This is a genomic window from Agrobacterium sp. MS2, from assembly GCF_003261015.1.
In the GTDB taxonomy this organism is placed as follows: domain Bacteria; phylum Pseudomonadota; class Alphaproteobacteria; order Rhizobiales; family Rhizobiaceae; genus Agrobacterium; species Agrobacterium pusense.
Genome location: NZ_QLNF01000086.1, coordinates 281,798 through 338,636 on the forward strand (window position 1 = coordinate 281,798; position 56,839 = coordinate 338,636).

A 56,839-nucleotide genomic window follows, 5' to 3' on the forward strand; every position below is an offset into this window, starting at 1 on the left:
GAAGACCAGGGAAGTCAAGCTATCCTGAACGCAAGAATGACCGTTTCAGACACTGGCGAAAGTGTCGGCGATGAACTGAAACAGGGCATTGATGTTGCTGCTGATAGCGCTCGCGCCGCCGACAAGGGCGACGGAAATCACGGCCACTATCAGGCCATACTCAACGGCGCTGGCGCCGTCTTCATTCCTGCAGAAATCGATAAATGAACGCAGCACAGAATATGCCCAATCCGCCAGCCGGCAATATGACCTATTGAAGTCGGCTTATTCTAGACGGGCTATGTGAGAGATCGGTTACCGACAATGGTAAACGATCAGCAACCGCTCTCATTGCTGTAGCCCGTCACCACGCAGGGCATTTCCGGCATCGGCTGTGTTATGCTACGGCGGATGGAGTATGTCTTGCCCACATCTGTCTTCTTGATGGAGCCGGTGCTGATCATGTCGTAATTGTCGGGGAACTGCGCCACACGCGTGGAAGACTTTCCGGCGAGCATGGGTGTGATGATCAACGACAGGGCGATGACGGCCGTGCCGAAAAGCAATGCGACGTTCAGAACGCCGGTGCGACTGGATTTATCGGAATAAGAGTGACGACCTTCCACCGTCTTCCAGAAATCCTCGTTCATGACCAACCTCGTAACGCGCAGTTTACCGCTTCTTTAGCTTAACAATCTGCCAGAGGGTGCTGAACGATCTCTTAACACAGACCCGTTTTGACACGGCAAAGCGCTGGCAACGGGGCATTTTCACGAAGCTGTAACGGGATCATAAGCGAGGGACGCCGGCGATTGCCTGTTCTAAAGCAGATCCTGCAGGAAGGGGATCAGCGGCTCATCGGCCGGCGGCATGGGATAATCGCGCAATGCCTGCGGTTTTACCCATTTCAGCGCCTGTCCTTCCCGGCCATGCGCAATGCCCTCGTAACGACGGCACACGTAAAGCGGCATCAGAAGGTGGAATGTTTCATAAGTGTGGCTGGCAAATGTCAACGGCGCAAGGCAGGCGATCTTGGTTTTGATACCCAGCTCCTCGTCCAGTTCGCGCACGAGGGTTTCCTCGGGCGTCTCGCCCTGCTCCACCTTGCCGCCCGGAAACTCCCACAGGCCCGCGAGCGACTTGCCCTCCGGACGTTGCGCCAGAAGAATGCGGCCATCCTGATCGAGAAGGGCGCAGGCGGCGACCAGCAGGATTTTTTTGCCGGCCTCGCTCATTCTCCTGAACCCTTGCGCCAATAGCGATAGCGATAGGCCTCGGAGAAGCCGAATTTCTCATAAAGTGCGATTGCCGGCGCATTGGCGGCTTCAACCTGCAGCCACGCGCTTTTTGCGCCGCTGATCCTGGCCCAGCGCAGTGCGGATGACAGGATTTGCGTACCGAGGCCCTTCTTACGCTGCGACTTTTCGACATCGAGGGAAAGGATGCCGGCAAGATCGTTGTCCTGCACGCAGATGACGGTTGCGAGCGGATTGCCTTCCACTTCCTCATTGATGAAGAGACCGAGCGTCGGCTTGATGGAACTGACGATTTCAGCAATTGCCGGGCGCAGCGCCGGATCGCCATCGCTCACCTTGATGCTCGCCTCTACAAAACGGCCGATATCGTGGCTCGGAAGGCTGACCAGCGTTTCCGGCAACTCCATTTCGGAAAGATCGACAGTCATGACCACAACCTCTTCGAACATCGACCAGCCGTCCCTGACCAGAAATTCCACAAGCTGCGGCGGCATCAGCGTCGTTTCGCGCACCACCAGCGGCCGGCCGAAATCATCGAAACGCTTACGCGCCTTTTCCAGCCGCACCGCGCTGTTTCCGTAATCGGACGGATCGAGCGGCACCACGCAGTTGATACGCTTGGAGGGATGCGAACCCGTGAGACGGATTTGCCAGCTGCCGTCATAAATAACCGACGAGGCTGGCCACGCCCGGAAGCTGACGGCTTCCAGACGGCGAACCAGCGGCAGATTGACGGCCTTGTTGTCCTGCATTCTCTTCGGCTCCAACGGTCAGCTCCGGTAGTCGCCGTTGATCGCAACATATTCTTTCGTCAGGTCACAGGTCCAGACGGTAGCCGTTCCCTGACCGAGGCCGATATCGACCTTTACCGTGATGTCTTCCAGTTTCATGACGGCACTGGTTTCCGCTTCGGAATAGTTCGGGTCGCGTTCGCCGTTGACGGCTACGCGCACGCCGCCGAACCAGATGGCGAGACGGTCGCGGTCCGCCATTTCGCCTGATTTGCCGACGGCCATGACGACACGGCCCCAATTGGCGTCCTCACCGGCAACCGCGGTCTTCACCAGCGGTGAATTGGCGATGGAAAGGGCGATCTTCTTGGCGGCGGCGTCGTTTTCCGCTCCTGTCACGGTAACTTCCACCATCTTGCGCGCGCCTTCGCCATCACGAACGACCTGCAAGGCAAGGTCCTTCAGAAGATCATTCAGCGCGGCGCGGAAGCCGGAAAGGCGCTCATCATCGGCATTCGTCACTTTCACCTGGCCGTCTTCGGCCGCAGCGCCCGTGGCGAACAGCATCAACGTGTCGGAGGTGGAGGTATCGCTGTCGACCGTTACGGAATTGAAGGTCGGGCCAACGCCGTCCGACAACAGGGCCTGCAACGCGGCAGGCTCAATATCCGCATCCGTCACAACGAAGGAAAGCATCGTCGCCATATCTGGCGCGATCATGCCGGCGCCCTTGGCGATACCGTTGATCGTCACGATCACGCCGCCGATCTCGGCGGTGCGGCTGGCGACCTTCGGATAGGTGTCGGTCGTCATGATCGCCTTGGCGGCTTCCTGCCAGAAATCGGCTTCTGCCCGAACATTCATGTCACCCAGGACACCGGCGAATTTCGAGGCATCCAAGGGTTCCCCAATCACGCCCGTCGATGCCAGAAAGACCTCTCCTTCGGAGCAGCCGACGGCAGCTGAGGCGGATTTCGCCGTCAGCTCGGTCGCGGCCTTGCCCTTGAGGCCGGTAAAGGCGTTGGCATTGCCGGAATTGACCACCACGGCGCGCGCCGCGCCGCCGCCGAGATTGGCGCGGCAGAAATCAACCGGGGCGGAAGGGCATTTCGACTTGGTGAAGACGCCCGCAACGCTTGCAGGCTTGTCGAACACGATCAAGAGAACGTCCGTGCGGTTCTTGTACTTGATGCCGGCAGCGGCCGTCGCCATGCGAACGCCGCGGAGCGCAGGCATGTCAGGATAGGATTTCGGAGCGAGCGGAGAAACGGCAACGGACATGGGAAGCGCCTGAAATTCTGGAATGGATGTCTGGAGATGGCCTGAGATGAAACGGGGCGGCCGTTAAGCCGCCCCGTAATCCGAATTTTACTGTTGCGGCTGTGCCTGCTGTTCCTTCGTGGCTTCGTCGTAGCCCTTCTTCAGCGTCTCATCCATGATTTCGATCTTCTGGTCAGCCTTGGCCTTCTCGATGAGGGCAACGTACTTGTCGCGCATGACAAGCTGACGAACCTGCGGCTCGACCTGCTCGAAAGCCGGCGGCGGCGCGATGCGCTTGTCTTCCAGCTTGATGACGTGGAAGCCGAACTGGGTCTTCACAGGCGTTTTGGTGTAGGCGCCCTTTTCGAGGCCGAAGGCGGCTTCTTCGAATTCCGGCACCATGCGGCCCTTGCCGAACCAACCGAGATCGCCACCGTCATCCTTGTTGGAATCGGTGGATTTTTCCTTGGCGAGGGCTGCGAAATCCTTGCCCGAATCAAGCTGCTTGATGATGTCCTTGGCTTCGTCCTCGCTGGCAACGAGGATGTGAGCTGCCTTGATCTCTTCTTCCTGCGGCAGGGCTGCGACTTCCTTGTCGTAGCGGGCCTTTACTTCGTCATTGGTGACGGCGTCGACCACGTGCTTGCGGAAATACGCGTTATGCAGCTCACGGTCCTGGATGAATTCCATGCGCTTCTTGAAATCTTCAGTCTTTTCCAGACCTTCGGCGCTGGCGTTCTTCACGAGAAGCTTGACATCGATCGCGCCGGAAAGGGCTGCGACCTTCTTCTGCTCGTCGGGAAGCTGCGCGAGTTGCGGATCGAGGTTGCTCATGGCGAGGTCGAGTTCGGACTGGTGGATTTCCAGATCGCCGACCTTGGCGACGACCTTGTCTTCCTGTGCGAAAGCCGGAAGCTGGAGGCCGAGCGTGGCCACAATCACCGCAGCCGCAATTTTATTATAGCGCAACATTTTGAACCTTTCGGGGACAATGCCGGCTCCAGACATGGTTTCCGGCTCTGAAAAAACTTCCAAACACCGGAATGTGGCCATTCTGTAACGGGCAGAACCGTTGACATCATTTGCCCCCCCTCTTATCTGTCACGCAACCTCGCGTCCAGATACGTTGAAGGGCGAAGTCCGTCATTTGTGCTGAAAACAGCGTGACGGAGCAAAGCGCCCGGCAAAACGGAATTTCAGAAAGGGCCAGTAAGATGGTCAGTCTCGGCGGAATAGCCCGCAAGTTGTTCGGTTCGGCAAATGATCGCCGCGTCCGCTCTTATAAAAGCAAGATCGCAGCCATCAATGCGCTGGAAGAAGCCACCAAGGCGCTCTCCGACGAAGCGCTGGCGGCCAAGACCGCCGAGTTCCGCCAGCAGCTGGCAGACGGCAAGACACTCGACGACCTGCTGATCCCGGCATTTGCCGTGGCCCGCGAAGCATCGCGCCGCGTTCTCGGCATGCGTCCCTTCGACGTGCAGCTGACAGGCGGCATGATCCTGCACGGCGGCGCCATCGCCGAGATGAAAACGGGTGAAGGCAAGACGCTGGTGGCCACTCTTGCGGTGTACCTCAACGCGCTCGCCGGCAAGGGCGTGCACGTCGTCACCGTCAACGACTACCTCGCCCAGCGCGACGCCGCCACGATGAGCCGGCTCTATCGCTTCCTCGGCCTCACCACCGGCGTCATCGTTCATGGCCTTGACGACGACCAGCGCCGCGAGGCCTATGCCTGCGACATCACCTACGCGACGAATAACGAGCTCGGCTTCGATTACTTGCGCGACAACATGAAATATGACCGCGCCCAGATGGTTCAGCGCGGCCACAACTACGCAATCGTCGACGAAGTCGACTCGATCCTGGTCGATGAGGCGCGCACGCCGCTCATCATTTCCGGGCCGCTGGACGACCGTTCCGATCTCTACAATACCATCGACGCCTTCATTCCGCTCTTGACGCCGGAAGATTACGAAATCGATGAGAAGCAGCGCTCGGCCAACTTCTCCGAAGAAGGCACCGAGAAGCTCGAAAACCTGCTGCGGCAGGCGGGGCTGCTCAAGGGCGAATCGCTTTACGACGTCGAGAACGTCGCGATCGTCCACCACATCAACAATGCGCTGAAGGCCCACAAGCTCTTCACCCGCGACAAGGACTACATCGTCCGCAATGACGAAATCGTCATCATTGACGAATTTACCGGTCGCATGATGCCGGGCCGTCGTTATTCCGAAGGTCAGCACCAGGCTCTCGAAGCCAAGGAAAAGGTACAGATCCAGCCGGAAAACCAGACGCTGTCCTCCGTCACCTTCCAGAATTATTTCCGCATGTATGAAAAGCTGGCCGGCATGACGGGTACGGCAGCGACGGAAGCGGAAGAATTCGGCAACATCTACGGCCTCGATGTCATCGAGGTGCCGACCAACCTGCCGATCCAGCGTATCGACGAAGACGACGAGGTTTATCGCACCGGCGAAGAGAAATTCCAGGCGATCATTACCGAGATCAAGGCAGCGCATGAGCGCGGCCAGCCGGTTCTGGTGGGCACGACGTCGATTGAAAAATCCGAGCTTCTGGCACATCTCCTGCGCCAGTCCGGTTTCTCCGACTTCCAGGTCCTGAACGCCCGTTACCACGAGCAGGAAGCTTATATCGTCTCGCAGGCCGGTGTGCCGGGCGCCGTCACCATCGCCACCAACATGGCGGGCCGCGGTACCGACATCCAGCTTGGCGGCAATGTCGAGATGCGTCTCGAGCGCGAGCTGGAAGGCATGGAGCCGGGTCCGGAGCGAGATGCGAAGGAACAGGCGATTCGCGCCGAAATCAAGGTGCTCAAGGAAAAGGCGCTGGCCGCCGGCGGCCTCTACGTCATCGCAACCGAACGCCATGAAAGCCGCCGTATCGACAACCAGCTGCGTGGCCGTTCCGGCCGTCAGGGCGATCCGGGCCGCTCGAAATTCTACCTGTCGCTTCAGGACGACCTGATGCGCATCTTCGGTTCCGAGCGCATGGACTCGATGCTGCAGAAGCTGGGCCTCAAGGAAGGCGAAGCCATCGTCCATCCGTGGATCAACAAGGCGCTGGAACGCGCCCAGAAGAAGGTCGAAGCCCGCAACTTCGAGACCCGCAAGAACCTTCTGAAATATGACGACGTGCTGAACGATCAGCGCAAGGTGATCTTCGATCAGCGCCTTGAGTTGATGGAAGCCGATAATATCGGCGAAACCGCAGCCGATATGCGTCACGAAGTCATCGAAATGCTCGTCACCAAGCATATTCCCGAAAATGCCTATGCCGAACAGTGGGATATTGCAGGCCTGAAGGCCGGCATCGCCCAGTTCCTCAACCTCGACCTGCCGGTGGAAGAGTGGGCGAAGGAAGAAGGCATCGCCGAAGACGATATTCTCCAGCGCGTCACCGAGGCCGCCGACAAATACGCCGCCGAGCGTGCGGAACGTTTCGGCCCCGAGATCATGACCTATGTCGAACGCTCGGTCATTCTCCAGACGATCGACCATCTGTGGCGCGAGCATATCGTCAACCTCGATCATCTCCGCTCCGTCGTCGGTTTCCGCGGTTATGCGCAGCGCGACCCGCTGCAGGAGTACAAGGCGGAAGCCTTCGAACTCTTCCAGGCGCTGCTCGCCAATCTGCGCGAAGCCGTGACCGCCCAGCTGATGCGTGTGGAACTGGTTCAGCAGGAGCCGCAGCAGCCGGAACTGCCGGAAATGACTGCCCATCACCTTGACCCGAACACGGGCGAGGATGAAATGGCTCAGGGCTTGCAGGCGGCGCCTGCCGCCTTCGTGCCGGCCGAGGAGCGCGATCCGAACAACCCCGCCACCTGGGGCCGTATCGGCCGCAATGAAATGTGCCCCTGCGGATCCGGCAAGAAATACAAGCACTGCCACGGCGTTTACGAACAGGCCTGAACGCCGCGCATATCCGATGAAGACCATCGCCCGTAACCCAGGTTGCGGGCGATTTTCTTTGCGCAATTCATTGTTGTTGACGGGCATGATCGGTTTCCAATATGGGAGCTGGATCATCCTCCGGAAAATGCTGCCATGGCCCCTCGCGATCTTGCCGCCTATGTTTTTCTCGCACTCGCATGGGGCGCGTCCTTCCTCCTGCTTCTACAGGTTGTGGATGCATTCGGCTGGATCGGCGCAGTGACGTTGCGGTCACTGGTGACCGCCACCACTCTTTTCCTGATCGCGAGAACTGCGCGACGCAAACTGGCGTTTTCGGCAAGCTGGCAAGCCTTTGCCATTGTGGGCGCAACCACCGTTGCCGGCCAGTTGATCGGCCTTTCTTATGGCACGCCACTTGTCGGGACCGCCATGGCCGCAATATTGGTCGCGACCATCCCGCTTTTTTCCATGCTCATCTCGCAGGTCTGGGGGCTGGAGCGACTGACGAGGCAAGGTGTCGTGGGGCTGGTTTTGGGCTTCGGCGGGATTGTGCTGCTCGTGGGTTTTCCCGCCGTACCCGTCACGACCGGTTTTGTCATCGGCTGCATCGCCTGTGTCGCCGCCTGCATCTGCGCGGCCTTCGGCAGCAATTATGCCAGCCGGTATCTCAAAGGCGTGGGTTCATGGGAAATTACCATCGGCTCATTCATGACCGGTGGCATCATGACGCTGCCACTGCTGCTGGCAGTTCCGATTCCCCGCGTTCCCGCGCCGATCGACTATCTATACCTGCTCATCCAGGCCATCGTCATGAGCGGCCTCACCTACATAACCTATTTCCGCCTTGTCTCGGTGATCGGCGCGACAAAGGCCATCAGTGTGGAGTTTGCAGTCACCGTTGTGGCGGTGCTTATCGGCGCCCTCGTGCTGGATGAGCCGCTGTCGCTGCCTCAGCTCTTCGGCGCGGGCATCATTATCCTCGGCTGCGCGCTGGTGCTCGATCTGCTACCCAAAAAGAAGGCTCCGCCCACACCGGCCGGCGCATGAAGGGTTTATTAGCGTTTTCCACCAATAGTCGTGTCGGCTAGCGCAGATCACGCGTGATCGCATGTGCGACGCGAGGAGAAAATGCAACCGAGCAGTTCAGATTATGAACATTACTGGGACCCGTTGCGAGCGCTTCTGATGCTGCTCGGCATTCCCTATCATGCCTCACTGCTCTATAGCTACGCCTTGCCCTGGGACATCAAGGATTTTGAGACCAGCACGCTCCTGACCGCGCTTGGTGCCGGGCTCGTCACCTTCCGAATGCCGGCGTTTTTTCTGGTCGCCGGGTATTTTTCCACCATGGTCATCGGCAAAAAAGGCAAAATGCCTTGGCTCAGACAACGTTTCCTCCGCCTCGGCGTGCCCTTCGTCGTGACGCTCGTTCTGCTCGGGCCGCTGCAGCTTTTGTTGCTGCGACTGGCCGGTATCGCGAAAGGCGAGATTTCAGCCGAAGGACTGATTGAGAGCCTGCCGGGTCTGCTGCGCCCGAGTGAACAATGGATCATGCATCTGTGGTTCCTGCCCGCTCTCATCGCTTATTCCGTGGTGCTTGCCGCTTTCTTGTATCTTCTGAAACGTCCGCCTTTTGCGCGCGCAGTAGACAGGCTCGACAGCCTGCGGCGGCGACATGCCGGGGTGTTTTTCGCCGCACTCTGCATCTTGCCCATTTTATGGGAGTTGGCGATATACGGTTCCAGCCTGATTGCGGCAGAAACCGAAAGCAGCCTGCTTTCTCTCTATGAGCGCGCTTCCGACCCCTATGGGCGCTATGTGCCCTTCTTCCTTGTCGGAGCCCTGCTCCACCGCGACCGGACCCTCTTTCACCGCTTTCGCCAGACCGGTATTCTCACGGCAATCGTAGCGACGGCCGCCATTGCGGCGGCAGTGACACTCAGGCTGCAAAGCCCGTTTTCGAATTCAGCCCTGCTCGTGCTGGTGTCGGCAATTGCCGCAGTAACGGTGAGCCGCCTGCTGATCGACCTCGCCTGCCGGTATTTCGACCGGCCAAGCCGGTTTGCCAGACGGATGACGGATGCGTCCTTCACTATCTATCTGTTTCACCACCCGCTGATTTACGTTCTGGGTACGCTTTTTATTCTCATCTCCCTGCCGCCCCTCGTTAAATTCACCATCATCGTCGCAGCCACGACCATCACGGCTTACTCTCTGCATCAGGCGATACGCCGCAGTCCGTTGGCTCTGTTCCTCTTCAACGGCATCCGCAAGCCGCGGGAAGCGGGTGACATCAGGACAGGCGCAGCCGCCTCCCAAACGCTTCGTTAAGGATGAAGGGCTTACAATCGGCCTGCCCATTCAACTGGAAATAATGGCGTGTGGATCATGGCTATCCTCAGCACGGCGGAAAAAGCCTTACCCGCAGGCCTGCGCGCGAAGATTTCGCCGCTGGGCGATAAAATCGCCCTCATTGTCTCCGCGAGGGACGAGGTTGCCCGGGCACAGCGCATGGCGCTCGTCGCCTTCGCGGTGCGCATCGTCAGCGCCGGCATCGCCTTCATATCGCAGATCATCCTTGCCCGCCTGATGGGCGAGTTCGAATATGGCCTCTTCGCCTTCGTGTGGGTTCTGGTAATCCTGTTCGGCAATCTTTCCTGTCTCGGCTTCCACACCACCGTCATCCGCTTCCTGCCCGGCTACCGTCTGGAAGATGCCCATGACAAGATCATGGGGCTAACCTCGACGGCCCGCGTGTTCGCCATGCTGTCTGCCAGCACGCTGGCGCTTTGCGGTTTCATCTTTCTGTATTTCTTTGGCGAGCGCATCGCCGCCTATTATCTCATTCCTGTCTCGCTGGCGCTTTTCACCCTGCCGATGGTGGCTCTGGGCGATGTGTTGAACGGCACGGCGCGGGCCAATGGCTGGGCCATCTCCGCCCTTAGCCCCACCTATATCGTACGTCCCGTACTGATCCTCCTGTTCATGCTGGTGGCCATTGCCCTGGGAGCCGAAAAGACTGCGACGACGGCCATGCTGACGGCACTTTTCGCAACTTATGTCACCACCATTTTTCACTTCGTCTTCCTGAACCGCCGGCTCAACCGACATTTCCGCAGCGTCACCCGAAGGGTTCATTTTCGTCACTGGATCAGGTTTGCCTTTCCGGTCTTTCTGATCGACGGCATCGGTTTTCTGATGACCAATTCCGATGTGGTGATCGTCGGCCTTTATCTGCCGCCGGATCAGGTCGGCATCTATTTCGCCGCGGCGAAAACCATCGTGTTGATGCAGTTCGTGTTTTTCTCCGTCCAGGCGGCGGCCGCACCACGTCTCGCGGCGCTGATTTCGGCCAATGACAGGCCGGGGCTTGCGAGCTTCGCCAGCCAGGCCGCACGTTGGGCCTTCTGGCCGTCTCTCGCCGTTGGCAGCGTGGTGCTTCTGGCCGGGCCATTCCTGCTGTCGCTGTTCGGTCCTGGCTTCGTGGAGGGTTACGAGCTGATGTTCTTCCTGTTTGCGGGGTTCCTGGCAAAAGCGCTCATCGGCCCCGGAGAGACGCTGCTGAATATGGCCGGCAAACAAAAATTGTGCGTGATGCTTTATATTATCATCTTCGGTTGCAACATTGCACTCAACATGGCGCTCATTCCGGTCTATGGTCTGACAGGCGCCGCGGCAGCGGTGGCGATAGCCATGTCCATAGAGGCTGTGCTATTGCATGTTGCCATACGCCGTACACTCGGGATCGTCCTTTTTGCCTTCAACGACCCCCGGGCGAGTCAAAACACTGGTAAGGCGGTGTAACGATAAGCATGTCCAGCGATCCAAAGAATCCGGATTTTCAGGACCCGCGCATCGCGGCGCTCATGGCGTCTGCGGAGCGTGATCGCCCGGTGGCGGACAGCAGCCGGCGTGTGGGCCGGGAAGGCCGTGAATTCTGCATCTATCCGGGGCAGCTCGGTTACGACATGCAGGAGGAACTCGACTTTCTCTCCAACCGCGTCATGGAAGCAAACGTCTTTTTCACCGGCCGGCTTCTTGCTCCGGCCATGCCGCGTATCGACGACAAGACCGTGCGCTTCGCCCTCATTCGCGATGAGAACGGCGCCCGAAGCCGCATGCGGTTTCTGATGCCTTTTACCGTTGAAAAGCCGGGTTTTTCCATCGGTCCTTCCATTATTCGCGTCTGGGCCAATCCTTTCGGGCCGCTCGGGACGCCGCTGGTGGATACCGAAGGGGCGGCCGAGACCCTCGATAACCTTTTCGACGCCCTTTCCGACCGGGATATGCGGCTGCCGAATGTTCTGGTTCTGCCGGATGTGCGGCTGGAGGGGCCTTTTGCCCGCATGTTCCGAGCCATCGCGCTCAGCCGCAACCTGCCGGTGACGACGACGGGTCATTATCACCGGCCGATGCTGGAAAGCCTGCTTGATGGCCAGGCTTATCTGCAAAAAGCCCTTGCCCCGCATCATTTGCGGGAAATGCGCCGGCAGTGGCGACAGCTCGAGCGGTTGGGCGCGTTATCCTACACTGTCGCGCGCCAGCCGAAGGATATACGCTACCGCATGGAGGAGTTTCTGGCGCTGGAGGCAAGCGGCTGGAAGGGCCGCAAACGCACCGCGCTGGTCAACGACCGGTATCGCGCGGCCTTCGCCCGCGAGGCGATCACCAACCTGGCCGAAGCCGATGCCGTGCGTATCCACACCATCGATCTCAACGGAAGCGCCATTGCCTCCATGATCGTCTTCATCACCGCCGGCGAGGCCTATACGTGGAAGACCGCCTTCGACGAGAATTACGCGCAATTTTCGCCCGGCAAGCTGCTGGTACAGAAACTGACCGACTGGCATCTGGACGACGCCAATATTCTCCGCAGTGACAGCTGCGCCGTGCCCGATCATCCTGTCATGAGCCGCTTCTGGCAGGAACGGCAGGAAATGGGCACGCTTGTCGTGGGGCTCACCCAGAACAGTGACAGGGACGTTCGACAGGTTTCCACGCAGGTGGACATGTATCGCAACACCCGTAACCTCGCCCGCAGCCTGCGGCAGACAATCCTGTCCTTTGGTCGCAAGGGCAACTGAGGCCGGAGGACGCCAACGGCATCCTCCGGATTGTTCGGGTCCAGCTTCAGCGCGAGGCCGTCCGGATCATCTTGCACAATTGCGTCAAAGCTGCATCGTATCCGCCACCCAGAATATCGATGCAACGCCGGGCGAGCCTGATCTGCTCGGTGCGCGACATGTCGTTATAAGCCTGAATGGCGTTACGCATGGCGCCAGGCGTTACCGGCCCCGATTTGCCGGGATTGTTCGGATTTCCCGGACTGCCCGGGTTTCCAGGATTGCCCGGATTACCGGGATTGCCCGTGGAACCTGAACCGCCAATGCCGAGACCGACATCAACGCCGAGGCCGTTGGATCCGCCGACATTTGCGCCGACATTGGCATTGACGCCGCTGGAGCCGCCAACGGAGGCGTTCACGCCCGCATTGACCCCGCTGGAACCGCCGACGGATGCGTTGACATCCGCATTGACCCCATTGCTGCCACCAACCGAAGCGTTGACATCCGCGCCCAATCCGCCGCCGCTTCTGCCGCCGACATCGGCACTGGCGTTGACGCCGCCGCTGCCACCAACGGAAGCATCGACCCCGAGCCCACCGCTGCCATTACCACCCACGCTCGCATTAACCCCATTCTCTCCACCGATCCCTATATCCAGCGCGTGGGCGTTGACCGGCAGGATCAGGCAGGCAGACAATAATAAATTGCGAGAAAAAGCCCTCATAATTTCCTCCCTATGAGTTGGCTACTCCCGCCCCGCGTGGAAACTCCACCCGGCCATTATAAATTCAATTAGCAATTGCGTACATACTAATTTATTAGAACTATCTAAAATTATCATGAAAACGCAACCGAGGATGTATCATTTCGAGACAGCGTGGGCGGTAAAATCCGTCCACGCTGCCCTCTTCAGTTTCCGAACCGTTCGACAAGCGTTGCGAGATCAACATGGCCCCGGCAGCTTCCATTGCCTTTAGCCGGCTCTCCACGTTCCAGGCCACTCGCATAGACAACAGCGGGATCAGCCTCGAGACGCCTGCGCAACGCGGCTAGCTTTGGCCACCGGCCCGGGTCAGCCACATCGTGAATCTCCAGCCAGCGGGCGACACCGACCAGGATTCCATCCGCGAGGCTCGGCCTGTCGCCGATTGCAAAGGGGGTGACGCCAATCATCTCCTCCAGCAGGTCGTGCCGTCTGATCACGGCGTCCGTTCCATACTGCCGAAGAGCCGATTGCAGGGCCGGGTTCGGCGGCTCCATCTCAAGCGCAACCCACAGCGGGGTGAAAGCGCCGGTGAAGCCGGTGTTGATGAACGCCATAAACTGATGCATCAGCTCGGCCTCCCGTGAATGGAGATCGAAACTGATACGCCGCTCGGTGTCGCGTGTTTCCAGCCATGCAGCGATCGCCATCGTCTCGGTCAGTATCTCGCCCCTGTCCGTGATAAGGACGGGCGTTTCGACGCGTCGATTGATACGCTTATATGGCGCCTGCCGCATTTCACCGAGCATATCCACCCGGCAAAGCCTGTACGGCTTGCCAAGCCACTCAAGCGCCGCGACAAGCCCCATCGAACTTCCCGCCGGGAAGCCATAAAGTAAAATCGGTTCCATTTTTCATACTCTCAGTTTCGAGGGCGCTGCGCAGCGGGTTGAACTTAGCGCCGGGCAGCGCCAAGTAAATTACGAACCTTTTTGTAACCACGAGGCACTGATGAAGGACCTTGTATCCCGTTGCCCCATCGAGGAGGTCATGCAGGTCCTGAGCGGGCGCTGGCCGACGCTCCTGATCTACTACCTGAAGGATGGCACAAAACGCTTCAGCGATCGGCGCAGGGACAACCCGACGATCTCGCATAAGATGCTCGCACTGGAATTGCGCAAACTGGAAGACGCCGGCATCGTTCAACGGACAGAGTTTCAGGGTTATCCGTTGCGCGTCGAATACGACCTGACCCCCGCGGGCAACACGCTTGTACCGCTGATCGACTCTCTCGGCCAATGGTGGGAAACGACGAGCGCCATACCGGAAGCCAGCGGCCCGCCCGTCCACGCCCTGCCTGGTGCTCAGGCACAGCGAAACGCTTAAAATTCCAAGGAATGGCAGCGATGAGCTGCCATTTGAAAGGCGCGAAGTTACACGCTCAAACGCGCAAATTTCCAGCTTTTGGGGTTGCACGCAGGGTCTCGCCCGTGATAGACGCCGTGACATTACCACCGTTGCCCCAATGGCGGAATTGGTAGACGCGCCGCACTCAAAATGCGGTTCCGAAAGGAGTGCTGGTTCGATCCCGGCTTGGGGTACCATTACCTACACATCTCAATTTTCCCTGCTCCAGATGCTTTTTTCATAGCGGCTTCGATGGGTGGCGTAGAGGCTGGTGTCCTCACGAAAGCTTGCTCATCCGCCTCCGTTTCTTACTAGGCTTTCATTTGCCAGTTGCAGAGGACTGGATTAGACGAATCCCGTAACATTCATCGAGATCGGCGACTTAATTTCGCCATCACGCCCGCCTTTTTGAAAGCCCGTTCGGGATATCTGCTTCTTCGCGAAGTTTGGGGAAATTTACATGGCCAATGCGACATCCGCCGATAACAGCCGCACACTCGCCGCTCTCGGCGTCACGGCGGGAATGATCTTCACCGTCGGCTCAGCCCTCGGTTTCCAGCATATTGGCGGTTACACGCCCTGTGCGCTGTGCCTGCTGCAGCGCGATCCCTATTATTACGCCATTCCCCTTGGTATCTTGGCCATTGCATCCAGCATTTTCAAATTGCCGGTTCAAATAACACGGCTGCTTCTCGCCCTTATCGGCGTGGCCATGTTGATTGGGGCCGGCCTCGGCGTCTATCATGCGGGTGTGGAATGGGGTTTCTGGGCGGGGCCGATTACCTGCGCCACCGGGGCGCCCTCCATCACGACCAATGCCGGCGACCTGTTGGGCAACCTCAACGCCATCAAGGCGCCTTCCTGCAATGATGCGGCACTTCGTGTCCTAGGCCTGTCGTTCGCCGGATGGAATGTTATCGCAAGTCTGGCACTTGCGGCAGTCGCTTTTTTCGGCGCAAGCCGTAAAAGCCGCTAAGCGGAAAACCGCGTCGCAGTCCTGAAAGCTCAGGGCTGCAGCTCGGTATCCCAGTAAAGATAGTCCATCCAGCTTTCATGCAGATAATTGGGCGGAAACAGACGCCCATTATTGTGCAGGTCCTGAACCGTCGGCTGGAAAGGCTTCTGCGCCGGGAACATGCCCGCCTGTTTGGGAAGCTTGCTGCCTTTTTTAAGGTTGCAGGGAGAGCACGCCGCAACGACATTGTGCCAGGTGGTTTCGCCGCCATGCGCGCGGGGAATCACATGATCGAAGGTCAATTCGTCCCGTGTCCCGCAATACTGGCATTCAAACTTGTCGCGTAGGAAGACGTTGAAGCGTGTGAAAGCGGGGTTGCGGGTGGGCTGCACATAGGTCTTGAGGCTGACGACGCTCGGCAGCCGCATGGAAAAGCTGGGTGACGACACCGCATGATCATATTCTGCAATGATGTTCACACGGTCTAGAAAGACGGCCTTGATCGCGTCCTGCCAGGACCATAACGACAAGGGATAATAACTCAGCGGCCTATAGTCTGCGTTCAGAACGAGCGCCGGCAGGGCCTGTGGTGAAACTGCAATCGTCAAGGGCTTCTCCTGAGCGATTCGGCATCTGCACTTGTATATTAGGTCCGTTGTTACAGGATTGTGAAGCCTATAAATGCAGCGGAGAAGAGCTTAATTTTTCAGCGGGAAAAAGGCCCTTTTATGTTCCGGTGAGGCAGGCAGAGGCCGATTGATCAGCCGGTCGCACGACGAGACAGCGGCGGGTGATTCCATGCGCGGGAACCGTCAAATCCTTCTCACGACAGCTGCAGCATCAATGATATGATCAGCGATACGGCGAGATGAAAACGGCGCTGCCGGCGACGACCATTCGCGCGCCCCGGAGGAAACGGAATGACGGCGCATCGGCATCTAACAGCAGCATTTCGGGCGGCCCTTGCGAGCGGCGCATGGATCGTTGCCGCTTGCCTGGCGGGTTCGGCACCTGCCCAGCAATATCAGAATTTCGAGATCGCGCCGGATGGCCGCGGTGGTGCGCAGGGAACGATAGGCGGGCGAAATTTCGAAGTGCCCCGCAGTTACGACAGGCCGCCCGCCGGCCGCGTCTCCCCGAACACGCGGCGCGACCGGAGAACCAGCGTGCCGCAGCAGACATGTATCGTCGACGCCGAAGGCCGAACACGCTGCAACTGATGGCATTCCCGCGAGAAAAATGGGATTTCACTAAAAAGCAATCTATCGACTTAAACGGCCTGCAAGAAAGCATCGCTATGTTCCCGGGGCATAAGGAAAACAACTGTGCAGGGGCAAGAACATGGCGAAGAAAACAACCCGTGTGGCGGCAAGTCTGGCCATTGCCATCGGCGTGGCGGCAGGCGTGGCGACGACGGCACCGGCCGTTCAGCTCGGCGGCCTCGCGAAAAACCCGTCGGCCTCGCGGCCCGGCCAATTCATGACGACAAGCCGTCCCACGATCGCGCCGATCGCCTTTGCCAAATTCTGCGACAATGCCGCCGACCAATGCGTGCGAATTGGTGATCGTGACACGATCGAACTGACCAAACAGAAACGCGTGGAGCTTCAGCGCATCAACTCCGAGATCAACACCGCAATAACCTATGTTGGCGAACTGGAGGGCGAAGACGAATGGAAGCTGAACCCGACAAGCGGTGATTGCGATGACTATGCGGTGAGCAAGCGGCAGCGCCTGCTGCGTGCCGGCTGGCCTTCCGGCGCCCTGCGCATCGCCACCGCGCGCACCCCCAGCGGTGTCGGCCACGCGGTTCTGGTGGTCAGCACCACCCAAGGGGATTTGGTGCTGGACAATCGCACCAATGTCGTCAAACCGTGGAAGTCCGTGGATCTGAAATGGATCAAGATCCAGTCGCACGAAGACCCGCGTGTCTGGCTGAAACTCTAGGTCTGAAGCAGACATAGTCTTTGCAGGCGAAAAAGAGTATCCTGCCGCTCGCCGATCGAGGCCCCGCCGCGCAAAAACCGCTTCTGGCGAAGCCTTCCGGCAGGGGCAGGGAGCGAGATTCTGACCGGGCACGACCTGTCTCGGGCGGGTGACGTGGCATCAGCTTCCAACGCTCTTGACCTCGTGTAAGGGAGACAGTATCGGCAGCTATGCCCAAGGTGCTCAACTGGATTCGCGGTCGTAAACAACCAGCCCCCCGCGAGGCGCGGAGACGGCGCAGAGTTGAGCTTGGCGACAGGCTGACATCCTTTCCGATCTATGCTATCGGCGATGTGCACGGCAGTCTCGACCTGCTTTTGCAGGCAGAACAAAAAATCCTAGCGGATCTGGCCGGCGACCCCTCTCCCGCCCTTGTCGTGCTGCTCGGCGATTATGTCGATCGCGGACGCGATTCCTGTGGGGTTCTCGAACATCTGCTGCGGCCGCCGCCTGCGCCACTGCGCCGCATCGCGCTGTGCGGCAATCACGAGCAGCTATTCAGCGACTTTCTCGAAAACCCGCGCGAAAACATGCATTGGCTGGATTTCGGCGGTCGCCAGACGCTTCTGTCCTATGGTGTGGATATTGATTATTTCATTGAAAAGGGCCGCCTGAGGGTTCAACCCTTCACGGATGCCCTGCTGGGCGCCATTCCCCAGACTCACCGCCAGCTTTTGGCCAATCTGCCGATCTACGCCCGCATCGGGCCCTATATTTTTGTGCATGCCGGCCTGCGTCCGGGTCTGCCGCTCGAAGCGCAGACCGATGAGGACATGCTGTGGATCAGGGAGCCTTTTCTGTCCCAGGGCGCGGGACTGGACCTCCTTGTCATTCACGGCCACACGCCGGTGACGGAACCGGAAACCGGGCCGCAACGGGTAGGCATCGATACCGGTGCTTTCACCACCGGCAGGCTGACAGTCCTGAAGATCGTGGAATCGGGTCTTTCGATTATCGTGTAACCCCGTCGCTGTCACCGCCATACAACATGTCGTTTGAATATCCGTTTATTGTTTTGACGAGAGAAATTTCACTTTATTCCTGAAGAAAATTGCCTTTAAAAAAGATGGATACTTAAAATGACTGCAGCATATTTCCGGGAAAACCGGCCATAATTTAAACATTCAGGACGCCCCGCCAGCGCCGATACAAACAGGAACACTTTCCCTGATCCCCGATGAAGCTCCGCGGGCGTTTCCCACAAGCCTCGCACGCGAAACCGCAGCGGCAGATCACCCGCTCGGTCGTCGCTTCAGGTCCAGGGCCAGCCAACTGCAAGAGGCTTCATGCGTTATTCCATTCTCGTTCCGGCCTTCAACTCCGAAAAAACCCTGGCGCGCGCACTAGACAGCCTCAGCCAACAGAGCTTCGGTGACTGGGAAGCCCTGATCATCGACGACGCTTCCACCGACGGTACGGCGGAGATGGCAGAAGTCCATGCTGCGCGCGACCCGCGCTTCCGGGTCTTGCGCCAGCCGAAAAATGCCGGCCCGGCCGCATCCCGCAACGCCGGCATCGAGCATGCACGGGGAGAATGGATCGCGCTTCTCGATGCCGATGACACCTACCTTCCCGATCGCCTGAAAAGGCTGGCGGAAATATCCGACCGTGTCGGCCTCGATATGATCGCTGACAATCTCCTGCTTTACGACCTCGGGGCCGATACCATCGTCGGTCCGGCCTTTGCGATGGAGAACGCGCTTTCGAAATGGACGATCCGGACCCTCTGCGAAAACGATGGCCCCGGCCGACACAGCCACGCGGGATGGCTGAAGCCTGTTTTTCGCAAGCAATTGCTTACGGAGAATAATCTTCGCTACCACGACACATTTCGCGTCGGCGAGGATTTTCTTCTTTATGCCGAATTGATTCTCACCGGCTGCAGGGCAGCCATTCTTGATGAGGCGCTCTATCTATACACCACGCCCACCGGCGCAGTATCGGGTCAGCGGTCGACATCGCAGACAGTCGTCAATAATGCGCACTTACTCGCCTCGAGTGACATGCTCATCGAGCGGCTGCCGCAGGGGGACGGCGGGCGCAACGCCCTTCTTGAGCGAAGGGCGCGTCTTAATCTGTCGCAACGCCGGGAACCGGTGAAAGCCGAGATGGTAAAGCTCTATAAAAACAGGCAATTGCTGGCTCTTGCCCTAAAAACCATCCGTCACCCGGCCGCATTCCGGGATATTCTGCGCCCGCGACCTGTCTCTCCCGGTCCTGAAAAATTGCGGGCGCTGCCCTTTTCCTGATGGGAGACGACGGCGAAATAGTCTGCAATGCCCCGCTTCAGCGGCGCGACAGAATTTTGCGCAACTCTACCACCGAGGTTTTCGCGACCGCGGGCATGGCCGCGAAAATCAGCGCCGCGTAGATGCAGGCACCCACCACGACCAGACATGCGAGAGAGATGATCGGAGGCAATCTACCCTCGATGACCTGCTCCAATCCAAATACGGACGCTCCCATGACGATCGATGCACCAAGCGGGATGGCAATGACCCTCATGATTTTCTGGAATTCCACGCCGCCGTAACGCTGGGTGTAAAAAACACCCACTGGCCAGACGCCGTATACTTTCGCGACATGCGCCCAGGCGACAGGATAAAGACCGAAAGGAGCGGCAAGGAAACTCAGTCCGATACCGGCGAGCAATTGCAGGACCGATATTTTGAGATTGAGCCCTGGCCTTTTGATCGCCGCCAGAACACCCCAGGTGAAGGATTCCACCACGAAGGGTATGGCAATGAGGCAGAGAATTTGCAGCACCGGCACCGCGGGTTTCCAGTTCTCGCCAAACAATACTGGAATGAATATAGGCGCGACCGCTGCCATGCCGGCAAAACAGGGAAATGCGAGAAGGCCCGAAAAGCGGATGAAACCGAGACAGGCCTCTTCCACCGAGCCTTTCTGTGCATGGGCCTGCGAGTAGGTCGCCATGGCCACCGAACCGAAAGGAATAACGGCGAACTGGCTGACAAGATCGATACAGCGCCAGGAAAGCCTGATGTAACCCACGGCAGCCGGCGTCAGGAACATGGCCGCGATCAGTTCCTGAAGTCTGAGGTTCATGGCGAGCAGGAAGCTGGCCGAGAAAATTCTGGACCCGAAACTCCATTGGTCAGCCGCGTAATGCCTGACGAAACGGCGGCGCGGCACCCAGCCTGATGCGAGCCAGTTCATGATCGTCGTTGCGATACTGGCCAGCAGGCGCTGGGCCACCATGGCCCATATGCCCCATCCCTGGAGGGCAAGAACTATGGCAATGGCCCCGGCGAGCATGTTGGAAAAAATCGCCCGCATTGCCAGCTTTCGAAACGCGAACGCCCGCTGCAGCCGGGCCTCATGGATACTGCCGGCACCCATGATCAGGAGCACCGCGGAAAGCGCCATCAACACGGGGCCGAGTTCCGCGATCCCGAACAGGCCGGCGAGGAACGGCGCCGCCACGGACAGCGCAACGCATAAGGCAGCGCCCCAGCCAAGGGAGAACCAGAAGGCTGTATCCGCATAGTCTTCTTCAAGTTGAGGCCGCTGCACCACCGCCTCCGGCAATCCGCCGCGCGCGATGACGAGAATGATATCGACAAAAACCGTGGCGATGGCGACGAGGCCAAACTCATCCGGCGTCAGCAGACGCGCGAGGATAAGAAAAACTGCAAATGAGAGGAAGACATTGCCGTAACCGCCGACGGCGCTCCACAGGGCGCTTGTGACCGAATGCCTCTCAAGGCCGGGGGTATCGTCCTTCGTTTTCAACATGGCCGGCTCCAGTGCGGCCTGTTCAACCCTTCACCCACGGCATCGGGAGCAGGCTCGCGCCGTCGGCGGCCCGTCATGCCGCCGCGGCCCTGCTTTTTGCCAGGACGTCCTCATAGAGTTTCACATAATTCTCGCCGACCCGACGCGAAGTGGATTCCTCGACAATATTTCCGAAGTCGGCTTCCGTCGGCAATTGCTCGCGTGACAGTGTCAGCACCCGGCGGATACGGGCAGCCAGATCGGCAGCATTGCCGGGTTCGAACAGCCAGTCATGATTGGTCTCGCCGATCAGTTCCGGAATGCCGCCGGAGGCGGCGCCGATGACCGGCACGCCCATCGCATAGGCCTCATAGATCGTGCGTGGTGAGGGTTCTGCCCAGAACGAGGGAACGATGAGAACATCGATCTGTTCGAAAAACTCCTTCGGTTTCGCCCAGCCGATGAATTCGATCGGCAGATCGCCGGCCTGCGCCTTGAACCGCTCGACGGAATCGTCCATCGCGTGGCCCGCCACCAGACAGCGCCAGTTGCCATGACCGATTTCCCTGAAAGCATCGACCATGTTGCCGACGCCTTTCTCCGTATTGATGCGGCCTATGTAACCGAAGGTCATGGGCTGGCCGCTGCGGTCGATCTGTCGTCGCGCCACGGGGTCGCCTTCCGGGACCGTGCAGGAATAAAATATGACGCGCCGCAGGCTTTCCGGAATATGGTGGAAAAGCCCGTGATTGACATGCGTCCTGAGGATTTCCGTACCGACGCTAGCGACCGCGCCGATATAACGCTGTGTGAATTTCTTTGTGAAATTCACAACCTGACAGCCCAGATGAATATGGTCGCACGGTTTGCCACCTTTGAACATGGCGGCGTTGCCGCATAGCAGGTCATATTCGCAAATCGTATGCACGATCGGAATGCGGCGCTTATGCGCCGCCCGCCACACCAGCGTGGTAACATCGAGCAACGAATGCGTGTTGAGGACATCGGGCCTAAAATCGTCAAGAACCGCCTCGAATTGCTTCTCGACGTTGAAATTCCATTGTTGCCTGATCTTCTGCATCCGCCTTTGCTGCGGCGTATATTGCGGCCAGTCTTCCAGCCAGAAATCATTGTTGTGGAACATGCGGTAGACGCTGACGCCATTGCGCACCGACTTCGCCTCGGCCTGGCGCTCTATGCAGGCGGCACCCACCGTATGCCCCATGGCAACGAGTTCCTCTGCCAGATGCTCGACCGAGCGTTCGCATCCACCGACGATATGCGGCGGGTAAAGACTGCTGAGATGGAGGATTCGCATGGGGCTACGCTCAATATCCTTTAAAATTTATATTTCGGCACCGGCACCGCTGAACCGACCAAAAGGAACGGTTGTGAAAGGGCGGCGACCAGGCCGAAGGACGTAACAATTTAAAAATCAACATCAGAATATCGGGCTTAAAGAGCACCGAAAACACCGCCGTTTCAAGTGTTTTTTTGCGGCGCCGCGGAATTCATGCCGTATTGCAAAAAAGAATCTCCGTTGCTAATTATATTCGAATATAAAACATAACGATATGCAGCCCCGCCGCTGCACCATTGATTTTATTATTTTATTTTAGAAAATTTGGATTCCCATGTCTTCTCAAAGTAGCGGAAAGCTTCCGAGAAACTACAATCTCGACATGTTGCGCGGTCTTGCCGCAGTTTGCGTTGCTTATTCTCATCTGGCGCTGAAGATGCACAATCGTGGCGATACTGATGGAGTGACCCGGGCCCTTTTCGATGTCACCAAGGTTTTTCTCGATGTCGGCAAATTCGGCGTGATCGTGCTGTTCGCGCTCGGCGGTTACTTCATTCTCTCATCGCTGCAAAATGCCGCTGTGCGGTATCGGAAACCGCTTACCGCCTTTGTCCTGCATCGGTTTTTCCATCTTTATCCCGCCTACTGGCTGTCCCTGTTTTTCGGCGTGCTGCTGCCCTGGGATGACCCGGGCAAGATATTCCCGGCCCATGTCGTCGCCATCAACGCCACGATGCTGCAGGGCTTTTTCATGACGGAAAATGTCATGGGACTCTACTGGACCCTGCAGATCAACCTGACTTTTTACGCGCTGTGCGTGCTGCTGTTCCTGATGGGACGAGCAGCCGATTTGCGGGTGGTGACGGCCGCAACAGTTGCGCTTTTTGGTTTTGCGGCAATTCTCTCCCTCGTAAGATACAAGCTCGGCATCAAGATGCCGGTTGCCCTGCCGCTGATGGTGGGTGTGTGCTTTCTGGCATCGCTGTGGAAGGCGTCAGATGCCGGGCGCAACCGTGACAGTCGATATTGTGCCTGGATTGCGGTCGGCACTTTCTACGCAATGCTTCTCCCCATCTGCCTCCTGGCCTATTCGCATGACTACGGCTTCGAGGAGACCTGGTATCGCTACGCCATCAGCTACGGCACAGGCATGACGGTTTTCCTTGCGGTTTCGGCGATGAAGAGGCCTGTCCTCAATCGGCTGGCGCCCCTCGGCGGTGCAAGCTACGCCATTTTTCTGTGTCATCCGTCCGTCTATGCGGCTCTCGACAGGATCGGGTTTACGCCAGCCAATACATCGCTGTCCCCATCCATCGTTATGGTTATTTCTGTCCTCTTGGCCATCACATGCGGCCTGGCCGCCAATCGTTTTGTTTTAGCACCCGTGCTCGCCTGGGGAGAGAATGTCGTCAATTCGGCATCCCGCAGACATTTAAGTGCAACCTTGGCCCGTTAAATTGAGATAGGAACATAGTCAGCAAGAATACGGCAGGAGATCTTGATGAAAGAAAACAGGCCTGTCGGTGCTCGCTCCATGACGCGACGTACATTGCTCTCTGCAGCCTCTTTCGCCTTCGCGGCAGCCGGTGGTCTGCGTGCCGCAGCGGCGAAGGTCAAAACCAATTTTTCTGCCGATACGGAGGCATTTCTGGACAGTGTTGGAGTGTGCGGCCATTTCACCCGCACACGTGGCGTCTATCCGGAACAATTCGACCGCATCCTTCCGGAACTCAAGGCTCTCGGAGTGCGCCATTTACGCGACGAAGGTATCATCTTTCCCGAAGACCGCCGGGAAAGCGCCTCCTTTAAGCGGCTGCGCCAGATCGTTGCGTCAGGCCTGCGCCTCACCGTCATCTGTTTTGACGATCTCAACCCCTATCTGAGCACGCCATTGGACAGGCTCGTGGATTTCTACGACTGGTGCGATGGCGGCATCGAGGTTTTCGAAGGCAGCAACGAACCCGTGCTTACGTCCGATCCGCAAAATGCGCCGCGCCTTTCGGCGCAACATCAGACTGCATTGCACGACGCCATCCGCGCAAACCCCGCGCTCAGGGATCTTCCCCTTGCCGCGCCAAGCTATGTCCTCAGCAACAGGGCGCTGGCGTTTGATCTCGCGAAGGTTTGCCAATATGGCAACATTCATCCCTATGCGGGCATGGAACACCCCGAAACGACCGGGCCGGGCGCCCTCTCGAAGTCTCTTGCCGCTTCCGCGCACATAGCAGCAGGCAGGCCGACGCTCGCCACCGAAATCGGCTACCATAGCGCCCTGAAGACCCAGAGCTTTCATTTTCCTGTCACCGAAGGAATAAGGGCGCGCTACATGCCGCGCACGCTCCTGTGGTGCTTCATCAATGGTATCCGCCGGACATATATCTATGAAATGGTGTCAAGCTTCGCCCGGGATGACACCAATCCCGAGTCCTCCTTCGGCCTGCTGCGCCACGATCTGAGCCGCACCGCCGCCTATGAGGCGGTGCGCGCCCTGCTCTCGCTCCTGACGGCAAGACGCCAGACCGCGCCCACGCAATGCCAGCTCGAATTCGTCGAAAGCGCCTCCGAAAGTGTTTCCCTGAGACTGTCGCGACCGGATGGCGCGCTGCTTGTGCCGGTGTGGCTTGCAATATCGGGCTGGCAATGGCCGGCGCAGATCGAAAACCCGCCAGCCGAACGTGCAGCAAGCTTTATCGTTACCGGTGCACACAGCCAGGTGATTGCCCACCGGTTTCAGGACGACGGCTCCGTTATCCAGCGCGTTATTCCGCAGGAAGGCGGGCAATATCGGCTTGCCGTCAGCGACCAGTTGACGGTGCTGGAAGTTTTTTGAACACTCACCAACGATTTCCAGCCGCAGCTTGAAACCTCCGCCCACACCGGGCGGGAGACTGGCGCGGCCGACATCTTTCGCGTGATCGACCGGGCAGTTGCTCTCACCGCTCAATGTTGAAGGGAGAGCCGCCTGACGCCGTCTCTTTTGCGATAGGCTCGATTAATCGGCGCCTCTATGAATCGATAAGACGCCAAGCCGCACACGATCGTCAGCAGCAAAGCCAGAACACCTGTGATGAGCACCGACACGATACCCGACAACCCCGTTACCCCGACAGCCTTCATCGCAATTTGAATCACCAGATTGTGGACGAGATAGATGGAATAGCTGGCATTTCCCAGATGGACCGGAAGCCAATGCCTTGCAACATAACCGTTCTGTTCAAGGAAGACGCAGCCGGAAACCAACAGCAGTCCCGCAACGCCCCAGGTCAGAGGCCGCACAATGTTGTTGTTATAGAGCTCGAATCCCGAGCTTGTCGCGAGGATGACTGACGCTCCGGCAACGATGAGAAACCAGGCCCCTCTCGGCCCCAGGAAGGGCGGCTTGTCTTTCCTTGCGCAGAAAAATGCTCCGAAGGCGGCACCCAGGGCGAAATCCAGCATCACCGGGCTGCTGTAATACCGCAGGTAATCATCAAGCGAAAACAGTAATCCGGACAGAACAAATGAACAGAGCAAGAATATAATAAGCAATATTCTCGTATAAAAATTCCCCACAACCATCAAAATCGAAAAAACAACATAAAAGAACATTTCGTAGTTCAGGGTCCACCCGACAGACAAGACCGGCTCCCAAAATCCTCCGCGTTCAAATGGTATGAAAAACAGGGACTTCCAGACGTAGCTCGGCTGCAACTCCATAACGCCGAGAGGGCGCGCGCCGAGGAGAAAAATAAAGACGATTATGAATGTCATTATCCAGTAAATCGGAACGACCCTGACAATTCTGTTCACCAGGAATTTCAAGGGATCGCCATCTTTGTTGTGAGTTGTGACGACCATTATGAATCCGCTCAGAACGAAGAATATGTCGACGCCGGAAGCACCGGCCTCGTATCGTCTGACACCCGGGAAAACCCGGTCGATAACGGGCATGAAATGATGGAAAAAGACCATGAACGCAGCAACCGCGCGTAAAACCTGAAGATTGATGATCATCAAATCAATATCCGTATGAATTTGGGATTAATCAAAAAATTATATTGATATAACAGGTGCTTAACTCGGAAAACCGGAGAAATTATAATTTTGCCACGCAGTGCGAAAAGTAAATGAGCAAGACGGGAAGACAAAATATCTCCCTTTATTCAAACATCAGCTAAAATCAAACAATTCCATATGCCTGTCAATTCCTCAGGACCGAGGAGAAGAACTTCGTGACTTTCATCGCTCGCCGACCAACGCCGTATCAAGCCTTGGGCAGCTATCGCCGGTTAAGGATACTTAAGAAGTTGCGGTTGCGTCGTTGTTTTAGCACTTGATCCGCCGCCTAGCCTATGCGATCTAAGAAGAACATTTTAAGTGCTGAATAACCATATCGGCATTGCGCGTAATTAAAGTCGTATTTTAAAAATTTGGAGAGTTGTGATGTCTCGCCTTCTTAATGGCTCGGCGCTCACCGGTGCGATATTGATTATCGGCACGGTTATAGTTTCCGCCTCAGCCCACGCACAGAATGTCGAACCTGCGCCAGGCGCGCCGCAGCAGCAGGCCGCGCCCGCCCAGAGCGTGGCGACAGGCGCACCGGTCAAATCCCCCGATGAAAGCACCGCCGCCTTTCTGGGGCGGGTGAACACGACCAGTCCGGACATGGTTCCCCTTGCCGCCGCTGAAGCGTTCAAGCAGTCTCCGACGTCGCCAACGGTCAGGGACCTGATCGCCGTCGCTTCCAGCACCGATGCCGCCACGGCCGAGCTGGCGGCGAAGGTGACGGGCGGATTTCCGATCATCGCCGTCTCCACCAGTGCCGCGCAGTTTTCCGAGCAGATTTCCGCACTTGTACTGAGCGACTCCAGCCAGTTGCCCGCCGTCGTCGCATTGGCACAGAAGGTCGGCAACAAGGATTTCTCGGAAGTGGTGGGCGAAGGTCTGGCGCTTGCCTATTCCGCGGCGATGCAGAACAACAACACGATCCTTGCGGCCGCCATTCAGCTGCAGACGAGGGGCGCCGGCGTGCCCTCCGATCTGCTGATCGCCTTCAGCGAAAACATTGAAGGAACCGCGGCCGGCCCGGCTGCGGCAGCAGCACCCGCGGCCGCAGCAGCCGCCTCGCCGATCGGCGGCGCGGGCTCCACGCCTGCGAGCGGCAACAGCGTCGGTGGTTCGGCGGGCGGCCAGACCGGAGCGGGTACCGCTCAGTCCGGTGGAACAGGCGCGCCTGCCGGCCGTGGCAGATCGCTTTCCACCGGCAGCACCAGTACGCCGGTCAGCACCAGCCCCGTTTAACAAAGCCCGGCCTTGCCGATCCCTACGGGAGCGGCGATCGCCCGAAACGTGATGCAACCGGGACTTTGGCAGGCCCTGTGCCTGCCTAAAAAAGCGAGGCTGACAGTTGTTGCAAAGGCACGATCCACTGACGATGGCCGATTTCGATAAAAACGGCTTTACGGCTGACTTTATCGATATAGACGCCGCACTTGCGACGGTTCGCCGTCAGTGGCGCATCGTGCTGGCGGCCGTCGCCGTTGCCGGGGCAATCGGCCTTGCTTTCGCAGCCACAGCCGTTCCGATCTATTCGGCTACTGCAACCCTTTTGATAGACCGCAACAACAGCCAGGTTGTCGAACAGCTTTCGACGATCGGGGGCGTGATCGAGGACGAGGCGTCCATTCTCAGCCAGGTCGAGGTGCTGCAATCGGAAACCATCGGCCTCGCCGTGGTCGACAGCCTCAACCTGACGGAAAACCAGGAATTCAGGGCGACACGCGCCTCGTTCCTAAGCTCCGTGCTGGGCACCATCCGCTCACTTGTCAACGTATCGCAATGGTTCGCGCCGGCGACAAAAGAGGCGGTAGTGGATGACGGAACCCTGAAAAGGGGTCTTTCGGACCGGTTGCTGCAGGGTCTCAGCGTCAAGCGTATCGGCCGGACCTATGCGCTGGAACTCACCTATAATTCGACGTCGCCGGTCCTTGCAGCGCAGATCGTCAACGCGGTCGCCGCAGCCTATCTGGTGGACAAGCTGAATTCCAAATATGAGGCAACGAGGCGGGCGAGCGACTGGCTGTCCGATCGCATTGCCGAACTGCGCCAGAGGGCGCTCGACACCGACCTCGCCGTCCAGAAATTCCGTGCTGAGCATAACCTGATCTCGACCGGCAATAACGGGCTGCTTTCCGACCAGCAGCTGGCGGAGTCGAACAGCGCGCTTATCCTGGCGCAATCGGAAACCGCCAGGGCGCGGGCAAGAGTGCAACGCATCGAACACATCCTCGCCACCGACGATGTCGATGCGGTCGTGACGGATATTCTCGACAGTTCGGTCGCAAACGACCTGCGGAAGAAATATCTCGAATCCTCGAAGGTCGAAGCCGAGATCACCGGTCGGCTGGGCGCCAACCATGTGCAGGCGGTGCGTCTGCGCAACGAGATGCAGGAATATCGCAGGCTGATGTTCCAGGAAATCAGCCGTATCGCGCAAAGTTATAAGAGCGATCTGGAAGTTTCCGAAGCAAGGGAGAAATCCCTGGCCGAAACCGTCGCCAAGGCCACCAATATCAGCAACTCCGCCGGCGAGACGCAGGTTCAGCTTCGCGAATTGCAGCGCGAGGCGGAAACCTACAAGAACATGTATCAGACATTCCTGCAGCGTTATCAGGAGGCCATGCAGCAGCAGTCCTTCCCGGTGACGGAAGCGCGCGTGATCTCCGAGGCCGTACCGCCGAGAACGCCAAGCAAGCCGAACAAGGCGCTCATTCTGGCGCTGTTCATGATCATGGGTGCGGCCGCGGGCGGCGGCGTCGCCATGTTCCGCGAATTCCGCGATCGCTTTTTTCGCACGGGGGAGCAGGTCCGCGACGTGCTTGGCCTGGAATTTCTGGGCAATACACCGCTTGTACCGAACAAGCTGGCTGCAGACACGGAACCGAGAGCGCAAGATGGCGGCCCAACCGTCACGCGCCCCTCCGGCGTTGCCCGTTATGCCGTAGACCACCCGCTCTCCTCCTTCGCCGAAACACTGCGCAGCACGCGGCTGGCGATCGATCTCGGCATAGCGGCAAAAAACGGCGCCAGGGTCGTCGGCGTCGTCTCCGCCCTGCCGGGTGAGGGAAAATCGACAATTTCCATCAATCTCGCGCAGCTTCTGGCCGCACAGGGCGCAAGGGTGCTGCTGCTCGATGCGGATATTCGCAACCCGGGCGCCACCCGCGCCCTTGCCCGCCACGCGACAGCAGGCCTGCTTGAAGTGCTGCTGGAAGGTCGCTCCATCCGCGATGCGCTTGTGCATGATGAAAAGACTCGGCTTGCTTTCCTGCCCACGGTCGTCAAGCAGCGTGTCCCGCACTCCTCGGAACTCCTGACTTCCGCGCAGATGCACCGCCTGCTGGCCGAGGCAAGCGGGGCCTTCGATTACATCATCGTCGACCTGCCGCCACTTGGCCCCGTTGTTGATGCGCGGGCGATGGCCGGCCGGATCGACGGCTTCGTTTTCGTCACGGAATGGGGCAAAACCGCACGGCGGGCGGTTCGCAACACCATCGAAAACGAAGTTCAAATCCGCAAGAAATGTCTGGGCGTCATTCTCAACAAGGTCGACACGGAGAAGCTCAAGCTTTACCGGGCTTACGGTTCAAGCGAATATTATCATTCCCGCTACACGCGATATTATCATGACTAGGACCGCTGGCGTGCCGAGCCTGCGCAGGGTCCTGACGGTCACGCCGGTATTGATCGTTTCGCTATTTGTGTTGTTGCTCGCGGCCCAGGCTTTTTCCGAAACACGACGGTTTTCCGATATCATCGCTTTGGCGCGCATTGCCGACGAGGACAATGGTCTCTCTTCCGATCTGCTGACGAAAACCGTCGAGGGTCTGCAGCCCGTCATTGCCGAAAAAATCTGCCGTTCGGATATCATCAAGGCTGGGATGCGGCTCGTGCTTGCCGATATCGACGCCCATGCCGGGGATGCATCGCCAGAAGCGGATGCCATGCGCCTCGGTTTTGCCGAAACCTATATGCGCCACGCCCTGTCGTGTCTTCCGGCCAATGGCGATGTCTGGCTGCGCCTCGCCATGGTTCGCTCGTTGCGCAACGCCTCTGCCATGGAAATCGCCGTGCTGACGAATTTCTCCCAGCTTTATGGCCCCGCCGATGCCAATCTGATCCGCGGGCGCTTCGTCATCTGGCAACAATTTACCAAGGGCGCCCTACCGCAGGCTGAGGCGGCCCGTGAAGCCGACACCGCGATCGTCTGCGGCAGGCAGGGCGAAATATTGCGATGGTCGTTGCGGCATGTCTGCTCCCAGGAGCTTCAGACCGGCATGCAAAGCGCCAAACCACGGCCCTGAGATACACGGAAGCGCCAAGTCCTTTCTTTAGTTCATCGTCACCACAACAAGCAGATCTCAAAAGCCGAACATCATGCAGATCCTCGACGCTCCACCGGAATTGCTGTCATCCTCGCCGCCCCGGCCGGCATTTGTTCTGCATCGCGCCCAGGCAATCGTCACGATCGCTTTCTGGACCATATTCCTGCTTGCCTTGCTCAATCGCGGCGCAACCGACATCGAAAGCCGGATCGTCATCACATTCGCCGCCTATCTGCTGCTCCTTGCCGCCCTGCCTCTCTTCGGCCCGCCCCAGCCCGCCATAGGGAAGGCCCTGGCAGCGGCCTGTCTTCTGCTCGGCGCACTGATGCTTCAGGTCTTGCTTCAGACATCCGCCAGGCAGGGCGTACTGCCGTCCAACCCCGCCTGGTCCGCCGCCGCGATGTTTACGCAGGTGGCGCCCGCGGCCACGATCTCGCTCACGCCGGCAGATGACTGGCTGGGCCTGCTGAGCGCCGCCTTGCCCTTTGGCGCCTTCATGACCGGGCTCGTGATCTTTAATACGGACGAGCGTGCAGCAAAAGCACTGCGATGGTTCGCAATCGCCGGCGGCTGGCTGTCGCTGGGCGCGATCCTGCAATTTCTCCTGTTTCCCGATATGCTCGGCCTTATTCAAAAGCGTTTTTATCTCAGCAGCCTGACGGGGCTCTTCGTCAACCGCAATACGGCAGCGACTTTCTTCGGGCTTATCCTGCTCACGCTTGTGGTGCTGCTGAGTAACAAGCTGGCGGCTCCGGATTGGGGAAGGGTGAGAGCGCTTGTGGCAAACCGCCTGACGGTGCCGGGCGATCAAAAACGCCTCATCCGCCACGCCGCCTTCATCGGCCTTCTGACCGGGTTCTGTTTCATCGCCCTGATGCTGACGGGATCACGCGCGGGCATCATGTCCAGTTTCGCGGCGCTGCTTTTGCTCATCCTTCTCATCGTTTTCAACTCTCCCGGGCCCGGCCGGAATGTCGCGCCCTCACGGCGCAGAAGACGCGGCTCCAGACGACGCGCAGCAATCCTGCTCGCCATCGCCATCGGCCTCTTCGCCCTTTTTGCAAATCGTGTAGCGCTGCGTATGGAAACACGCCTCGAAGACGACATGCGCTTCTGCTATATGCCCGGTATTGCACGCGCGATAACGGATAACTGGCCCCTGGGCGCGGGACTGGCCAGCTTTTCAGAAACCTACGCTCCCTATCATTCCGCGCAATGCGGCGTCGATGCCGTCGTCACCCATGCCCATAATGTGTATGCCGAGGGCTTGCTGACGCTCGGAGCCGCTTTCCCGTTTTATGCGGCATTTTTCCTGTTCGGCCAGTTGCTTATTTTCATTCGCGGGGCCCGCAGGCGCAAAACTTATCGTTATGCCTCGCATCTCGGCCTCGCCGGGCTGCTGCTGGTGGCGCTGCACTCGTCCCTCGATTTTTCACTGCAAGTGCCGGGCTTCGCCATGGCTTACGCCGTTTTCCTCGCACCCATCGTCACCCTTTGCCTGCACCCACCAGGAGCAGATCGGCGCAGACAAACTTCGGCCAATGCCGCTTCCTCCGTCTCGGCCGCCGGCACAGGAATTTAAACATGCGTATATTGCAGGTGACATCACTGTTTTCTCCCGACCGTGTGGGAGGCGCGGAGATATTCGTCGAAGACCTTGCCCGGGGTTTGGCAGGGAAAGGACATACAGTCGCGGTTGCCGCCATTTCCCGGGAGCGCAAGACCGCAGAATTGCGAGACGGTTTAGCCATTCATCGGCTTGGACATACGACGCCCTTTTTCATTGGGGATTGGGAGAGTCAAGCAGAGTGGAAACGCAAATATTACAAGGTCGCCGTCCAGATCGATCCCCGGCTGGTGCAGCGGCTGGCGCGCGTCATTGAGGATTTTCGCCCGGATGTGGTCAATACCCATTCCCTCTCGGAACTGACGCCGCTGATCTGGCCGATGATTGGCAGACGCGGTATTCCGCTTGTGCACTCCCTGCATGATTTCACCAGCATGTGCACCAATGGCTCCCTGTTTCACGAAGGGCATATCTGCGATGGCAGGAGCAAAAAATGCCGGGCCTTCTCCTGTCTGCACCGGCGCTGCCAAGGCGCGGTGGATGCTGTCACAGGCGTTGGCAGCGACATTCTGAAACGCCATCTGGAGGCCGGTTTTTTCACGCACGTTCCTGAAAATCGCCGCGCGATAATCTGGAACGCCATCGCGCAACCAGAATCGTTGAATCCTCGCAAAGCCCGTGTTGCAGGAGAACCGCTGGTTTTCGGTTATCTCGGACGTATCGAAGAACCCAAGGGCGCCGATCTCCTTATCGGGGCCATGCGGCTCCTGCCCCCGCAAGGTTGGCGAATGACCATGGCCGGTCGAGCGCCCGGCGGCATCGAAACCTATAAGCGAAAGGCATCAGGCCTGCCCGTCGACTTTCCCGGATATGTCGAGGCCGACAGTTTTTTTGCTGGCATAGATTGCCTCGTCGTGCCGCCTTTGTGGCCGGAGGCTTTCGGCAGAACGGTAGCGGAGGCCATTTTGCGCGGCGTCCCTGTTATTGGAGCCAATCTCGCCGGAGTTGCCGAACAGATTGGTCGCGACAGGCCGGACCGCCTTTTTGCGCCAGGTAATGCCAACGAACTTGCCGCCCGTATGATCGAGGCCATGAAAAATCCTGCCGTTCTCACAGAGTTGGCGCAAACCAGAGAGCGGATTTCTCAAGGCGTCGCGCCGGAACGGGTGATTTCCGCGTATGAAAAACTTTATGCTGATCTGCGGCGGCCGATCACGGCATAGTCAGGCCGTCTCGTGGAAAAGCTGCGCATATGTCTCCGCCGCCTTTTCCCAGGAATAAAGGCTGCGGTTTTCGTAACCCGCCTGGCGCAGCGTCTCCGCAAGCGCCGGCTCGCGAAAGAGCCGCTCCAGAGTTGCGACGAGACTATCGGTGTCCGAGGGATCGAAGGTCAGCGCGCCCATACCGGCAATTTCTGGTGTCGCAGAACGATTGGAGCAGACGACCGGGCATCCCAGTTGCTGCGCCTCCAGCACCGGCAGGCAGAAGCCCTCATAAGTGGAAGGCACGCAAAGGCAGGCTGCATGACGATAAAGTTCCGCCAGTTCCCGGTCATCTATGCTTGAAAGCCGGATAAGCCGGGCCTTCAATCCCGGATCGTCAAGCGTGTTGGCGATTTCTTCCGCCTCGTCGCGGCCCACATGGACAATACGCAGGTCCGGCATCGTCGGGCCCAATCGCGCAAAAGCCTTGCCCAGAAGTGCAAAATTCTTGTTCGAGGTCGCGTTTCCGACCGCCAGTATGTAACGCCCCGCGATCGGCGGCGGCGCAGCCGTGGCCCCTGCATCCAGCTTCAATGTGCTGTCGGAATGAATGGTCACGCTCTTGCGGGCAGCCCCGGGATAAAAACGCGCAAGATCCATTCGCGTCGCGTCGGATACACACGCGATCCGGTGCGAACCGGCCAGCATGAGGCGAAAAATGAAATCGGTGGTCAAGGCCGCCCGCCAGCCAATCTGTTCAGGTATGGTCTTGAAATAGAGATCGTGAACAAGGGTGATCCGACGCCTGCCGCCCAGCGGGCTGCCAAAAGGATCGGCATTAAAAAGCACGTCAATGCCTTCCCGGCGGCAAAGCACCGGCAGCGTCATGGCCTGCCGCAGCACGTCAAGCACCATGATGTGCGGCCGAGCCGTCTCTATCAGCCGCAGGCGGCTGTCGCGCAATTCCGCGGGCAATTGCGCCCGCGTCCAGGGCGAGCGCAGGATATAATCATCATCAGTCTGCTCTAGAAGCCGCTCCAGCAGGCTGAAGGTTACGCGGGCAACGCCGGAAGCTTTCCCGCCATACTGGCTCGGCATGTTCACGAGAATGCGCATTCCAACCTTCCACCCGTTTGGGATTGCCGCCTGTGAGCGGTCGCAGACCGCAGCGTCACGCTACTTCAGACAAAAGCGCGGAGATCGTCCTGCAGGTTTCCTCGAGCGAAAAACGCCGCATCACATCTTCCCGCCCCTTCTTCCCCAGTTTTTCAGCCAACCTCGGGTCCGTCAGGATGCGGCCCAGCGCCGCGGCCAGTGCCGGCGCATCCGCAGGCGGCACAAGCAGGCCGGTTTCACCATCACGGATGATCTCGGTGACCCCACCGCCGCGGGTGGCGACAACCGGTCTTCCGCACATCATGGCCTCCACCACCACACGACCAAACGGTTCGGCAACAACTGAGGTATGGGCAACCGCGTCCATCGCCGCCATCAACTCCGTTACATCCGGGCGAAAACCGAGAAATCGGACACGGGAATCAAGACCGAGACTGGATGCCAGCGTGCGGATGCGGCCTTCGTAAGCCTCCTGCCCAAAAAGCGCGCTGCCGACGATCACGGCCTGGACCCCCTCCATTGCAGCAATCGCCTCAAGGAAAACATGCTGCCCCTTCCATTCGCTCAACCGGCCGAACAATCCGATCAGTGGCTGTGGGCCAAGGCCGAGCTCCCTGCGCAATTGCTGAGCCCTTGCGGGGTCATAAACCGACGCTTTGGCTGGGTCGAAACCGTTATAGACGATGCGGACCTTTTCCTCCTCGCCTCCCGCCTTCACAAAAGCCCTGCCCGTCTCTTGCGAATTGACGGCAACCAGCCTTGCGAAAAGACGCGAGAATGTCAGCGAAGCGCGGCGGTTTGCGGCGCTGAAGGCGGGGTCGGTGACGATATCATGCAGGATCCAGATCAACGGCCGACGACTGAGCTTCGCCGCCAACGCGCAGACAAAAAGCGCCTTTTGCGAATTGGCACAGATCACGTCATGGTTTTTTGCCTGACGGCTGAGCTGCCAGGCAACGGCCAAAACATCGACGGCCCCTCGCAGCATCGCACCGAACGACGAATCCCGCCGGATCGACAGCATTTTTTCTCCCGCAGACAGCAGAAGAGGCGGCCTGCCGCATTCCGCCAGATCGTCCGCTGCCCCCCCGCCACTGAGGAAGCAGGCTCGCCAGGAACGCGGCCCGGCCTTGACGATATCCGCCAGAAAAAGTTCGGCACCGCCCTTTTCCCCCGTGTGGCTGACGAAAAGCGCCGATGTCATGCCTTGAGCTCCACGGCATGCAGACACCAGGGATAGCACCACTCCGTCTTGCGCGCATCGCCCGGGTCGGGGTCAGAACGACCGCCCCCTCCGTCAATGGCGGCGGGATATTCGGCGGAGACAGTAATTGAGAAATAACAATACTTGATCGCGCGGAAAAAAAGTGACATTCAAACCTTCGTGCGGATCACAAATCCGACCCAGATAAAATAAAAAATCTATTTTATTTATATGCTTTAGTTGAAATCGAAGAAAATTCGTGACGTGCAGTTTTATCGCGATTCAGCGTCCGGCTCACTGTGTTTTTCCCCGGGCCTCACCGCGAGGTTATTCTCAAGGGGCAGACAAGGAGACCGAAATGATGCTGCTTGAAGACAAGATATGCATATATATGACCGGAACGGAAGAGGTGCCGGCATGATCGGCGTATCGCTCGGCATTTCCCAACAAAACCGCACACCGATGGCGGGATCAGTCGATGCATTCTCCCCCCTGCGCGCCCGTCTTGTTGCGGGCAAGAACGCCACGATCTTCGTGAATGGCGACAGCACCGCCCATGCGGACGACGGGCCATTCCAGCAATTCGCCATCATGCTTGGCGGCCTGCATGATATCAAGGTCGTGCTTTACCGCTGGGCGGAATGGCAGACCCATGCCTCGACGGGTCCCAAGGCCTATGCCGACCCGGTTATACTGCGCGCCGGCACGGGCGCGACGCTGACTGTCTATCTTGCCACACTGCCGGTTGGCAGGCCGGGCTACATGCTTGCCGAACAGCGCATGGCGGCGCTGCAAATTCCACGCCCCGACCTTTGCATCATGCATCACGGATATAATATGCAGAGCTTCGAAACGCCGGGCGGCATTCGAAGCCCCGGAAGGGCTGCCCTGCTTGGGCCGCTGGGCATGACCGAATGGCATTGGCCGGGCGCTGCACAGCTCATCACCACCCAAAACCCCTGGAAGGATGGAACGGGCTACGACAAGGTCTATCACACCATACTGGACGTCGCCCGGGCGCACCCGAACCTGACGCTTGTGGACACCCATGCGGCATTTATCGCAAACGGCAAGGACGCCACGCTTTACAACGACAATATTCATCCCAGCAGCACAGGTTCGGCGCTCATCGCCAGAACCTTGTTCGCCGCCTATCTGGCGTCAGCGCCGAATAGCGGCTTCGAGACTCCATGCTGGCCAAAACTATCCGCCACCAACCTGATCGCCAACGGCGATTTCACCGAATGGTCCGGGCCCGCTCCTTCAGGCTGGTCCCTTGCAGAGTCAGCCTCCGCCACCAAGAGCACGGAGGTCACCTTCTCCCCCTCTTTCGCCTATAGCCTCGCATTGCGAGCGAATGGCAGCGAGTTCAGCGGGCTTTTCCATTATTTCCGCAACGAAGAAGCGGCCGCGATGATCGGCAAGACTCTCTCCTTTGCGGTGCTCTATAAGAACAGCGCAGGACAACGCACTCCTTTTGTAGACTTGGTTGCTAAAAGCGGGGGCGATCTCAGGACGATCATCTGCGGCACCTTGCAATTTGGAGACGCTGGCATCCTCGATAACAGCGGCTGGATGTGGGCCACAGCCAATGGAATTCCGCTGGATCCCGATATCGATCCGAGCGGATACAGTTTCTACCTCCGAGTCCTCCCAGCCTTTGGCTATAGTGTCCCGACGTCCAATGCACCGCTTTACCTTCAAAGGATAATTGCGGTGGAAGGAGATTTGCCGAAAGGTAATCTCACCGGCTGAAGAATAAAGGAAAGGACTTGCACGCCGACGTCATCAGGATCACTATCCAACGCCTCACCACATGGTCGCGGCGCCCAACAACCTCAGGACAATTTCATTGTCTGCAGCGAAGAATAAAGGCCGCGAATGACAAGTCATGCAAATAACGGGGCTGCTTATCGATCATCGATACCAGGTTTCGTCGTGGCGATGCCGTTTTATCCTTCCAAAATCATCGGTGTGCCTGGCGTGATCCTGGCGTTTTTCGTTTTTTCCATTGGCTTTTTTATTCAATGCAACATCGTGACGAGCAATATCGGACTGCGCTTCCTGAACATTAGCGACATGCTGGTTTTGGTAACGCTTCCTGTTATCGCCATTCTCTATATTCGCTGCCTCACCCCCTCAATCATTCTTCTCTATCTCGTTCCGCTGACCGTTTTTTTTCTACTTTCTACTTTCTTCGCGGATGATCGTGGCGAAGGCGAATTTTATACGACAGCGCTGACATATTTTTACGCGATCTATTTCCTCTTTTTCGCCTATATGCTTTTCAAGGAGAACCTTCTCGAATTATTCTCTTGGGGCATGTTCATCGGTTTCATCGCGGTGACTATCCTGTTGTTCCTGGATATCGTCATTCATGACAGGCTCGCCTCGCTTGGCCTATCCTTCATGTTCGATGAGGCGTCGGTGCTGGAGTCCGCGGCTCGAGGTGAAATAAGCCCGCTATTATTACGTTTGGAGAAGGCGGGGGGAATATGGCCAGTGGGCAACACGGCCGGACCGGCTTTCGCTCTAGCCGGTGCGGCAGCCGCTCATCTTGCGGAGCGCTACAAGCGCCCAATGCTCTTTGCTATATTTATACTGGTATATTTGGCCAGCTTCACGCTGACGCTCAATCGATCGGGCCTATTTGCCGTAATCGCGATCGGACTCTATTTTTACTTTAGAAATTTTTCGATACGAATGCTGTTCAGCACCTATTTCGGTTTCGCTCTATCTGCGCTCGTCATCGCTGCCGTTTTGCCCTTCGGAATTCTCGATTTCGCAGAACAGGCGTTCTCGAAACGCTTTGTGGAGGACAGCCACAGTACCGACAACGTGCAGGAACGATGGACAACCATCGCAGGCGGCTTCCAAGTGATGCTCGATCACCCTTTCGGCGTCGGTTTCACGGCACGAATTCAGGAGCTTACGCAGGTCGCGGGTATCGGCACGCCGCATAACGGCTTTCTGGCTACTGCCTACGCCTCCGGCATCCCGTTTTGCCTTCTAGCTGCCTTCGCACTCGTCTATACGATCCTTCGGAAACGCAAAGTCGGTTTTTTCGCCTATTCCGCGATAGCGGTCATTATCGGTTACCAATTTGAAGAACTGAATTTTAATCCCGTCTTCATGGCGCATGTGGGGCTAGCACTGGCGTACGCCTCTATCGACCTCGATTTCAGGTTTTTCCTGAAGAACGCCATGATGCGGCTGACGGCAATGGCCAGCGGTGGAGGCAGCTCGGCAGTGCCATTTTCCCGGTGATAATGTTGGTGCCAATGCCAAGGAGCCGGTCACGAAATGTCGACAATTTCAATCTCCCTGTCAGCCAACCCGACAAAGTCTCCGACCGCTCTTCCCATCAAGGCCCGAGCCACCGGAGAAACATAGGACATCGATCCCCTGGCGGGATTGGCCTCATCCTCGCCAACGATCCGCAACCGCTGCGTGCGGCCATCGTCGCGGCGGAAGGTTACCAGATTGCCGAATGCCACAACGGCATTTGTGGGCGGATCTGGCATCACCTGAGCTGTGCGGACTCGCTCCGCAAAATAACGCATGTCTCGCAATGGGCCGGCAGAAGCGCGCCGCCTTTCATTTACATCCTCGATCGCGCCAGCGGCTTCACAGGCTTCACGGGCCAATTGTAACTGCCCTTCCAGAGCTTTCAGCCCTGTCTTGGTCACCAGATTGGGATGAGGTGAAATCACCCGATCCGGCAGAACCGTTTCGGCTGCGGTCTCCGCACTGTCTTCCTTGGTAAAGGCTACACTCAATCCTGCAACTCCATTGCGACGGGATGCTGACAACAACCGCTAACCCGGAGCGATTTTGCCACTACCGGCAGCAACGCAGCAAGAGCACAAATCCAAGAAACGATCTTTCGATCTCAATCAAACAGGAACAAGCCAACTCTCTGCGTGATATCTCCCGTCCGTCCGGAACGGAACATACCCCTCATTTCTGGCCCTAACAGGAAGCTTTTCGCGCTGTTAGGCTGTTGTTCAGGAGGAGGTAGGAAGCGACGCGAAAGGACAGGAGAAGGCTTATGGCCAGAACAGTTGTGAATGCGCTTGGAGACACACTCTACTATAGCGGCAGTTCCACCGGATTTTTCTCCGCCACGGGCTCCGGCCCGCTGCTTGCCGGTACGGCCGGCAATGATTCCATGTGGGGTGACAGTTCCGTCAATGTGACAATGGCGGGCGGCACCGGGGACGATATTTATTATCTTTATTCCAGCATCAATCGCGCCGTCGAAAATGCCGGAGAGGGTATCGATACGATCGACACCTGGATGAGCTATACACTTCCCGAAAATTTCGAAAACTTGCGGGTCACCGGCGATGGCCGTTATGCCTTCGGCAATTCGCTCGACAATATCATCACGGGCGGATCTGGCAGCCAGACGATTGACGGCGGTGCCGGCAATGATGTGCTGATTGGCGGCGGCGGTGCGGATACGTTCGTATTCACGAGCGGCAATGGCACCGATCTCATCATGGATTTCAGCGCCAATGACACGATCCGCCTCAATGGCTACGGCATTACCTCTTTCGAGCAGCTTGCAAGCAGTGCCACGCAGCAGGGCAATGATCTGTGGCTGAATTTCTCGAATGGCGAAGCCGTCGTTTTGGCCGGAACGACCATAGACGATATCCAGCCCGATCAGTTCGAGCTCAGCCTCGACCGGTCATCCCTGACACAAACCTTTGCAGACGAGTTTGATACGCTGTCACTGCGCAACGGTGATCAGGGAACCTGGGATGCCAAATATTGGTGGGCACCGGAGAAGGGCAGTTCCCTGACGACGAATGGCGAGGCGCAGTGGTATATCAACCCGGCATATACCGGAACGTCGGAGGTAGACCCGTTCAGCGTCAGAAACGGCGTCCTGACCATCACGGCTGCCGAGACCCCGCAATCGATCGCCGACGAGGTCGAGGGATATGATTACACCTCCGGGATGCTGAACACCTATTCCTCCTTCAGCCAGACCTATGGATATTTTGAAATTCGCGCCGATATGCCGACCGATCGCGGTGCCTGGCCGGCCTTCTGGCTTCTGCCGGAAGACGGGTCGTGGCCGCCGGAACTGGACGTCATCGAAATGCGCGGCCAAAATCCCAATACGCTCATCATGTCCACACATTCGAATGCGACCGGCGAACAGACTTCTGTCATCAACAATGTCAGCGTGCCGAGCACGGAGGGGTTTCACACATACGGCGTGTTGTGGGATGCCGAACACATCACCTGGTATTTCGATGATGTCGCCGTTGCGCAAACGGATACGCCTGACGATATGCATGATCCGATGTACATGGTCGTCAATCTTGCCGTCGGCGGCATGGCGGGAACACCCTCGGCAGGTGATTTCAGCGACGGTTCGCAAATGATGATCGACTACATCAGGGCCTATTCGCTCTCCGACTGGGCAGCGTGAACAGAATGCCGGCAGCCGCGTCCGCAACTGCCGGCGTCTCCGGCGTCGGCCGATCGCGGCCGCGCGCAATTCGGTTCCCTCACTCTGCTGCGAGCAGTGTCCGTTCGGCATTAAGCGTCATCAGACGCCGCGCCGTTTCGAGGCTTGCGGGCTGCTCGGCCCGATAGCGACGGCCGATTTCCATCATCAGAACGGTGTCAGGCAGGAAGGTCAGTTCGGAGAAGATGCTCTCCCATTCAATGTCGCCCCAGCCGAGCGGCATATGTAGATCGCCGATGCCGAGCGCTGTGTTTTCCTGCGGAAAATAGGGCTGGTAGAAACCCTGCGGCCGGCCGAAGGAATCGTGGACATGGAGATGACCGGCGACCGGCGCCATCGCACGAAGCTGTTCACGGAAGTCCAGGCCACGATAAGTGGATTCGAGATATGCATGGCTGAAGTCGATCAGCGCCACGACATTGTCGTGGCCGACAGCCTTAACGGTCGCTGCCACCTCAGCCGGTGTCTGGCGGTATTGGCCGGGTTCGGTGGTGAAGATATTTTCGAGCGCAATCCGCACACCATAGGGCCGGCAGAATTCCGCGAGTTCGAAAAGCGCGTCGCGTTCACGATGATCGGCCTCTGCCCGCTCGGCGATCTGGTCAGCGCGCAGCGCGCCGCCATGCTGGACAAGAATACCCGCACCGATGCGGTCACAGAGAACGGCAAGCGCCTTCGCGGCATCGATCTGGTAGCGGCAGGTCACCGGATCCATGAAGTTGGATGAAACCAGGCCGTGCACCGTGTAACGGAAATCGAACTGCCTTGCGAGCGACACGAGACGGTCCGCGCGCTCCTCGATGATACGGCCGCCGGCAATCACGTCGAGGCTGGTGGCGGCGATTTCGACGGTGTCGCAGCCAATATCGGCAAGGGCACGCAAATCGTTTTCAAGCGTGGCGAACTCGCCATCGTCCGAGCCGGCGTTAAAACCGGTACCAATAAGATTGCTCACTTCGTCATCTCCAGAGCTAAGAAAGTCATGCGAATTCGCGCGACCGCGCAGCGCGTCATGCCGCGTCGAAAGATCAAGCCGGCGAGCACAGACATGGTCTGTCTCGGCCGAAGCGACGTGATAAGAAAAGTCCGTGCCCGCCGGCGAGGCCAACGGGTGGACCGTGGTGATGCGTCTCCATCGAGACCGATCACTCAATTAAGTTTGTTCATTTACAGCTTTATGACATTCCGCTGTGCGAAGTCCGCAAATCGACGTGGCGGAAGCGGCGCTACAGGGCTGCGGAGGAGCCGGACTGGATGTCCACTCAGTTTCGGGGGGGGCGACACCCTCCAAGTTCCGGTGCCCGAATTAGTGGCGGACGATATCGGCGGTTGAATCCCGTTTTTGGGCAGGAGGAGTCAACCGAGATTACGCACCATGAAATAGATCAGCAGGCAATGCCCAATCGCAAGCACTGCCCATGCCCATTTCGCGACCCTGATATCGGCGTCGACGACCATGTTGCTGATTTCGGCCCGGCGTCCCGCTTCTTCCGCCTCGCGCACTTCCGAAGGGCGCAGCGGGAACGTCGCCCTGGCCTCCGCCTCTTCCACGACATGAAGCCTGTCTTTATGAGCTTGCGGACGTGGTTCCCCCTCGGCGCGCTCCGTCGAAAACGCACGGCTGTCGGAAGCGCTATTCACCGCCAGAAGCTGCGATGACACCCGCCTGTTACGCACGTTACCTTGATTGGGCATCATAATTTTCCACACAATAAAAATAAAAATATGCACCGGTATTCCCCGACCAAGCCTGAGCTCTGCCAGGTGAATCCACCGAACCCCCTCTGCCCGCGCGCCGCGTTCTCCCCTGAACGCGAAGCACCCCGCAATCAGCGCGCCGCGCCCGCGGGAAAACTCCGCCCGCCCGGGTGAGGTTTCGCCTCCCGCTGGATCAGGAAAACTGATTTTTCCACCGGCAGCGGCTCCACCGTCCGGTAACGCTGAAAACGTCTGGAATATTCGAACCGGATGAGCCTGTCGTCGAATTTACCCGCCAGAACGCGATAGCCGTTGACCACCTCGTTCAGGATTTCCAGTTCCTCTCCCCACAGCCAGCCGCCATAGAAAGTGCCTTCGTTCGAACGCAGCACGATCTCGAAGAAGTGTCCGCCCGCCACGGCAGGCATGCGGAAGAGAATGTCGAGATTGTCCTCATCCTGATCATCGCATTTTTCCGCCGACAGCCTTGCATGCGCGACCTTCGCGTGAACCAGCGCCGAGACCGGATAAAACGGGCGGCCCTTGAACCACATGAATTCACTAACCGCGTATCCGACGTCATCGGCGCGCTGGTAAGGCTCAATACGCGGCTCGAATGCCATGTAGCTTCCGTTGAACGCTATCACTTTCGATGATCCCCGATACCTGTCGCCTGCCGTTCCGCCCGTCATTCACGCTTCTGTTTGCGACAATAGGCAGGCGGCGTCACACCAGCGTCAAATCGAATGCTATGATGACTTTCAATTTCCCGGGCACGTTGTTAGATGGTGATTCAAGGGGGACGAAAGTGGCTGGGAACGATGAACTGATAGCGATCCGGCTTTTTGGCACCCCGCGCTGTGAAGCGGTGCGGGAGGCATTTTTTCCGTCCAAGGGTTTTGCCCTCACGGCCGCCCTGATCCTTGCTCCCAACCAGTCCCTGTCGCGCCAGCACCTCGCATCGCTGCTGTGGGAAGATGTCGAGCAAAAAAGGGCGCTGGGCAATTTGCGGCAGCTCATTCTGCGCCTTCAGAAACTCTTCGGCGACGACGAGGCCATTCTGCTGACGGAAGGGAATGATCTGAAGGCCGGAAAGCTGGCGCAGCGCACCGACCTCGCGCTTTTTCTCGCCGATGCGAGAGCCGAAGACCCGATGCGGCGGCTGAAGGCCCTTCTGGAGTTCGGCGGCGACCTTCTGGAGGGACTGGATGCCGGCCAGGACCATCTCTACCTCTGGCTGCTTTCAGAGCGTCGCCGTCTCAAGGACCTGTTTTTTTCGAGCTACACGCAGCTTCTGGAGGAGCTGACCCGCTTCGGTCGCGCCAGCTCGAATGATATCGCCAGACTTTCCGAGCGCGCGCGCAATATCGAGCCGGAGCGCGAAGAAACCTATCGTGCCGCCATGGCCTCCTATGCGCGGATCGGCAATATCAGCGGTTGCGAGAGCATGTACCAGCTGTTGCTGGAACAGCTCCGCCAGGAGGGACGCACGCCGGAAGCCGAAACCGTCGCGCTGAGGCGGCGAATACAAAGCCTCACCGCGACAATCGCGACCCCCGCCGAGCCGGAGGAAAGCAGTCGCCGGCAATCGCTGGCAAAACCGCGCGTGGCTTTCGGCCGGCCGGCGCGGGTGGACGGGCTATCCGTTTCACCGGTGATGCAGGCCTTTGTCGAAGACGTCGCAAACAGCCTTGTGCGGTATCGGACCTTCACCGTCCTTTCACCGCACAGTACCTTCGCGCTCTCGCATGACCGGGCGGATGACGGATATGCCATGTTGCGGGCCGATTATCGCATCACGTCGACAGTTTTTGACGATGCCCGCATGTCCGTGGCGCTGATCGAGGAAACGACCGGTGAAATCGTCTGGTCGCTGGAGGCGGTGCTGACCGAAAGGCACATCCACGCTGCCTTCCGGCTGCTGTCCAAACAGGTGGCTGCTGCGCTTGCGCGGGAGATCGAGCGGCTTCAGGTGGAACCCGACCGCAACCACAGTGGCGAGGCTTACCGGCAATTGCTGGAGGGCCAGCAGCTTCTGCGCGGCAAATGCGACCTGCCGCTCCTGCGCAGGGCCCGCTCGATGTTCCGCAAGGCTGTCGATCTCGATCACGGAATGGCGGTCGCCCGCGCCCGCGTTGCGCAAAGTCTGCAACTGGAGTGGCTGATGCTGGGCGGTAACGACCCTCACCTGCTGCACCGCGCCAAGGCCGAGGCTGACGCCTCTGTGGAGATTGATCCGGCCCTCGGCGTCGGCCACTGGATGTGCGCGGTGGTGGCGCTTTATCAGCGGGATTTCGACATGTCCGCCGAGAAATTCTTCGAGGCGGAAGCGCTCGCCCCAAACTCAGCCGACCTGCTTCTCCAGCATGCCGATGCGCTCGCCCATTTCGGTGAGGCGGAAGTCGCGTGGGAAAAATTTCAGCAGGCCATCGACCTCAACCCGCTCGCCCCCGATATTTACTGGTGGGCTGGCGCCAGCATCGCATTCAAGCGCGAGGATTATGGGGCCGCGGTGGAACTCTGCGGTCGCATGGAAAACGATGAGCCCGCGCTGCGAGTTCTGACCGCAAGTCACGCGCTCCACGGAGATCTGGCCGCCGCCCGGGAAGCCGGCAGCAGGCTACAGGAAAACTATCCGGGCATGACGGCAAGGGAGATCAGCAGCCTGTCTCCGGACCGCGACCCGGTAGCAAACGAAAAATTTTATCAAGCGCTTCGTTTAGCCGGGATCAAATAGGAGAGAATATGTCGTCGCATTTCTTTATCGTCGGGAAAAAGGGTTTTGGCGTTCTGTTCATTCGCACCACGCCGCTCAGGGTTGCTTCGGTATCGCACGAAACGATCACCGCCTATGAGGCGAACCACCCCGGCGTGGATGGTTACGCCCGCGTGGCTGCAGCAGCCAAGGCCATGCTTGTCCGCCAGGACGGCCAACCTGAAGCCGAGCTGGACCAGGTCCAGATTCAAGGCATCGAGGCGCTTGTGTCAGGCGGCGCCGTTGTGTCCGAAGCCGATTTCGCCTTTATCGGTGAAGTGGTCGATGCCGGCTGGGATTTCAACCGCATGGTGCTGACGCCGATCGAAGCGGCACTGAAGGCAGTCGGGCCCGCGGGTTCGATCACCGGCGAATTGTTCGACGCGATCCTTGCCGACGACCCGAACGCCGCGCCCTGACGGCGATTGTGAAGCCTTGACCGCTCAAGGTCCTTCCATGTCAGCGACAACGGACAAAGGTGATGCAGACGCTTCCATCTTCGATCCCGAGCTGCTCCGGCGGTTCGGGATTACCCGTGTCGGCGACGTGACCGGCCTCGATATTGTCGGCGTACCCGTTTGGTTTGCGGTTCGCCCCAATTCGCGCGGTTTATCGGTATCACAGGGCAAGGGACTGGTTCCGGCGCAGGCGAGGCTCTCTGCCGTGATGGAGGCGATCGAAGGCGCGGTTGCCGAGGATACCCGCAGACACACGGCCGCTTTCGGCTCAATCCAGGATATGCGCGACAGGGGTTTTCCCTTAATCCCCTTCGAGAGCGTTGGCAGGGTCGATATGGACATGCTCAACCCCCAGCGTGAACGCGCGTGGGTGAAGGGAACATCGGTTCGTCGGCAGCAGGAGATCTACGCTCCCTTTGAGCTGATCGGCATGGATTTTCGAGCGGATTTCCCCTGGGACCGGCAAGCCTTCCTCATGAGTTCGCAGGGCCTCGCAGCCGGTTTCAATCATGACCACGCCGTCCTCCATGCCCTGCAGGAATTGATCGAAAACGACGCCTGCTTTCTCGTGGACGCTTTCGAAACCCGCGCCGTCAGCCCCAGACCGATCCTGTTCCCACCGGGCGTCGAAACATCATTCGACAGGCTTGTCCGGCATCTTTCGGACATCGGTCTGCCGCCCTCCTTCTTTGACATGACAAATGCGCTCGGCGTGCCGGTGGTGATGGCAAGCCTGCCGCGGTCGCTTCATGCGCAGGATGGGCCGGCGACCCGCAGCGCTGCCGGGGCGGCCTGCCGTCCCGACGTTTACGACGCCGCGCTTGCTGCGCTACTGGAGGCGCTCCAGTCGCGGTTGACGGATATTAGTGGTGCCCGCGACGATCTCTCCCCGCTTCGTTATCGGCGTGACGGGGTTGCTTCCAAGCCCGTGGCCCCTGGGGCAAATCAGGCAGAACAGGCACCGGGCAGTCTCGACTTATCGCGTTTCGAAACCGTTTTGCCGCCATGGCGCCAGCTTGCGGAACACCTTTTTGCGCATGGCATCGACGATGTCCATGTTTTTACGCTGGAAACGGGCCTCTCCGGGCTGCACGTCGTGCGCGTCCTGGCAAGCGGGCTGGCCCCGCTCAGCCGCGGAATGCAACGCATATCGCAACGAACGCTCGAGAGTTTTCTGGAGGCCGGGGGGACGACATGAGACCGGTGGTTTTCGCGGGCCCATCCATCCACGGCATTGCCGGCCAGTTCGCCGGCCTCGATCTTCGCGGCCCGGCGGCATGCGGCGATATTCTCGATGCGGTCGGTCAAGGCATCAAGGTCATTGGGCTGATCGATGGGCTTTATGGCGATTGCGCCGCCGTCTGGCACAAGGAAATCCTTTACGCGCTTGCATCAGGCGTCACCGTTTTCGGTGCCGCCAGCATGGGCGCGCTGCGCGCGGCAGAATGCGCCGCCTTTGGCATGATCGGCATTGGTCACGTCTTCGAAGACTATCGGGATGGACGGCGTTTTTCCGATGCCGATGTGGCCGTGAACCACGCCCCAAGAGAGCTCGGTTACAGCCCGCTCACTGTCGCGCTGATTGATGCCGAAGCAACGCTCGCGGCGTGCGGAACCTCCTTCGGGCCCGCAGAGCGGAACGCCCTGCTGGATGCCGCCCGCTCTCTGCATTTCACCCGCAGGACCTGGCGCTCCGTCACCACGGAGGCCGGTCTCGAAGCCGAGGCGGCAAATCTTCTCGCCGCTCATGCTGTTTCCTTCAAACGGAGCGACGCTGCCCTGCTTCTGACCATGCTGAACGGCGGCGCGTTACCGGCCCCACCGCCGCCAGGCTGGAAATTCCAGAATACTCTCTTCTTCCAGCACTTGGCGTCCGGACGGACCGCGGGAGGTCCACGCGGTGACCACTGATCGGCCTTCGCCTCTGATAGCCGATTGCGGCGGCCTCATCGAGACGATCGCGCTCTCGCTGCCCGCCGCTTGGTTTGCCGACGCCGGGATCGGCTTTACCGTTTCACCTCTTGTTCCCATCGGTAACCTGCTTTTGACCCTGCCGCGAAATGTCGCGGTTCCTCTGCTGGTTGATCGTCCGTGCCTTGCAGCCGCGCGGAGCTGGCTCGATCGTCTCGCTGTCACGTGCCAGGTAGACTTGGTGACGCTTGATGAACCCGGCACCGTTCCGCACCCGTGGATACAGGATATGTTCCATGTCCGGCTGCGCGCAGACGCCCTGACACCGGAATTGGTCTCAAGCGGGGAGAGCGCTATGAGCCAGGCGCTTGCAGCCCGTTTAGGCTTCGCGACCGCAATCTCCGATGTCATCTTGCCCGGCGGCAACCAACTTGTCGGCCCGGATTACCGGCTGGTCGGCCACGCCAGCCTGCAGGGCGGCGCAGAAAGCGCGCGAAGCGCGCCGGCCACCCTTTCACGTCGTTGGCTGCGGATCGAGGCTCTTGACCCACGGGCCGTCTTCAGCTTCGGCTATAGGCCGGAAGACCTCGGCGAAACAGTCCAACCCGACCTTTCGCAGACGGGGTCCGGACCGGCAATAGCCGCCAGGAACATCCACCAGTGCGGTTTCCACGTCGATCAGTTCGTTTCGATAACCGGACTTCGGCGCGACGGGCGGCCGCTTCTGCTCGTCGCCGATCCGGAAGCCGGTGACATGCGCTACCCCCGTGCCGCCGAGGAGCTGAAACGGAAGCTGGACGCGTCTGCTCTTTCACTCGCGCGCCAGGGTTTCGCCATCCTGCGAAATCCCGTGCCGGTTTTGCCCACCATCGACACCAACAAATGCCTGCCGAGGCTTTACAACAACGTCCTCCTTGAAAACGTGACGCGCAACGGCGAGACCCAGCCGTTGGTCTGGGTTCCGCATTTTGGCGATCTGGAACTGCTCGCGGACTTCGATGCGGAAAATCGGCGGATATGGGAAAGCCTCGGCTTTCGTGCGATCGGTGTTTTGGGTTTCAGTCATCTTGCAAGCCGCAACGGGGCGTTGCGGTGCGCTACAAAGGTTATAATGCGGGGCCTCTGACAATCGATTCCAGATGAAAAACCCTGTTCTTTTGGCAATAAAGGTTCATAATACCCGTGGAAATTGTGTTGAATGTATACCTTCGACAATATTAATTGACGATCATCGAATTTAGCCCTCACAGCCGGAGGAATTTGTAATGCAAGCGAAACTACCCAGCCCGATCGATGTGCATGTGGGCGCGCAAATCAGAATGCGCCGCAAGTCGCTCGGCATGAGCCAGAGCGCGCTGGCCGGGCGATTGGGCATCACCTTTCAGCAGGTGCAGAAATACGAAAAAGGCGCCAATCGCGTCGGCGCATCACGCCTGCAGGCCATAGCATCCATCCTCGGTGTAGACGTCAGCTCGCTATTCGCCAATGCCACGCCCGACGGCGGAGAAGCCAATCCGGCCCTGGGCTCGATCAACGCCATGCAGACATTTGTCGCCTCCAACGAAGGTTTTTCGCTCAACCAGGCCTTTTCGCGCATCAGGAGCGCCGCCGTGCGCAAGAGTATTGTTGCCCTCGTCACATCATTGGCAGCTTCCGAAGCCATTGAAAATGCTGGCACCGCGGAAACCAAAAACGACGATTGACGCAGGTGTGACGCTCGCGTGACGCTCGATGTGGTCGAAAATGAACAACGCGGTATCACGCGTTCTCATACTGTCGACTGTCGAGAGGGAATCATGGTCACGCCTACCACAGCAGTACTTGAACAGGACGATGCAGACGAGATTCTGGCGCTTGGGCGAATGGTTTCCTACCTATGCCAGCGGTCGAAATCTCTGGAACTCGGCATGTCGACCTATTTCCTGGAAATGGCCTTGTTGTCGCTCGCCCAGGACATCAATCAGCACGGCCTGCCGCTCACAGCCGCGGAGGCGAATGGGGGTGGCTTCGCTCCGGCCGACCTGCATTGAACAGGCGGCCGGCGTAATCTGCAGGATTGAGCGCCTCCATCTCGATCTCCGGTCATGAGGCGTCGGTCCGCTTTTTCCCCTGCCGCTCCGGCGCGGCCGGTCCGTCGGCAGCGCTTCCGGTTTTCTGCAAATCCAATGACAAAGGCCCGGCTTACCACCGGGCCTTTGTCATCAACAAGCGCTGCGAAAGGAAGTCCGAAGCCGCTTCGGATTTTGCGCGTCTTCGGACGGAATATTCGACAGTCAGGATACGACCGCGCCGGGGCCTGCCACGGCACCCGCAGGCACCTTGCCCAGAATGATCATCCCGAGCACTTCGTCCTTGGTCACATCCTGGGTGCGGGCATGGCCCACCACCTTGCCGTTTTTCATCACGAACACACGATCGGCGAGATCGAAAACGTCGTGAATATCGTGGCTGATGAGAAAGATGCCTATGCCCTGCCGTTTCAGCTCCTTGACGAGATCGCCGACCTGCGCGGTCTCCTGCGGACCGAGCGCCGCCGTCGGTTCGTCCATGATAAGGATGCGGGCGTCAAAGAGAATGGCACGAGCAATGGCAACGGACTGCCGCTGGCCGCCGGACAGCGCCTTTACCGGCTCCTTGAACCGCCGAAAATTCGGGTTGAGACGTCCCATGACCTCACGCGCGGAGGCTTCCATGGCGACATCGTCCAGCGTGCCCCATTTCGTCTTCAGCTCGCGGCCGAGATAAAGATTGGCTGCCGCATCGACATTGTCGGCCACGGCAAGCGTCTGGTAGATGGTCTCGATGCCATATTTCTTGGCGTCACGGGGATTGCGGATATCCGCCTCTTCGCCATTGATGAGGATATCGCCGCTATCGCGCCGATAGGCGCCTGAGAGGATCTTGATCAGGGTCGATTTGCCTGCACCGTTATGGCCGAGAAGGGCGACAACCTCGCCGGGGAAAAGATCGACAGAGGCGTTTTCCACCGCGTGGATGCCGCCGAAGGAAATGGAAATATTGCGCATTTCCACGAGGGGCGTGACTTGGTCCGTCATAGGAGTTCTCCTCGGTTCTTACTTGGCGCGGGCGCGGTAGATGGTGTCGAGCCAGACGGCGACGACCAGAACCACACCGACGACGATGCGCTGGAAGGGCGTATCGATGCCCACCAGCACCATGCCGGATTGCAGCGACTGCATGACGAGCGCGCCGAGCATCGCGCCCGCTATGGTTCCGACGCCGCCGGCAAGCGAGGTGCCGCCGATGACGGCTGCCGCGATGGTGTAGAGCTCATCGAGCTCACCCTGGGCATTGGTAGCGGCATTGAGGCGAGCGGTTGAAATCGCCGCGGCGATGGCGCACAGAACCCCCATCAGCGTGAAGATCTTCACCGTCACCCAGCGGGTCTTGATGCCGGCAAGTTCGGCAGCTTCAGGGTTACCGCCGATGGCGAAGACATACCGTCCGAAACGAAGCCGTGTGGCGATAAAGGTCATGACCGCACCGACGGCGAGCGCCATCAAAACGGGAATGGCGATGCCGTGCGGAATGAACAGGCCGCCATCCGGCCAGGCGATGCCGTTGGCATCGGCATAGTTGCGGGCAATGTTGACCGGCCATGGGTAGCTGTTGACGACGGCCACGAAACCGATGACGACAAGGCATCCGAGCGCAGCCAGAAAATACTCCGCCCAGACGGGCCGTAGCGGAAAGCCGAAACGTCGGCGCTGATGACGTGAATTCAGGATTGCCGCCACAATGGCGACGCAGGCGACGGCCGCGGCTATCCAGCTCCATGTCGCACCGATCGAGCCGCTGGTGCCGCCCCCCATCAGGCGGAAGGTGGAATCCATCGGCGCCACCGTGCGGCCGCTGGTGATGAACCACGTGCCGCCGCGCCAGACGAGCAGGCCACCGAGCGTCACGATGAAGGAGGGTACGTTGAGGAAGGCGATGATGGAGCCCTGCAACATGCCGATCGCGCCGCCGACGAGAATGCCGACCGCAAGCGTGACAATCCATGTGGCCCAATGTTCGAAGCCAAGGATCTGCGGCAGGATTTCCGCCTGCATGACACCCATGATCATACCCGAAAAACCGAGGATGGAACCCACCGAGAGATCGATGTTGCGGGTGACGATGACGAGGACCATGCCGGTTGCCATAACGGCCACGGACGCGGTCTGCACGGAAAGGTTCCAGAGATTTCGCGGCGTCAGGAACAGGCCGCCGGACAGGATATGAAATCCGATCCAGATCAGAAGAAGTGCGCCGACCATCCCGAGCAGGCGGGTATCGAGTTCCGTGGCGCTGATGAAGCGCGCAATCGAGCCGGTCTTTTCCGTCTTGGCGGACGCTTTGGAATTGGATTGGGTCATATCGGCCATGAACTGCCGGTGCTCCTCACATCTTAAAGGGCGCCGCGCCATGAACCATGGCGCGGCGCCCGAACCGGGACATATTCGATCAGTCGCAGGCCTTGACGGACCCGGCCTTCACACCCTGGCAGGCGGTTTCCTTCTTGATCCATCCCGCATCGATAACGACGTTCAGATTGTCCTTGGTGATGGCGATCGGCTTGAGGAACACCGATTGCATCGTCACCTTCTTCGGACCTCCGTCAAAAGCGGTGACGCCCTTGATCTCCGTCATCTTCTTGCCACCGGCCAGTTCCAGCGCGATGCCGGCTGCTTCCTTGCCGAGTTCGCGGCTGTCCTTCCAGACTGAGACGGTCTGTGTGCCGAGCGCGACGCGGTTCAGCGCGGCGAAATCGGCATCCTGCCCGGAAACCGGGACCGACCCCGCCAAGCCCTGCGCGGCGAGCGCGGCGATTGCGCCACCGGCCGTGCCGTCATTCGAGGCGACGACCGCATCGACCTTGTTGTTGTTCTTGGTCAGGAACTGTTCCATGTTCTTCTGGGCATTTTCCGGCTTCCAGCCATCGGTATAGGCTTCGCCGACATTCTTGATCTTGCCGCCGTCAATCGCCGCCTTCAGCACTTCCTGCTGGCCCGCAAAGAGGAAATCCGCGTTCGGATCGGAAGATGAGCCCTTGATGAAAACATAATTGCCTTCCGGCTTCACCTTGAAGACTTCGGCTGCCTGCAGACGACCGACTTCCTTGTTGTCGAAGGTGATGTAGAAGGCGTTCTTGTTTTCGATCAGGCGGTCATAACCGACAACCGGAATACCCTCAGCAACCGCCTTTTCAACAGCCGGGCCGATGGCGTCGCTGTCCTGCGCCAGGATGATCAGCGCGTTGGCGCCCTGGGAAATCAACGATTCCACATCAGTCAGCTGCTTGGCCGCGGATGACTGCGCATCGGCGGAGATATACTTTGCGCCTGCCTTGTCGAGGGCTGCCTTGATGGCCGCCTCATCGGTCTTCCAGCGCTCTTCCTGGAAATTCGACCAGGATACGCCGACGACGAGGTCAGCCGCAATAGCGGCCGTATGCAGGGAAACGAGTACGGCTGTACCCGCCAGAAGCTTGGCAAATGAATTCATGATGTCCTCCCGGTAAGAGCGCTGCCCCACACCTCCATGCGGGGAAAACGCCTGAAAAAGCTGCCGGTCGCTGTGGTTTCACAATTTTCTCGACAGTCGAGAAAATTAATGTCAGAGATTCCCCATGCTGTCAACAACGGCTGCGGGCAGCATCCGGGTGCCTTGATCTTGTCCAGCACATGCGCCATGGACAGGTCTAGCACGACAGGAAAAAGGCCGTTCAGGGAGCATGCCCCAGCCCATGTCCGCCATTGCAAGCACGGAACTGGTGCGCCAGAAAAACAGCCTGTCGGTGATGGCCGCACTGCGCCTGCACGGCAGTCTCTCCCATACGGACATGTCGACTTTCACCGGGCTTGCTTCAGCAACCGTTTCCGCCATCACCACCGAGCTTGAGCGGGCGGGCCTCATATTACGGAAAGAACAGCTCGCAACCGCCGGTCGGGGCCGGCCGCGCATTCTCTTCGGGCCACGCGGGGCTTTCTGTCACGTCGCCATCATCATCATTTCTTCAGATAGCGTGCAATATTCGCTGGTCGATTATGCCGGCAAGCTGGTGGACCGCTTTACCGAACAGAGGATCGCCGCTGAAAAAGGCACGTTCGGCGGCGCGATCCTTGGCGGCCTTGCACGGCTTGCCGACCGCTCACGCATCGACAGTCATGATATTCTCCAGGTCTCGATCAGCAGCAAGGGGCTGGTTGATGCGGGCGCGGCAACGCTTCTCTGGTCTCCGGTTCTCGGCGACGAAAAGATAGATTTCCAGCAGCTTGTTTCGCAAGACGGGCGCACCCGCGTGACGTTGAACAACGAGACGCTGCTGGCCGCAAAAGCCATCTGGATGGGAAAGCATGCGAAGGGCAATCCCGCGCCGGATGCCCTCGTTACCCTGTCGCTCGGCCATAGTATTGGCCTTGGCGTCGCGCGTGCAACGGGCGGCACGATCGAGGTCAGCGCCCCCAACTTCGGACATATGCTGCATCTGGCCGACGGCGCCTTGTGCCGCTGCGGCACCAAGGGCTGCATCGAGGCTTATTCCGGCTTCTACGCCATCCTGCGCTCGGCTTTCGAGGCCCCACCTCAGGCCGAACCTGCGAAGTTCGTGCCGATAGCCGAGGTGGACAAGATCGCCGCTTCAGCCCGCGCGGGGGGACGCATGGCGCGGTTTGCGTTCCGCACCGCTGGGCTGGCGCTCGGCAACGGCCTTTCACGCCTCTTCAGCCTGCATGGTCATATGCCGGTTTTCATCACCGGCCCCGGCACACGTTATTTCGACCTCCTGGAAAGCGGCCTGCGCGACGGGCTGGCGCAATCGCAAGCAGTGCGTTTCGGCGGCATGCCGGAAATTGTAATAGCACCGAACGAACCGGAACTGGTGTTCGAAGGGCATATGGAACACGCTCTTTCCGCCGCCGATGACTATATATTGAGTGCAGAAAGCTTTCCGAAACCGGCGAGGAACTCCACAGCCTGACACTAGCGGAAGACGTTCAGGCTCGCTCCACCGCAGCTTCAGCCTTTTCCCTTCCGCCCGTCAGCTTGGATACGAAGTCATCCAGCTCGGCGGCCTCGGCCTTGTTCAGGCGAAGGCCCTGTTTCGTGCGTCGCCAGAGAATGTCCTCGGCCGTGCAGGCCCATTCCTGCTCAACCAGCCAGCGCACCTCGCATTCATAGAGCGTGCCGCCGAAATGCCGGCCGAGCCCGACGGCATCGGTAACGCTGCCCAACAATTCCGCAGCCTTCGTACCGTAGTTTCTGACTAGCCGCTCGGCATGGTGTCTATCGAGGAAAGGATATCGGGAGACAAGCGCCCGCACCTGCGTCTCATATCTCTCCGCGCCGAAATCTCCACCCGGCAGGTGTGAGCCCGCCGTCCATGGCTTGCCCTTCTCGCCGATCGCCGCGCCGATCTTTTCCAGCGCATGTTCCGCCAGCCGTCGATAGGTGGTGAGCTTGCCGCCGAAAATATTGAGGAGTGGAGCTTGCCCGTTGCCCTCCTCAACCTTCAGCACGTAATCGCGTGTGGCTTCCTGCGCTTTCGAAGCACCATCATCAAAGAGCGGCCGCACGCCGGAATAGGTCCAGACGATGTCTTCCGGCCGAACCGGCTCGCTGAAATAGTCGCTGGCGGCGTTGCAGAGATAGGAAATCTCTTCCTCGGAAATGCGAACCTTGGCCGGATCGCCCTTGTAGTCGCGATCCGTGGTGCCGATCAGCGTGAAATCCCGCTCATAGGGAATGGCGAAGATGATGCGGTTGTCAGGGTTCTGGAAGAAATAGGCGCGCGGATCGGAAAACTTCCGGCGCACGATAATATGGCTGCCCTGCACGAGCCGGACATTATGCACATCCTTTCGCCCGAAGACGCCGGAAAGCACCGTATCCACCCAGGGACCAGCGGCGTTCACCAGCATACGTGCCTTGTGCACGCCCGCACGGCCGGTTTTTTCGTCCAGAGTTTCGATGAGCCATAGCCCACCTTCGCATCGTGCGGAAACGACCCGCGTGCGGTTCATGATCGTCGCGCCGCGATTAGCGGCATCGCGCGCATTGAGAACCACGAAACGGGCATCATCCACCCAACCGTCGGAATATTCGAAGGCCCTGGCAAAAGCCGGCTTCAGAGGCTTTCCAGCCGGGTCCTTCCGCAGATCGAGCGTTCGGGTGGCTGGCAAAAGTTTCCGGCCGCCGAGATTGTCATAAAGAAACAGGCCAAGCCGAACCATCCATGCCGGGCGCACCCCGCCCTTCTGAATGGGCAGGACGAAACGCATGGGCCAGATGACATGCGGCGCCATGGCCCAGAGAATTTCCCGCTCCATCAGCGCCTCGCGCACCAGACGAAACTCGTAATGTTCGAGATACCGCAGTCCGCCATGGATGAGCTTGGTGGCGGCGGACGACGTGCCGGAAGCGAAATCGCCTTTTTCCGCAAGCGCCACGGAATAACCCCTGCCCACCGCATCACGGGCAATGCCGCAGCCATTGATGCCGCCGCCGATGACAAAAAGATCAAAAATGTTTTCGCCGGACATGAAGCCTCCGCGACAATGCAAGGGAGAAACCCTTTATGGAAAGACAATAAAAACGAAAACAAAACGAATGTCAAAAGAAAACAAACGAACCACGAAAGCACGTGTGAAAGCGCCGCCGTGAGCATTGCCTCACAGGGTCAGCCTCCTAGGAGATTTTTGTTTCAGCCGTGTGTCTGAGAAACCTGCTCGAGCTCGTAAAGCACCCCGCCCATATCCTTCGGATGCAGGAAAAGAACGGG

At 58.8% G+C, this 56,839-nt stretch carries 54 protein-coding genes and 1 tRNA gene (2 of these 55 cut by a window edge); 31 read left to right on the forward strand and 24 right to left on the reverse strand.

The features are described from left to right. Positions 1–28: the 3' end of a methyltransferase domain-containing protein gene (locus DOU54_RS24205; RefSeq protein WP_113732096.1), read on the forward strand. 854 nt of this gene lie to the left of the window's left edge; only the last 28 of its 882 coding nucleotides appear in the window; its start codon lies off the left edge, out of view; its stop codon occupies positions 26–28. Between the two features lie 17 nt (positions 29–45). On the opposite strand, the gene DOU54_RS24210 is transcribed toward DOU54_RS24205, so the two are convergent. From DOU54_RS24210 to DOU54_RS24235, 6 genes are all read right to left on the reverse strand, one after another. Next, the gene (locus DOU54_RS24210; protein ID WP_077985725.1) at positions 46–216 is read right to left on the reverse strand and encodes a Flp family type IVb pilin; all 171 of its coding nucleotides are present in this window, start codon (positions 214–216) and stop codon (positions 46–48) included. A 98-nt stretch (positions 217–314) separates the two neighbouring features. Beyond that, the gene (locus tag DOU54_RS24215) at positions 315–629 is read right to left on the reverse strand and encodes a hypothetical protein (RefSeq protein WP_003585635.1); all 315 of its coding nucleotides are present in this window, start codon (positions 627–629) and stop codon (positions 315–317) included. Positions 630–800: 171 nt separating this feature from the next. Then, positions 801–1,214, reverse strand: coding sequence for an 8-oxo-dGTP diphosphatase MutT (mutT, locus tag DOU54_RS24220; RefSeq protein ID WP_003585633.1), 414 nt, complete (start codon positions 1,212–1,214; stop codon positions 801–803). After that, positions 1,211–1,987, reverse strand: coding sequence for a GNAT family N-acetyltransferase (locus tag DOU54_RS24225; RefSeq protein ID WP_113731943.1), 777 nt, complete (start codon positions 1,985–1,987; stop codon positions 1,211–1,213). The genes mutT and DOU54_RS24225 overlap by 4 nt, the downstream gene beginning before the upstream one ends. A gap of 18 nt (positions 1,988–2,005) precedes the next feature. Further along, on the reverse strand, positions 2,006–3,247 hold the full coding sequence (gene argJ, locus DOU54_RS24230; protein ID WP_113731944.1) for a bifunctional glutamate N-acetyltransferase/amino-acid acetyltransferase ArgJ: 1,242 nt from the start codon (positions 3,245–3,247) through the stop codon (positions 2,006–2,008). 87 nt (positions 3,248–3,334) lie between these two features. Further along, entirely contained in the window at positions 3,335–4,198 is an 864-nt protein-coding gene (locus tag DOU54_RS24235; RefSeq protein WP_035211677.1) for a peptidylprolyl isomerase, read from the reverse strand. A 242-nt stretch (positions 4,199–4,440) separates the two neighbouring features. Here DOU54_RS24235 and secA point away from each other — a divergent pair, with 242 nt between their 5' ends. The 5 genes from secA to DOU54_RS24260 all read left to right on the forward strand — a co-directional run bounded on the left by secA (position 4,441) and on the right by DOU54_RS24260 (position 12,224). Further along, a complete protein-coding gene (gene secA / locus DOU54_RS24240; RefSeq protein WP_003585625.1) occupies positions 4,441–7,158 on the forward strand; it encodes a preprotein translocase subunit SecA in 2,718 nt (905 codons plus the stop codon). A gap of 135 nt (positions 7,159–7,293) precedes the next feature. Continuing rightward, positions 7,294–8,187 carry a DMT family transporter gene (locus DOU54_RS24245; RefSeq protein ID WP_113732097.1) on the forward strand — a complete coding sequence of 298 codons (894 nt, stop codon included), beginning with the start codon at positions 7,294–7,296 and terminating at the stop codon, positions 8,185–8,187. 81 nt (positions 8,188–8,268) lie between these two features. Continuing rightward, the gene (locus DOU54_RS24250) at positions 8,269–9,471 is read left to right on the forward strand and encodes an acyltransferase family protein (RefSeq protein ID WP_113731945.1); all 1,203 of its coding nucleotides are present in this window, start codon (positions 8,269–8,271) and stop codon (positions 9,469–9,471) included. Positions 9,472–9,528: 57 nt separating this feature from the next. Further along, positions 9,529–10,944, forward strand: coding sequence for a Wzx-type polysaccharide biosynthesis protein UppV (gene uppV, locus DOU54_RS24255; protein WP_112554782.1), 1,416 nt, complete (start codon positions 9,529–9,531; stop codon positions 10,942–10,944). An 8-nt stretch (positions 10,945–10,952) separates the two neighbouring features. After that, positions 10,953–12,224, forward strand: coding sequence for a GNAT family N-acetyltransferase (locus tag DOU54_RS24260; RefSeq protein WP_113731946.1), 1,272 nt, complete (start codon positions 10,953–10,955; stop codon positions 12,222–12,224). A 46-nt stretch (positions 12,225–12,270) separates the two neighbouring features. On the opposite strand, the gene uppQ is transcribed toward DOU54_RS24260, so the two are convergent. Both uppQ and DOU54_RS24270 read right to left on the reverse strand, forming a co-directional pair. Next, positions 12,271–12,930 (reverse strand): polysaccharide biosynthesis GNAT family N-acetyltransferase UppQ, encoded by a 660-nt coding sequence (gene uppQ / locus DOU54_RS24265; RefSeq protein WP_113731947.1) that lies wholly within the window; start codon positions 12,928–12,930, stop codon positions 12,271–12,273. A gap of 185 nt (positions 12,931–13,115) precedes the next feature. Further along, positions 13,116–13,820: a glutathione S-transferase family protein gene (locus DOU54_RS24270; protein WP_006698505.1), complete on the reverse strand. Its 705-nt coding sequence runs from the start codon at positions 13,818–13,820 to the stop codon at positions 13,116–13,118. A gap of 100 nt (positions 13,821–13,920) precedes the next feature. Between DOU54_RS24270 and DOU54_RS24275 the strand changes: the two genes are divergently transcribed. The 3 genes from DOU54_RS24275 to DOU54_RS24285 all read left to right on the forward strand — a co-directional run bounded on the left by DOU54_RS24275 (position 13,921) and on the right by DOU54_RS24285 (position 15,292). Further along, positions 13,921–14,295 (forward strand): winged helix-turn-helix transcriptional regulator, encoded by a 375-nt coding sequence (locus DOU54_RS24275; RefSeq protein WP_113731948.1) that lies wholly within the window; start codon positions 13,921–13,923, stop codon positions 14,293–14,295. 133 nt (positions 14,296–14,428) lie between these two features. Then, positions 14,429–14,513, forward strand: a tRNA-Leu gene (locus DOU54_RS24280). Between the two features lie 263 nt (positions 14,514–14,776). Continuing rightward, positions 14,777–15,292 carry a disulfide bond formation protein B gene (locus DOU54_RS24285; protein WP_003585612.1) on the forward strand — a complete coding sequence of 172 codons (516 nt, stop codon included), beginning with the start codon at positions 14,777–14,779 and terminating at the stop codon, positions 15,290–15,292. Positions 15,293–15,321: 29 nt separating this feature from the next. On the opposite strand, the gene DOU54_RS24290 is transcribed toward DOU54_RS24285, so the two are convergent. Beyond that, positions 15,322–15,879 (reverse strand): HNH endonuclease, encoded by a 558-nt coding sequence (locus DOU54_RS24290; protein ID WP_003585610.1) that lies wholly within the window; start codon positions 15,877–15,879, stop codon positions 15,322–15,324. 312 nt (positions 15,880–16,191) lie between these two features. Here DOU54_RS24290 and DOU54_RS24295 point away from each other — a divergent pair, with 312 nt between their 5' ends. The 4 genes from DOU54_RS24295 to DOU54_RS24310 all read left to right on the forward strand — a co-directional run bounded on the left by DOU54_RS24295 (position 16,192) and on the right by DOU54_RS24310 (position 19,506). Beyond that, entirely contained in the window at positions 16,192–16,491 is a 300-nt protein-coding gene (locus DOU54_RS24295) for a hypothetical protein (RefSeq protein ID WP_113731949.1), read from the forward strand. A 121-nt stretch (positions 16,492–16,612) separates the two neighbouring features. Next, entirely contained in the window at positions 16,613–17,218 is a 606-nt protein-coding gene (locus DOU54_RS24300; RefSeq protein ID WP_112554773.1) for a transglutaminase-like cysteine peptidase, read from the forward strand. A 209-nt stretch (positions 17,219–17,427) separates the two neighbouring features. Next, entirely contained in the window at positions 17,428–18,219 is a 792-nt protein-coding gene (locus DOU54_RS24305) for a metallophosphoesterase family protein (RefSeq protein WP_113731950.1), read from the forward strand. Between the two features lie 324 nt (positions 18,220–18,543). Then, positions 18,544–19,506 (forward strand): glycosyltransferase family 2 protein, encoded by a 963-nt coding sequence (locus DOU54_RS24310; RefSeq protein ID WP_113731951.1) that lies wholly within the window; start codon positions 18,544–18,546, stop codon positions 19,504–19,506. 37 nt (positions 19,507–19,543) lie between these two features. Here DOU54_RS24310 and DOU54_RS24315 read toward each other — a convergent pair whose 3' ends face one another. Then, positions 19,544–21,016, reverse strand: a complete 1,473-nt coding sequence (locus tag DOU54_RS24315) for a lipopolysaccharide biosynthesis protein (protein WP_113731952.1) — start codon at positions 21,014–21,016, stop codon at positions 19,544–19,546. 73 nt (positions 21,017–21,089) lie between these two features. Further along, complete coding sequence (locus DOU54_RS24320) at positions 21,090–22,313, reverse strand: glycosyltransferase family 4 protein (RefSeq protein WP_113731953.1); 1,224 nt, start codon at positions 22,311–22,313, stop codon at positions 21,090–21,092. 316 nt (positions 22,314–22,629) lie between these two features. Between DOU54_RS24320 and DOU54_RS24325 the strand changes: the two genes are divergently transcribed. Both DOU54_RS24325 and DOU54_RS24330 read left to right on the forward strand, forming a co-directional pair. Next, positions 22,630–23,751 carry an acyltransferase family protein gene (locus DOU54_RS24325; RefSeq protein ID WP_113731954.1) on the forward strand — a complete coding sequence of 374 codons (1,122 nt, stop codon included), beginning with the start codon at positions 22,630–22,632 and terminating at the stop codon, positions 23,749–23,751. A gap of 45 nt (positions 23,752–23,796) precedes the next feature. Continuing rightward, positions 23,797–25,125 (forward strand): hypothetical protein, encoded by a 1,329-nt coding sequence (locus DOU54_RS24330; protein WP_113731955.1) that lies wholly within the window; start codon positions 23,797–23,799, stop codon positions 25,123–25,125. A gap of 110 nt (positions 25,126–25,235) precedes the next feature. Here the strand turns inward: DOU54_RS24330 and DOU54_RS24335 are convergent, their stop codons facing one another. Then, positions 25,236–26,288, reverse strand: coding sequence for an acyltransferase family protein (locus DOU54_RS24335; RefSeq protein WP_113731956.1), 1,053 nt, complete (start codon positions 26,286–26,288; stop codon positions 25,236–25,238). 429 nt (positions 26,289–26,717) lie between these two features. On the opposite strand from DOU54_RS24335, the gene DOU54_RS24340 reads away from it, so the two are divergent. The 5 genes from DOU54_RS24340 to DOU54_RS24360 all read left to right on the forward strand — a co-directional run bounded on the left by DOU54_RS24340 (position 26,718) and on the right by DOU54_RS24360 (position 33,448). After that, positions 26,718–27,575: a hypothetical protein gene (locus tag DOU54_RS24340; protein ID WP_113731957.1), complete on the forward strand. Its 858-nt coding sequence runs from the start codon at positions 26,718–26,720 to the stop codon at positions 27,573–27,575. A 133-nt stretch (positions 27,576–27,708) separates the two neighbouring features. Further along, positions 27,709–29,967: a polysaccharide biosynthesis tyrosine autokinase gene (locus DOU54_RS24345; RefSeq protein ID WP_113731958.1), complete on the forward strand. Its 2,259-nt coding sequence runs from the start codon at positions 27,709–27,711 to the stop codon at positions 29,965–29,967. Next, positions 29,960–30,637 (forward strand): hypothetical protein, encoded by a 678-nt coding sequence (locus DOU54_RS24350; protein ID WP_113731959.1) that lies wholly within the window; start codon positions 29,960–29,962, stop codon positions 30,635–30,637. Before DOU54_RS24345 ends, DOU54_RS24350 begins: the two co-directional genes overlap by 8 nt. 73 nt (positions 30,638–30,710) lie before the next feature. Further along, positions 30,711–32,240: an O-antigen ligase family protein gene (locus DOU54_RS24355; RefSeq protein ID WP_113731960.1), complete on the forward strand. Its 1,530-nt coding sequence runs from the start codon at positions 30,711–30,713 to the stop codon at positions 32,238–32,240. Positions 32,241–32,242: 2 nt separating this feature from the next. Beyond that, complete coding sequence (locus tag DOU54_RS24360; protein ID WP_113731961.1) at positions 32,243–33,448, forward strand: glycosyltransferase family 4 protein; 1,206 nt, start codon at positions 32,243–32,245, stop codon at positions 33,446–33,448. Here the strand turns inward: DOU54_RS24360 and DOU54_RS24365 are convergent, their stop codons facing one another. From DOU54_RS24365 to DOU54_RS27600, 3 genes are read right to left on the reverse strand one after another with little or no spacing between them, the layout of a single operon-like run. Beyond that, positions 33,449–34,543 carry a glycosyltransferase family 4 protein gene (locus tag DOU54_RS24365; protein ID WP_113731962.1) on the reverse strand — a complete coding sequence of 365 codons (1,095 nt, stop codon included), beginning with the start codon at positions 34,541–34,543 and terminating at the stop codon, positions 33,449–33,451. It abuts the gene before it with no gap. A gap of 55 nt (positions 34,544–34,598) precedes the next feature. After that, positions 34,599–35,747 (reverse strand): glycosyltransferase family 4 protein, encoded by a 1,149-nt coding sequence (locus DOU54_RS24370; protein WP_113731963.1) that lies wholly within the window; start codon positions 35,745–35,747, stop codon positions 34,599–34,601. Further along, complete coding sequence (locus DOU54_RS27600) at positions 35,744–35,917, reverse strand: hypothetical protein (RefSeq protein WP_193603452.1); 174 nt, start codon at positions 35,915–35,917, stop codon at positions 35,744–35,746. Before DOU54_RS27600 ends, DOU54_RS24370 begins: the two co-directional genes overlap by 4 nt. 247 nt (positions 35,918–36,164) lie before the next feature. Here DOU54_RS27600 and DOU54_RS24375 point away from each other — a divergent pair, with 247 nt between their 5' ends. After that, positions 36,165–37,502 carry an SGNH/GDSL hydrolase family protein gene (locus tag DOU54_RS24375; RefSeq protein WP_113732098.1) on the forward strand — a complete coding sequence of 446 codons (1,338 nt, stop codon included), beginning with the start codon at positions 36,165–36,167 and terminating at the stop codon, positions 37,500–37,502. Between the two features lie 126 nt (positions 37,503–37,628). Next, positions 37,629–39,014: an O-antigen ligase family protein gene (locus DOU54_RS27605; RefSeq protein ID WP_146617398.1), complete on the forward strand. Its 1,386-nt coding sequence runs from the start codon at positions 37,629–37,631 to the stop codon at positions 39,012–39,014. A 29-nt stretch (positions 39,015–39,043) separates the two neighbouring features. On the opposite strand, the gene greA is transcribed toward DOU54_RS27605, so the two are convergent. Next, positions 39,044–39,526: a transcription elongation factor GreA gene (gene greA, locus DOU54_RS24385; RefSeq protein WP_004445578.1), complete on the reverse strand. Its 483-nt coding sequence runs from the start codon at positions 39,524–39,526 to the stop codon at positions 39,044–39,046. 272 nt (positions 39,527–39,798) lie between these two features. Here greA and eglC point away from each other — a divergent pair, with 272 nt between their 5' ends. After that, a complete protein-coding gene (eglC, locus tag DOU54_RS24390; RefSeq protein ID WP_113731964.1) occupies positions 39,799–41,196 on the forward strand; it encodes an endo-1,3-1,4-beta-glycanase EglC in 1,398 nt (465 codons plus the stop codon). A gap of 79 nt (positions 41,197–41,275) precedes the next feature. Here the strand turns inward: eglC and DOU54_RS24395 are convergent, their stop codons facing one another. From DOU54_RS24395 to DOU54_RS24405, 3 genes are all read right to left on the reverse strand, one after another. Continuing rightward, the gene (locus DOU54_RS24395) at positions 41,276–42,190 is read right to left on the reverse strand and encodes a TIM barrel protein (protein WP_072493435.1); all 915 of its coding nucleotides are present in this window, start codon (positions 42,188–42,190) and stop codon (positions 41,276–41,278) included. 401 nt (positions 42,191–42,591) lie between these two features. Further along, complete coding sequence (locus tag DOU54_RS24400) at positions 42,592–42,930, reverse strand: hypothetical protein (RefSeq protein ID WP_113731965.1); 339 nt, start codon at positions 42,928–42,930, stop codon at positions 42,592–42,594. Positions 42,931–43,064: 134 nt separating this feature from the next. Continuing rightward, positions 43,065–43,556, reverse strand: a complete 492-nt coding sequence (locus tag DOU54_RS24405) for a hypothetical protein (protein ID WP_004445587.1) — start codon at positions 43,554–43,556, stop codon at positions 43,065–43,067. Positions 43,557–43,687: 131 nt separating this feature from the next. Here DOU54_RS24405 and DOU54_RS24410 point away from each other — a divergent pair, with 131 nt between their 5' ends. The 7 genes from DOU54_RS24410 to DOU54_RS24440 all read left to right on the forward strand — a co-directional run bounded on the left by DOU54_RS24410 (position 43,688) and on the right by DOU54_RS24440 (position 50,087). Further along, positions 43,688–45,670 carry a BTAD domain-containing putative transcriptional regulator gene (locus DOU54_RS24410; protein WP_193603453.1) on the forward strand — a complete coding sequence of 661 codons (1,983 nt, stop codon included), beginning with the start codon at positions 43,688–43,690 and terminating at the stop codon, positions 45,668–45,670. An 8-nt stretch (positions 45,671–45,678) separates the two neighbouring features. Beyond that, positions 45,679–46,107 carry a hypothetical protein gene (locus DOU54_RS24415; RefSeq protein WP_113731967.1) on the forward strand — a complete coding sequence of 143 codons (429 nt, stop codon included), beginning with the start codon at positions 45,679–45,681 and terminating at the stop codon, positions 46,105–46,107. A gap of 37 nt (positions 46,108–46,144) precedes the next feature. After that, positions 46,145–47,344, forward strand: a complete 1,200-nt coding sequence (locus tag DOU54_RS24420; protein WP_113731968.1) for a YcaO-like family protein — start codon at positions 46,145–46,147, stop codon at positions 47,342–47,344. Continuing rightward, a complete protein-coding gene (locus DOU54_RS24425; RefSeq protein WP_113731969.1) occupies positions 47,341–48,057 on the forward strand; it encodes a TfuA-like protein in 717 nt (238 codons plus the stop codon). Before DOU54_RS24420 ends, DOU54_RS24425 begins: the two co-directional genes overlap by 4 nt. Next, on the forward strand, positions 48,047–49,183 hold the full coding sequence (locus DOU54_RS24430; RefSeq protein ID WP_113731970.1) for a hypothetical protein: 1,137 nt from the start codon (positions 48,047–48,049) through the stop codon (positions 49,181–49,183). Before DOU54_RS24425 ends, DOU54_RS24430 begins: the two co-directional genes overlap by 11 nt. Before the next feature lie 139 nt (positions 49,184–49,322). Next, complete coding sequence (locus DOU54_RS24435) at positions 49,323–49,760, forward strand: helix-turn-helix domain-containing protein (protein WP_004445593.1); 438 nt, start codon at positions 49,323–49,325, stop codon at positions 49,758–49,760. A gap of 93 nt (positions 49,761–49,853) precedes the next feature. Next, on the forward strand, positions 49,854–50,087 hold the full coding sequence (locus DOU54_RS24440; protein ID WP_004445594.1) for a hypothetical protein: 234 nt from the start codon (positions 49,854–49,856) through the stop codon (positions 50,085–50,087). A gap of 243 nt (positions 50,088–50,330) precedes the next feature. Here DOU54_RS24440 and DOU54_RS24445 read toward each other — a convergent pair whose 3' ends face one another. The 3 genes from DOU54_RS24445 to xylF all read right to left on the reverse strand — a co-directional run bounded on the left by DOU54_RS24445 (position 50,331) and on the right by xylF (position 53,565). After that, positions 50,331–51,113, reverse strand: a complete 783-nt coding sequence (locus DOU54_RS24445; protein WP_004445595.1) for an ATP-binding cassette domain-containing protein — start codon at positions 51,111–51,113, stop codon at positions 50,331–50,333. A gap of 18 nt (positions 51,114–51,131) precedes the next feature. After that, a complete protein-coding gene (locus tag DOU54_RS24450; protein WP_113731971.1) occupies positions 51,132–52,445 on the reverse strand; it encodes a sugar ABC transporter permease in 1,314 nt (437 codons plus the stop codon). Between the two features lie 79 nt (positions 52,446–52,524). Further along, positions 52,525–53,565, reverse strand: a complete 1,041-nt coding sequence (gene xylF, locus DOU54_RS24455) for a D-xylose ABC transporter substrate-binding protein (protein ID WP_004445598.1) — start codon at positions 53,563–53,565, stop codon at positions 52,525–52,527. Positions 53,566–53,806: 241 nt separating this feature from the next. Here xylF and DOU54_RS24460 point away from each other — a divergent pair, with 241 nt between their 5' ends. Beyond that, entirely contained in the window at positions 53,807–55,039 is a 1,233-nt protein-coding gene (locus tag DOU54_RS24460) for an ROK family transcriptional regulator (protein ID WP_193603454.1), read from the forward strand. Between the two features lie 16 nt (positions 55,040–55,055). Here DOU54_RS24460 and DOU54_RS24465 read toward each other — a convergent pair whose 3' ends face one another. Continuing rightward, complete coding sequence (locus tag DOU54_RS24465; protein ID WP_113731973.1) at positions 55,056–56,600, reverse strand: glycerol-3-phosphate dehydrogenase; 1,545 nt, start codon at positions 56,598–56,600, stop codon at positions 55,056–55,058. A gap of 161 nt (positions 56,601–56,761) precedes the next feature. Further along, positions 56,762–56,839: the 3' end of a methylmalonyl-CoA epimerase gene (mce, locus tag DOU54_RS24470; RefSeq protein ID WP_107340910.1), read on the reverse strand. It continues 339 nt past the right edge of the window; 78 of the gene's 417 nt are visible here — the last part of the coding sequence; its start codon lies beyond the right edge, outside the window; the stop codon is at positions 56,762–56,764.

Coding starts and splice junctions, on each gene's coding strand:
- DOU54_RS24215 (WP_003585635.1), bottom strand. CDS start 629: ATGAACGAGGATTTCTGGAAGACGGTGGAAGGTCGTCACTCTTATTCC.
- mutT (WP_003585633.1), bottom strand. CDS start 1,214: ATGAGCGAGGCCGGCAAAAAAATCCTGCTGGTCGCCGCCTGCGCCCTT.
- DOU54_RS24225 (WP_113731943.1), bottom strand. CDS start 1,987: ATGCAGGACAACAAGGCCGTCAATCTGCCGCTGGTTCGCCGTCTGGAA.
- argJ (WP_113731944.1), bottom strand. CDS start 3,247: ATGTCCGTTGCCGTTTCTCCGCTCGCTCCGAAATCCTATCCTGACATG.
- DOU54_RS24235 (WP_035211677.1), bottom strand. CDS start 4,198: ATGTTGCGCTATAATAAAATTGCGGCTGCGGTGATTGTGGCCACGCTC.
- secA (WP_003585625.1), top strand. CDS start 4,441: ATGGTCAGTCTCGGCGGAATAGCCCGCAAGTTGTTCGGTTCGGCAAAT.
- DOU54_RS24245 (WP_113732097.1), top strand. CDS start 7,294: ATGGCCCCTCGCGATCTTGCCGCCTATGTTTTTCTCGCACTCGCATGG.
- DOU54_RS24250 (WP_113731945.1), top strand. CDS start 8,269: ATGCAACCGAGCAGTTCAGATTATGAACATTACTGGGACCCGTTGCGA.
- uppV (WP_112554782.1), top strand. CDS start 9,529: ATGGCTATCCTCAGCACGGCGGAAAAAGCCTTACCCGCAGGCCTGCGC.
- DOU54_RS24260 (WP_113731946.1), top strand. CDS start 10,953: ATGTCCAGCGATCCAAAGAATCCGGATTTTCAGGACCCGCGCATCGCG.
- uppQ (WP_113731947.1), bottom strand. CDS start 12,930: ATGAGGGCTTTTTCTCGCAATTTATTATTGTCTGCCTGCCTGATCCTG.
- DOU54_RS24270 (WP_006698505.1), bottom strand. CDS start 13,820: ATGGAACCGATTTTACTTTATGGCTTCCCGGCGGGAAGTTCGATGGGG.
- DOU54_RS24275 (WP_113731948.1), top strand. CDS start 13,921: ATGAAGGACCTTGTATCCCGTTGCCCCATCGAGGAGGTCATGCAGGTC.
- DOU54_RS24285 (WP_003585612.1), top strand. CDS start 14,777: ATGGCCAATGCGACATCCGCCGATAACAGCCGCACACTCGCCGCTCTC.
- DOU54_RS24295 (WP_113731949.1), top strand. CDS start 16,192: ATGACGGCGCATCGGCATCTAACAGCAGCATTTCGGGCGGCCCTTGCG.
- DOU54_RS24300 (WP_112554773.1), top strand. CDS start 16,613: ATGGCGAAGAAAACAACCCGTGTGGCGGCAAGTCTGGCCATTGCCATC.
- DOU54_RS24305 (WP_113731950.1), top strand. CDS start 17,428: ATGCCCAAGGTGCTCAACTGGATTCGCGGTCGTAAACAACCAGCCCCC.
- DOU54_RS24310 (WP_113731951.1), top strand. CDS start 18,544: ATGCGTTATTCCATTCTCGTTCCGGCCTTCAACTCCGAAAAAACCCTG.
- DOU54_RS24315 (WP_113731952.1), bottom strand. CDS start 21,016: ATGTTGAAAACGAAGGACGATACCCCCGGCCTTGAGAGGCATTCGGTC.
- DOU54_RS24320 (WP_113731953.1), bottom strand. CDS start 22,313: ATGCGAATCCTCCATCTCAGCAGTCTTTACCCGCCGCATATCGTCGGT.
- DOU54_RS24325 (WP_113731954.1), top strand. CDS start 22,630: ATGTCTTCTCAAAGTAGCGGAAAGCTTCCGAGAAACTACAATCTCGAC.
- DOU54_RS24330 (WP_113731955.1), top strand. CDS start 23,797: ATGAAAGAAAACAGGCCTGTCGGTGCTCGCTCCATGACGCGACGTACA.
- DOU54_RS24335 (WP_113731956.1), bottom strand. CDS start 26,288: ATGATCATCAATCTTCAGGTTTTACGCGCGGTTGCTGCGTTCATGGTC.
- DOU54_RS24340 (WP_113731957.1), top strand. CDS start 26,718: ATGTCTCGCCTTCTTAATGGCTCGGCGCTCACCGGTGCGATATTGATT.
- DOU54_RS24345 (WP_113731958.1), top strand. CDS start 27,709: ATGGCCGATTTCGATAAAAACGGCTTTACGGCTGACTTTATCGATATA.
- DOU54_RS24350 (WP_113731959.1), top strand. CDS start 29,960: ATGACTAGGACCGCTGGCGTGCCGAGCCTGCGCAGGGTCCTGACGGTC.
- DOU54_RS24355 (WP_113731960.1), top strand. CDS start 30,711: ATGCAGATCCTCGACGCTCCACCGGAATTGCTGTCATCCTCGCCGCCC.
- DOU54_RS24360 (WP_113731961.1), top strand. CDS start 32,243: ATGCGTATATTGCAGGTGACATCACTGTTTTCTCCCGACCGTGTGGGA.
- DOU54_RS24365 (WP_113731962.1), bottom strand. CDS start 34,543: ATGCGCATTCTCGTGAACATGCCGAGCCAGTATGGCGGGAAAGCTTCC.
- DOU54_RS24370 (WP_113731963.1), bottom strand. CDS start 35,747: ATGACATCGGCGCTTTTCGTCAGCCACACGGGGGAAAAGGGCGGTGCC.
- DOU54_RS27600 (WP_193603452.1), bottom strand. CDS start 35,917: ATGTCACTTTTTTTCCGCGCGATCAAGTATTGTTATTTCTCAATTACT.
- DOU54_RS24375 (WP_113732098.1), top strand. CDS start 36,165: ATGATCGGCGTATCGCTCGGCATTTCCCAACAAAACCGCACACCGATG.
- DOU54_RS27605 (WP_146617398.1), top strand. CDS start 37,629: ATGACAAGTCATGCAAATAACGGGGCTGCTTATCGATCATCGATACCA.
- eglC (WP_113731964.1), top strand. CDS start 39,799: ATGGCCAGAACAGTTGTGAATGCGCTTGGAGACACACTCTACTATAGC.
- DOU54_RS24400 (WP_113731965.1), bottom strand. CDS start 42,930: ATGCCCAATCAAGGTAACGTGCGTAACAGGCGGGTGTCATCGCAGCTT.
- DOU54_RS24405 (WP_004445587.1), bottom strand. CDS start 43,556: ATGGCATTCGAGCCGCGTATTGAGCCTTACCAGCGCGCCGATGACGTC.
- DOU54_RS24410 (WP_193603453.1), top strand. CDS start 43,688: ATGACTTTCAATTTCCCGGGCACGTTGTTAGATGGTGATTCAAGGGGG.
- DOU54_RS24415 (WP_113731967.1), top strand. CDS start 45,679: ATGTCGTCGCATTTCTTTATCGTCGGGAAAAAGGGTTTTGGCGTTCTG.
- DOU54_RS24420 (WP_113731968.1), top strand. CDS start 46,145: ATGTCAGCGACAACGGACAAAGGTGATGCAGACGCTTCCATCTTCGAT.
- DOU54_RS24425 (WP_113731969.1), top strand. CDS start 47,341: ATGAGACCGGTGGTTTTCGCGGGCCCATCCATCCACGGCATTGCCGGC.
- DOU54_RS24435 (WP_004445593.1), top strand. CDS start 49,323: ATGCAAGCGAAACTACCCAGCCCGATCGATGTGCATGTGGGCGCGCAA.
- DOU54_RS24440 (WP_004445594.1), top strand. CDS start 49,854: ATGGTCACGCCTACCACAGCAGTACTTGAACAGGACGATGCAGACGAG.
- DOU54_RS24445 (WP_004445595.1), bottom strand. CDS start 51,113: ATGACGGACCAAGTCACGCCCCTCGTGGAAATGCGCAATATTTCCATT.
- DOU54_RS24450 (WP_113731971.1), bottom strand. CDS start 52,445: ATGGCCGATATGACCCAATCCAATTCCAAAGCGTCCGCCAAGACGGAA.
- xylF (WP_004445598.1), bottom strand. CDS start 53,565: ATGAATTCATTTGCCAAGCTTCTGGCGGGTACAGCCGTACTCGTTTCC.
- DOU54_RS24460 (WP_193603454.1), top strand. CDS start 53,807: ATGTCCGCCATTGCAAGCACGGAACTGGTGCGCCAGAAAAACAGCCTG.
- DOU54_RS24465 (WP_113731973.1), bottom strand. CDS start 56,600: ATGTCCGGCGAAAACATTTTTGATCTTTTTGTCATCGGCGGCGGCATC.